This is a genomic window from Aeromonas sp. 603607, assembly GCF_049171595.1.
Classification (GTDB): Bacteria; Pseudomonadota; Gammaproteobacteria; order Enterobacterales; family Aeromonadaceae; genus Aeromonas; species Aeromonas veronii.
On sequence record NZ_JAAKOV010000015.1, the window covers coordinates 57547 to 115217 of the forward strand.

Sequence of the window (57671 nt, forward strand, 5' to 3'; positions counted from 1 at the left end):
TGTGGAGGGCGATCTGCAACTACAGTGGCAGGCAGCAGGCAAGAGCACCTTGCCGCTGCGGGGCAAGCTGATGGTTTGCCTCGGCGACCTGCACGGCTCGGCGCTGGTGCGCTACGGCCACCGCTTTGCCCAGCGCCGCCAGCTCCCGTGGCTGGTGGTGCATGTCGACAGCAATGGCCGCCGCTCTGCCGATGTGGAGCAGGCGCTGGCGCTCGCCTCTCACCTCGGAGCCAAGGTGCTGACGCTCTCCAGTCCGGCGGTCGCCAACACCCTGCTGGAGACCGCCGAACAGCAACAGGTCTCCCAGCTGCTGCTCGGCAAACCTCACAAGGCGCCATGGCGCCGCTCGCTGGTGCAGCACCTGCTCAAGCAGGCGCAGGGGCTCGAAATCACGCTGGTCGATACCGAGAAGCAGAAGCCCGAAGTGGGGATGCGCGTCCCGACCCCGAAGGATATTCACCACAGCCTGCTGGCGGTGACCATCATGGGGATCACCTCGGCTGCCGCCTGGGGGCTCTCCTACTGGCTACCACCCGCAGCGTTGCCGCTCATCTTCGTGCTGGGGGTGCTGGCGACGGCCCTCACCACCAGCCTGGTACCCGCCACGCTGGCGGCGGTGCTGGGCTTTATCGCCCACAATCTGCTCTTCACCGCCCCCTACTTCTCCCTGAGCGTCGCCAACCACAGCGATCTGCTCACCCTGTTTGTGCTGCTTATCGTCGGCATGACGGCGGGGCGGCTCGCCTCCCGTCAGCGCCAGCAGTTGATCGGTCTGCGAGAGACCCAGCAGCTGGGCAATGCCCTGCTCTCCCTCAGTCAGGGGCTGGCCACTGCCAGCAGCCCGGAGGAGGTTTTGAGACAAGGTGCCCAGGCCATTTCGCTGGCGCTCGGCCAGCCGACCGTGGTGATCGACAAGGAGTTCAACGATCGGCTCGGCAACGAGAAGCACAGGCCCGGGCAGACCGACAAGGCGGCCATCGACTGGTGTCTGGCCCAGAAGCAGAGCGCCGGTGCCCACACCGCCACCCTCAATGCCGCCGAGGCGCAGTATCACCACCTCAGCGATGACCTGGTGATCGGTATAACGCTGGCCAATCCGCTCTCCTCCTCTGCCGAACATCAGCTGCAGGCGCTGCTCACCGACATTCGCGCCGCGCTGGCGCGGATCGACCTCAACGAGCGGCTGGCCGACAGCCAGCTGCAGGCGGAAACAGACCGGATGCGGGCCGCCCTGCTCTCCTCGGTCTCCCACGACTTGAAGACGCCGCTGGCCACCATCATGGGTGCCGGCAGCACCCTGCTGGAATATGGTGACCGGATCCCCGCCGAAGACCGCGACGAACTGCTCCACTCGGTGCAGGAGGAGGCGCGCCGCCTCCACAGCTATGTGCAGAATCTGCTGGATATGACCCGCATCGGCTCCCCCGACTTCCAGCTGAAACGGGACTGGGTCGATCTGGCGGATCTGGTGGAGAGCGCCCGCAAGCGGCTCGACTCCTCCTGGCGCCAGCACAAGCTGCTGGTCCATTTCGATCAGCATGTGCCCCAGCTTTATGTGCACGGCGCCCTGATCGAGCAGGTGCTGGTCAACATTCTCGACAACGCCTCTCGCTACTCGCCGGCTGGCACCCCCATCGAGTTCAAGGTGATGGTGGCCGAACCCGACCTCATCATCGACATCATCGATATCGGGGTCGGTATCGCCGAATCGGATCGGGAGAAGATCTTCAACCTCTTCTACACCCAGCCGGTTGGCGATTGCGGCAGCCGCGGCACCGGGCTTGGCCTCGCCATTTCCCGCGCTATGATAGAGGCCCACGGCGGCAAGATTTGGGCCTTCTCCGGCCCCAATGGCAACGGCACCTGCATGCGCATCTCCCTGCCGCTCGCACTCAATTCACCGGAGGTTTGATGGCGCACATTCTGGTCATAGATGATGAAGCGGCGATCCGTCGCTTTCTGCGGATCAGCCTGATTGCCGAGGGGCATCAGGTGAGCGAAGCGGTGGGGGTCAATGAAGGGCTGGAGCAGTATCGCCACCTCAACCCCGATCTGGTGATCCTCGATCTCGGTCTGCCGGATGGCGATGGCATTCAGGTGTTGCAGGCCATTCGCGAGCACCACCCCAATCCGGTGCTGGTGTTGTCGGCCCGCGATTCGGAGCAGGAGAAGGTGCGCTTGCTGGATGCCGGTGCCAACGACTACATGAGCAAGCCGTTCGGCATCGGCGAGATGATGGCTCGCATTCGCGTGCTGTTGCGCCAGCGGGCTGGCGTCAGCAGCGGCGAGCGGCGCCACTTCCCCCAATGCGGCCTGACGCTTGATGTCAGCAGCCACAAGGTGACCATGAAGGAGGAGGAGATCCCTCTCTCCCGTAAGGAGTTCGCCCTATTGCAGGCGCTGGTGTGCCACCCCGGCAAGCTGGTGATGCAGACCCAGCTGCTCAACGACATCTGGGGGCCGAGCCACAAGGAGGATACCCACTACCTGCGCATCGTCATCGCCAGTCTGCGCAAAAAGCTGGGGGATAACCCCCAGCAACCGACGCTTATCGAGACCGAATCCGGTATCGGCTACCGTTTTATCGGCAACTGACGTTTCACGTGGAACGACGCCCGCAGCAAAGCAGTGCCAGCAAGCCACAGCCACTCAGCAACAGGCCGAGATCCTGCAATCCGGCCGCCACCGCCAATCCCAGACTGAGCAGCAGGTAGTAACCAAGCCCGAACAGGGCGCCTGCACTACCCGCCACCTCGCAATAGGCCAGCAGCGCCTGACTCAGCACATTGGGAATAGCCAGCCCGAAAGCGACGACGACACCCATCATGGGCAACAGGAACCAGAGGCTGGCCTGAGTCGCCCATACCAGCAGCCCGGTAACCAGCGCCAGAGCGCAAGCCAACCTGACCAGAGATGACGGCAGCCACCCCCTCCCCAGCAGATGCTTGTTGAGCAAGCTGCCGAGCAGAGTCGCCAGCGCCAGCAAGATCCCCGAATAGCCAAACTCGCCGGTGCTCAACCCCAACCCAGCAAACAGGAACGGGGCCAGACTGTAGTAACCAAACAGCATGGTGTTGAACAGGGCGACCAGCATGGCACTGCGCCAGAGTCCGCCATCCTTCATCATCCGGCACGCCAGCAGCCAGAGTTCGACTTGCCGGGTGGTGGCCGGACGGGTTTCCGGCAACTGCCAGCAGGTCACCAGCAGCAAACCTACCGCCAGTACCAGCAGACCGCTGAACACTCCGAGATAGCCGAACCCGCTCGCCAGCTGCCCGCCACTGAGCAGCCCCAGCACCGGGCTGAGTGAGAGCGCTATGCCCATCACCGAGAAGACCCGCGCCAGATCGCTACCCTGATAGCTATCGCGCAGCATGGTCTGGGTCACCACAGATCCCACCGCAGCGCCAAAGGCCGAAATGATCCGGGCCAGCAGCAGGGTTTCAAACTGGTTGGCCAGCAGCGCCAGCAGGGTGCCGACGCCATAGGTGAGCAGACCCGCCAGCATGGCGGGACGCCGCCCGATCAGATCGCAAAGCCGCCCCCAGCAGACCACGCCCACCGCAAACGCCAGAAAATAGACCGACAGGGTCTGGGATGCCAGCCCTTCGCTCACCTGAAACTGGGTAGCGATGTGGGTCAGGACCGGGCTGTAGATGGTCTCCACAATCTGGGGAAACATCATCAATCCCACCACCAGCCAGAGCGGTGGCAACTTGTTGTTCATGACAAACCTCCTTCACAAGAGGTCGCCATTCTAGAGAGACGCCGACTGTCTGATTACAATAAGAAGGACTATAAACATCAAAAATCGGACATATGGCCTTTATTCTTCCCGATCACCCTTTTGACCCCGACCAGCTGACCGGCTGCGTGATCGGCATTGCCTCCGCCCTTGGCTGGCACGACTCGGGCCTGCATCAACATCAGCGTCATCAGCTGCTGTTCGCCCAATCCGGCTGCATGACTATGGAACTGGAAGGTCGGGTCTGCCTGCTGCCGCCCACCCGCGCCGCCTGGCTGCCTGCTGGCACCGAACACCGGATCTTGATGCGCGGTGTGGTGGCCTACCGCTCTCTCTACTTCCAGCCGCACCCCGAGTTGCCCGGCACGGTCGAAGTGCTGGCGGTCAATCCGCTGCTGCACGAACTGATCGAACGGATGGCGCTCTGGCCGTGGGACAAACCGCAAGAGCAGCAACAACGGACGGTGGCACTGTTTATGGAGGAGTTGGGGCAGGCGCCGCGGGAGTCGTGGCAGTTGCCGCTGCCGACGGATCCCAGACTGGGCGGCTGGCTACAGCAGTTGAAACGGGGAGATGCCCTGCCCGATCGGCTCAACCGGCTGGCCGAACGGGTGGGTGCCAGTGACAAGACCATTGGCCGCATCTTCATGCGGGAGACCGGCATGAGCTATCAGGCGTGGCGCCAGCAGTGGCGGCTGTTGCGCGCCATGGAGCTGCTGGCAGAAAGCGAGTCCATCAGCCGGATTGCCGCTACGCTGGAGTTCTCCAGCGACAGCGCCTTTATCAGCTTCTTCAAACAACATACGGGACAGACCCCCCTGCGCTACCTCAGCTCTCGGGGTGAGTCGCCACAGCCTGGCTCGCCTCCACCACCAGGGTATCCAGCGCCAGCGGCTTGAGATTGTGCAGCGCATCCTGCACCACGGCATGGGATGCCTGTTGCAACTCGCTCTGCACATCCTGCTCCAGCTGGGCACTCTCCAGCTCGGGCCGCGGGTTTTCGTTGGCCATCACGTTCAGGCTCAGGGCACTCACAATCAGGGTAGCGATCAGGCTTTTCATCTGGTTTGCTCCGGTATGGTTGAGATGACCAGATAGCTATTCCAATAGTTGTGCCAATCCTCACGCAATTCATAACATGATGATTTTGTTTAAATTAACTATATATCGATACCAAATTGAGTCGCAAAATGCATCCCGCTCGGTCATTTTTAAACCAACAGTTGGTGCTTTTAACCACGCTTGATTTTTGCACCATGTTCCACGTGGAACGTCCCATCTTTTTGATCGACACCCGCTTTTAAACTGAGCTATGGTGCTACATCCCCGTAACTCAAATCTGGATCTGTCACTGAATGGAATTTTCCTTGTTCGGCGAGAAGTTCACTCGCCACGCCGGTATTACCCAACTCATGGATGACCTCAATCAGGGGCTGACCAATCCGGACGCAATCATGCTGGGTGGCGGCAATCCAGCCCCGATCCCCGCCATGCTGGAGCGCTTTCAGGCCGAGGCCAAGAGCCTGCTCGACAACGGCGAGCTGGTCAAAGCGATGGCCAACTACGACGGCCCGCAAGGCAAAGACAGGTTCACCAAAGCGCTGGCCGCCCTGCTCAGCAAGGAGCTGGGATGGGATATCTCGGCCCGCAATATCGCCCTGACCAACGGCAGCCAGAATGCCTTCTTCTACCTGTTTAACCTGCTGGCCGGCGAATTTGCCGATGGCCGCAAGAAGAAGGTGCTGTTCCCGCTTGCCCCCGAATACATCGGCTATGCCGACTCGGCGCTGGCCGACGACTACTTCGTGGCCTACAAGCCCACCATCGAGAAGCTGCCCGATGGCCAGTTCAAATACCACGTGGATTTCGAGAGCCTGCAGGTAGGTGACGACATCGGGGTGATCTGCGTCTCCCGCCCAACCAACCCCACCGGCAATGTGCTGACCGACGAAGAGATCGAACACCTCGATCAGATTGCCCGCGACAAGGGGATTCCGCTGCTGATCGACAACGCCTACGGCGTCCCCTTCCCGGGCATCATCTTCAGCGAAGCCAAGCCATTCTGGAACGCCAACACCATCCTCTGCATGAGCCTCTCCAAGCTCGGCCTGCCAGGCACCCGCTGCGGCATCGTCATCGCCGACGAGAAGATCATCCAGGCCATCACCAACCTGAGCGGCATCATCAATCTGGCGCCGGGCAGTCTGGGGCCCGCCATCACCATCCCGATGATCGAGAGCGGCGATATCATCGCCCTCAGCGAACAGGTGGTGAAGCCCTTCTATCAGCAAAAGGCGGAGCTGGCGGTGCAGCTGCTGCGCGAAGCGATCCCCGACCCGCGCTTCCACATTCATAAACCGGAAGGGGCCCTCTTCCTCTGGCTCTGGTTTGAAGGCTTGCCGATCCACTGTCAGGAGCTCTATGAGCGACTGAAGGCGAAAAACCTGCTGATCGTGCCGGGTCACTACTTCTTCCCCGGCATCGACGACCCAGAGTGGCGCCACAGCCAGGAGTGCATCCGCCTCAACTACTCCCAAAGCGAGGAGCTGGTTCGCCGCGGCATCGCCATTCTGGCGGACGAGATCAACACCCTCTACGCTGGTTAATCCAACCCAGCGATACAAAAACAACAAAGGCCTGCAGATGCAGGCCTTTGTTGTTTATCGCGATCCGGTTTGCTTAACCGGGCAACGCCAGCTGCTCGGGTTTGCCGATGGGGATGGCCCGAGGCTTGAGCGCCTCCGGCAGCTCGCGAGCCAGATCGATGGTTAGCAGACCATGCTCCAGCTTGGCACCCTGCACTTCCACGTGTTGGCTCAGCTTGAAGGCGAGCTCGAAGTCGCGCTCGGCAATCCCCTGATGGAGGAACTGACGCTCACCGGCCGCAGCCCCTTTGCGCCCCTTCACCTTGAGGGTGCCGTTTTCGGTCTCCAGCTCCAGCTCTTCGCGCTCGAAGCCAGCCACGGCGACCGTGATGCGATAGCCATCCTGATCACGCTTTTCAATGTTGTACGGGGGGTAAGCTGCGGTCTTCTGATCAAACAGACCTTCCAGCTCACGGGCCATCCGCTCGAAGCCGACAGCGTTGGAATAGAGATGAGAAAAATCGAGGTTACGCATAATCCTATCCTTCTAATAAGCAACAGGTTCAACTCTCCACAGGCCCGTCATCGGCACCCGGGAAATTTTAAAATTTCAGTGAATTCAGGCTATCAGCCGTTGATCTCGATCTTGCGCGGCTTCATCGCCTCGGGCACTTCACGCACCAGTTCGATGTGCAGCAAGCCGTTTTTCAGGTCGGCCCCTTTCACCCGCACATAGTCGGCCAGCTGGAAGCGGCGCTCGAAACCACGTTCGGCGATCCCCTGATAGAGATAGTTGCGCCCGGTGTCGGCCTGCTTGTTGCCCTTCACCGTCAGCAGATTTTCCTGGAAGCTCAGCTCCAGCTCTTCCTGGGTAAAGCCCGCCACCGCCATGCTGATGCGGTAGTCGTTGTCACCCAGCTGCTCGATGTTGTAGGGGGGATAACCGGCATTGCCATTGCTGGCCGCAGATTCGATGAGATTGGCCAGACGATCGAAACCGATGGCAGAACGATAGAGCGGAGAAAAGTCGATAGAACGCATAGTATTACCCTCTTGTGAGCGATAACGGATGTTTTGCCCTCCTTATGGACGGGCGCCTGGTCGAAACCTCTGTCGAGCGTTCCGGCCTTGTTACCTATATAGGGGCTCACTTTTTCCTTTCAAGGGGATTTTTTCAAATTTATAAATGGCCGCGCCGACCTGTAGAACATCAACCTGTTGGCCCGATAGTGATGATAATCGACCCGTGGGCCACTGATGACAACTCGCTCCGTCTCCCATAATTGGTTGCATATCCACCAGCCAACATGGAGCCATCCCATGAAGATTACTCAGGTTCGCAACGCCACCTTGCTGCTCGACTATGCCGGCACCCGCTTTCTGATCGACCCCATGCTCTCGGCCAAGGGGGCCTTCCCCGGCTTTGAGGGCACCGCCAACAGCCAGCTGCGCAATCCGCTGGTCGAGCTGCCGCTGCCGATCAATGAGCTGGTCGATGTGGACGCCGTTATCGTCACCCACGACCATCCCGACCACTGGGATGATGCCGCCAGAGCCCTGATCCCCAAACATCTGCCGCTCTTGGTACAACATCAGAAAGATGCTGATGCCATTCGTGCCAGTGGCTTTGAGGATGTGCGCCTGCTGAGCGACCAGCCCGAGTTTGCCGGCATTCGCCTGCAGCAGACCGGTGGCCAGCACGGCAGCGACCAGTTGATGGCGGTACTGGGCGAGCGAATGGGAGAAGTGTGCGGTGTGGTCTTCTCCCACCCCGATGAACAGAGCCTCTATCTGGCCGGTGATACCATCTTGCATCCCTCGGTCAAACAAGCCCTGCAACAGCATCAACCCGAGGTCATCATCCTCAACTGTGGCGATGCACAGGTGCCCGGACTCGGTTCCATCATCATGGGCAAGGAGGATGTCGCCGCCGTTTATCAGGCCGCACCGCAAGCCACGCTGATCGCCAGCCATATGGAGGCGGTCAACCACGCCGTGCTGTCACGTCAGGAACTTCATACCTATCTGACCGAGCGAGGCATGATGGATCGGGTGTGGATACCGGCGGATGGCGAGGCTCTCTCGCTGTAACTGACTGGGCCATGCCGAACAGCGCGCATGGCCCTTCGGCTTTCACTGCCAAACGCTTATGATGAGAGGTCTGCGCGTAGAGAGGAGCCAACACCATGACCACCCCGATCGTTGCCGTGGTGACCTTCGATCACTTCAGCCTTTTTCACTGCGCCGTCCCCTGCCTCATCTTCGGCGATATTCTGCCGGGCCAGCCGCTGTTCGAGCTCAAGATCTGCTGCGGCGATGGCAACCGCCACGCACACTCGGCACAAGGCTTCACCATTCAGGCCTCCTATGGGCTGGAGGTGCTGGCCGAGGCGGAGATCATCGTCATCCCCTTCTGGCACGACCCGGCAGCACGGCCACCCGCAGCGCTGCTCGATGCCCTGATTGCCGCCAGAGCCAGAGGTGCCAGGCTGGTCGGGCTCTGTCTTGGCACCTATGTGCTCGCCTACGCCGGACTACTTAATGGTCGCAAAGCATCGACCCACTGGGAGTACGAACAGGATTTCTGTCGCCGCTTTCCTTGCGTGCAGCTCGATACCAACGCCCTCTATGTGGATGACGATGGGCTGGTCACCTCGGCAGGTACCGCCGCCGGACTGGACTGCTGCCTCTATCTGGTACGCCAGTACCACGGCTCGGCCATCGCCAACAAGGTGGCGCGGCGGCTGGTGATCCCGCCTCACCGGGAAGGGGGCCAAGCCCAGTTTATCGAACAGCCGGTGCCCGCCTCCACCCGCGATGTCAGGATGAACCAGTTGCTCGATCACCTGCGTGCCCATCTGGCCGAACCCCACACCCTGGATTCTCTGGCGGCCCACACCCTGATGAGCCGCCGCACCTTTACCCGCCGTTTTCATCAGGCTACCGGCCTCTCGGTGGGTGAATGGCTGCTGGCGGAGCGGCTCAGGCGCAGTCAGGAGCTGCTGGAGGTAAGCGGCCATTCAATCGATCGCATTGCCGAGCTGGTTGGCTTCAAGAGTGCCACCTCTTTGCGCAACCACTTCCGCGGCCGCTTTGCCATCTCCCCCAGCGAGTGGCGACGATCTTTTCGTGGCCAAAACCCCTGATACCAAAGCACGATGTTTCACGTGGAACGTGCAACTTCTTTCGCCCAAAAACAAAAAGCCGCTCACAGGGAGCGGCTTTTTTTATATCGAGCTGACAGCGTCGATTAGACGTCGAGGTTGGCTACGCGCAGGGCATTGGTCTCGATAAAGTCACGACGGGGCTCAACGGCATCACCCATCAGGGTGGAGAAGAGCTGGTCAGCACCGACGGCGTCGTCGATGGTGACGCGCAGCATGCGACGAGCTTCCGGATCCATGGTGGTTTCCCAAAGCTGGTCAGGGTTCATCTCACCCAGCCCTTTATAGCGCTGGATGTAGATGCCGCGTTTGCCTTCACCCATCAGCCACTCGACGGCTTCGACGAAGTTGGCAACCGGTTTGACCTTCTCGCCACGCTTGATGAAACCACCTTCCTCGATCAGGTTGGCGATCTCCTTGCCCAGCGAGACCAGTTGACGGTACTCACCGGACTGCAGGAAGTCGTAGCTGAGCGGATATTCGCGGTCGACACCGTGCTGACGTACCACGGCGTGCGGCACGTACAGGCTGCGCTCTTCATCACGACGAACCTGGATCTGGTACTGGATACCGTGGTTGCTCTCGTTGAGCACGGCTTCCATACCCTGACACCAGGCCAGCAGATCGCTCTCGCTGTTCAGCAGCGCTTCGTTCAGCTCCGGCTGATAGATCAGCTGGGTCAGCACGGCTTCGGGCGCACGACGAGACATGCGGGTGATCAGGTGAGTCACCGAGCGATGCTGGTTGACCAGACGCTCCAGCGCCTCGCCACCGATGGCCGGAGCAGACTCGTTGACGTGCAGGGTAGCACCGTCCAGCGCCATGGCGGTCTGGTACTGCAGCAGCGCGTCTTCGTCTTTCAGATACTGCTCCTGCTTGCCCTTCTTCACCTTGTAGAGCGGCGGCTGGGCAATGTAGACATAGCCACGTTCGATGATTTCCGGCATCTGACGATAGAAGAAGGTCAGCAGCAGGGTTCGGATGTGCGCACCATCGACGTCCGCATCGGTCATGATGATGATGTTGTGATAACGCAGCTTGTCCGGGTTGTACTCGTCGCGACCGATACCGCAACCCAGTGCAGTGATCAGGGTGCCCACCTCTTGCGAGGAGATCATCTTGTCGAAACGGGCCTTCTCAACGTTCAGGATTTTACCCTTGAGCGGCAGGATGGCCTGGTTCTTACGGTTGCGACCCTGCTTGGCGGAACCGCCAGCAGAGTCCCCTTCCACTATGTAGAGTTCGGAGAGAGCCGGGTCTTTTTCCTGACAGTCAGCCAGCTTGCCGGGCAGACCGGCGATATCCAGCGCGCCTTTGCGGCGGGTCAGTTCGCGGGCTTTGCGGGCCGCTTCACGGGCACGGGCCGCATCGATGATCTTGTTGACCACGATCTTGGCATCGCCCGGGTTTTCCAGCAGGAAGTCCGCCAGCTTCTCACCCATCGCCTGCTCAACTGCGGTCTTCACTTCGGAAGAGACCAGCTTGTCCTTGGTCTGGGAGGAGAACTTGGGATCCGGCACCTTGACGGAGATAACGGCAATCAGACCTTCACGCACGTCGTCGCCACTGGCGGCAGACTTGGCCTTCTTGCTGTAATCCTCTTTGTCCATATAGGAGTTCAGAGTACGGGTCAGCGCGGTACGGAAGCCAACGAGGTGAGTACCACCATCCCGCTGCGGGATGTTGTTGGTGAAGCAGTAGACCCCTTCCTGATAGGCGTCGTTCCACTGCATCGCCACTTCAACGCCGATACCATCCTGCTCGGTGGTGAAATGGAACACCTTCGGGTGGATCGGGGTCTTGTTCTGGTTCAGGTATTCAACGAACGCCTTGATGCCACCCTCGTAGCAGAAATGCGCCTCACGGCCGTCACGCTCATCCATCAGACGGATGGAAACACCGGAGTTGAGGAAGGAGAGCTCGCGCAGGCGCTTGGCCAGAATCTCGTAGTGGAACAGGGTGTCGCTGAAGATGGTCGGGCTTGGCCAGAAGCGAACTTCTGTACCGGTGCCGGTGCTGTCGCCAATCTGCTTGAGCGGAGCTTGCGGCTCACCCAGATGATAGGTCTGTTCGTAGACGTGGCCGTTACGACGAATGGTCAGCAACAGCTTGTCAGAGAGGGCGTTAACGACGGAGACGCCGACGCCGTGCAGACCACCGGAAACCTTGTAGGAGTTGTCATCGAACTTACCGCCAGCGTGCAGCACGGTCATGATGACTTCGGCAGCGGAGCGGCCCTCTTCCGGGTGAATATCGACCGGAATACCACGGCCGTTATCACGCACGGAGACGGAGCCATCGGAATGGATCTTGACCTGAATATCGGAGCAGTAGCCAGCGAGCGCCTCGTCAATGGAGTTATCGACGACCTCGAACACCATGTGGTGCAGACCCGAGCCATCATCCGTATCGCCGATATACATCCCCGGGCGCTTGCGGACCGCATCCAGGCCCTTCAGCACCTTGATATTCGAGGAGTCGTAAGTATTTTCACTCATAGCTTACTCTCTGCCTTCTCTAACGTTTCGGAGATTTTACCCTGTTCCACGTGGAACAACTTGCAGTCATTCGCATCCATCATGTCTGCGAGCTGACCGGTGTCGATGGCGGTGATAAACACCTGGGACGCACACTGCTTCAGCCTTGCGGCCAGCAAGCGGCGCTTGTCGACATCCAGTTCAGAGGCAAAATCGTCAATTAAAAAAATACAGCCACGGCTGCTATGTTGATTCAAATAGAGCCCTTGGGCCAGTCGCATGGCGCAGACCAGCAACTTCAGCTGACCCCGGGACAAAATATCCTGAGCGGGTACCCCGTTAGCCTTGAGGCGAACATCGGCTTTCTGTGGACCGACACCGGTATAGCCCAGCGCCCGATCCCGCTCAAACCCCGCCTCCAGCAGATCGCCGAGGGGAGTATCTTTCTCCCAGCCCCGGTAAAAGCCGAGACTGATATCGAATTCCGGCAGAAAATCCGCCGTCATCTCCTTGATCAGGGGCGTAATGGCCTGACAATAACTGGCGCGAAACTCGGCCAGCTCACCACCCAGTCGCACCAGCTCCTGATCCCAGAACGCCAGCTGGCGGTACTGGGTGCTCTGGCGCAGTAGCGCATTGCGCTGTTTCAGCAGCCGCCGCACTCGTCCCCAGAGGGCAAAGAAGGTCGGCTCCTGATGGAAAACACCCCAATCGAGCCAGGCGCGGCGAGCCTGAGGCCCGCCCGTCAGCAGGTTGAAGCCATCGGGATGGATCAACTGCACCGGCAACAGCTCCGCCAAATCTGCCAGCCGCTGGGCCTGCGCCCCGGCAATCTTGAGCTGGGTCTCGCCACTCTTGTCTTTGGCAAGACCGATCGGTACCTGACGCCCTTCCAGTTCACACTGGGCAAACAGGGTAAAGGCCCTCTCCCCCTGGCGGATGACCCGCCCGGTCAAATGAGTGCGAAAGGAGCGCCCCAGACCAAGGTAGTGAATGGCTTCCAGCACGCTGGTCTTGCCGCTGCCATTGCACCCGACCAGAATGTTGAGGCCGGGCGACAGCTTGAGACTGGCTTGCTGGATATTGCGAAAGTCGCTGAGCTGGAGTTTGACCAGGGACACGACTAGATCCGCATCGGCATCACCACGTACTGAGCATCCTGATGTTCAAAATCCTCAATAATGGCACTGCTGATGGAATCGCTCAGGCTAATCCGAATTTGGTCACATTTTAACGTATTCAGCACGTCGAGCACATAAGAGACGTTAAAGCCGATCTCCATCTCGCCAGCGGCATATTGTACGTCAAGCAGCTCTTCGGCTTCTTCCTGTTCCGGGTTGTTGGCGGTGATGCGCAGCAGGTTTTCCTGCAGATTGAGACGCACCCCACGGAATTTCTCGTTGGAGAGGATGGCGGCGCGGGCAAACGCCTGACGCAGATCCTCACGGCCGGCGATGAGGGCCTTGTCGCTGTTGCGCGGAATGACGCGACGCCAGTCCGGGAAGCGGCCATCCACCAGCTTGGAGGTGAAGATGAAGCCATCGAGGGCGGCACGCAGGTTGCTGCGGCCGATCTGCAGCCGCACCGGCTTGTCTTCTGCTTCCAGCAGACGCACCAGCTCCAATACCCCTTTGCGCGGCAGAATAACCTGATGATCGGGCAGCGATTCCCCTACTACCTCGCGGCGGCAGGTGGCCAGACGGTGACCGTCGGTCGCCACGGTACGCAGACCGTGACCTTCACTCTCGAACAGCATGCCGTTCAGGTAGTAACGCACATCCTGGCTGGCCATGGAGAACTGGGTCGCATCGATCAGCTTCTTCAGCTCCAGCTGGCTGATATCGAACTCGAGCACGGATTCCCAATCCTCGATGTTCGGATACTCGGTCGCCGGCAGGGTCGAGAGGTTGAAGCGGGAGCGACCGGAGCGGATGATCAGGCGCTCGCCTTCGGTATTGAGACGGATCTCGGCGCCTTCCGGCAGACCACGGCAGATATCCAGCAGCTTGCGCGCCGGTACTGTGGTGCGGCCATCTTCGCTGGCCCCGTTCAGATAGACCTGACCGATCATCTCTACTTCGAGATCGGTACCGGTCAGTGACAGCAAACCGTTGCTGACATCAAGCAGCACGTTGCCGAGGATCGGCAGGGTCGGTCGGCCGCCGAGGGCGCCGGACACCAGTTGCAGAGGACGTAACAGGGCCTCACGGCTAATTTCGAGCTGCATCTGTGCTCTCCGTTGTGATTAGGAGGAAAAGATTCGGATCAGGTTGGAATATTCGCGCTGCATCTGTCCACTCGATTCCGTTATCAGGAAGAAAGGGTACGGATCAGGTTGGAATAGTCCTCCTTGATGTCGTGACTCTCCTCCTTCAGCTGCTCGATCTTGCGGCAGGCATGAAGAACGGTAGTGTGGTCACGGCCACCAAAGGCATCACCTATCTCCGGCAAACTGTGGTTGGTCAGCTCCTTGGCCAGTGCCATCGCCAGTTGGCGCGGACGGGCAACAGAGCGGGAACGACGCTTGGAGAGAAGATCCGCCAGCTTGATCTTGTAGTACTCCGCCACCGTCTTCTGGATGTTGTCGATGGTGACCAGCTTCTCCTGCAGTGCCAACAGGTCGCGCAGCGCTTCGCGCACGAAATCAATATTGATGGCACGGCCGGTGAAGTTGGCGTTGGCGATCACCCGGTTGAGGGCGCCTTCCAGTTCACGGACGTTGGATCGCAGACGTTTGGCAATGAAGAAGGCCACTTCGTCCGGCAGATGGATCTGGTTCTCGTCTGCCTTGCGCATCAGGATCGCGACACGTGTCTCCAGCTCCGGCGGTTCGATCGCCACGGTCAGGCCCCAGCCGAAGCGGGACTTGAGGCGATCCTCGACACCGTTGATCTCCTTCGGATAGCGATCCGAGGTCAGGATGATCTGCTGGTTACCTTCCAGCAAGGCATTGAAGGTATGGAAGAACTCCTCCTGGGAGCGCTCCTTGTTGGCGAAGAACTGGATGTCATCGATGAGCAGGGCATCGACGCTGCGGTAGTAACGCTTGAACTCTTCAATGGCGTTGTTTTGCAGCGCTTTCACCATGTCCTGAACAAACCGCTCGGAGTGCATATAGATGACTTTGGCATCTTTTTTACTCTCCTTGATGGCATTGCCAACGGCGTGCAGCAGGTGGGTTTTACCAAGGCCGGTGCCGCCATAGAGGAACAGCGGGTTGTAAGCACCACCCGGATTGTCCGCTACCTGACGGGCAGCCGCACGCGCCAACTGGTTGGACTTACCCTCGACGAAATTCTCGAAGGTATAGTTCACGTTGGTGTTGCTCTTGTGGTTCGGCTCGGGCTTGGCTTCAGCCTTGCTTTCCCAGCTCTTCTGCAAGTTATTCACAGGCGCGGCACCCTGTACCGGCGCTCTGGCGACAGCAACAGGATGGGGACGATTGCCTATATCAAAACGCAGGGCGGGGCCGTCGACCCCGCAGAGTTCGTTGATGATGCCGTTAACCCGGATGAGATACTTGTCTCGTACCCAGTCCAGAACAAAGCGATTCGGTGCATACAGGGTCAGAGTATTGTCACTCAACTCCGCTTGAAGCGGCCGGATCCACATGCTGAATTCTGCCGAGGGCAACTCATCTTGCAGCCGGTTAAGGCACTGCTGCCATAGCGAAGCAGTCACTCTAAACTCCTGTCGATTGATTAACTAAAGACCGGCTATTCTACGTTTTTAGCCGCCGGATCTCCAGCCATCGCCCGGTGGATCCAGCAAATAAGATCCTTGACTTTCAAGGATCCAGCGCCTTTGGATCGGATTTCATCCCCAAAGTTACCCACAGCTTGATCCACCGTCCGGATTAGTCGATCCCGTGCTTCTCTCCTGTTATTTCATATAACCAAATTTCATTTATTTTTTAAATTTTATTCCAATAACATCAGGGCCAAACCAGTTATTACAACTACAAATACAAGACATTGAGAGAGAGAAACACCATGAAAACATCCATCAAACTGATTTCCGGCGCAGCCATCCTGCTCGCCACCCTGTCCGGTCAGGCCATCGCCCAGGAGACCATCAAGGTCGGCATGTCTGGCAAATATTTCCCGTTCACCTTCGTCAAGCAGGACAAGCTGCAGGGCTTTGAAGTGGATATGTGGAACCAGATCGGCGAGCGTACCGGCTACAAGGTCGAATTCGTGACTGCCAGCTTCTCCGGCCTGTTCGGCATGCTGGAAACCGGCCGCATCGACACCATCTCCAACCAGATCACCATCACCGACGAGCGCAAGGCTAAGTACGACTTCTCCCAGCCTTACGTCTATGACGGCGCCCAGATCGTAGTACGCAAGGGCAACAGCACCATTCATGGCATCAAGGATCTGGAAGGCAAGAAGGTGGCCGTGAACCTGGGTTCCAACTTCGAAGAGCTGCTGCGCAAGAACGACCCGAACAAGAAGATCGATATCCGCACCTATGACTCCGCCTTCGAGCAGGATGTCGCCCTGGGTCGCATCGACGCCTTCGTGATGGACCGCGTCTCCACCGCCCAGCTGATCAAGGAGTCCAAGCTGCCGCTGCAACAGGCTGGCGCACCGTTCGAGACTATCGAGAACGCCCTGCCCTTCCTGAAGACCCCGGAGAAACAGGCGCTGCTGAAGAAGGTCGACGAGGCCCTGACTGCCATGCGCAAGGATGGCTCCCTGCGTCAGATCTCCGAGAAATGGTTCGCTTCCGACATCACCGACAAATAAATGATGGAATTTGACCTCGAATACACGCTGGGGCTGTTTCCCATCCTGCTCAAATACCTGGGCACCACGATGGAGATGGCCCTGTGGGGATTCGTGCTGGCACTCGTACTCTCGCTGGCCCTGGCGATAGTACGGGTGTTTCGCGTCCCCGCGATTCACTGGCTGGCGATGCTCTATATCTCGTTCTTTCGGGGTACACCGCTGCTCGTTCAGCTGTTCCTGCTCTACTACGGACTGCCGCAACTGTTCCCGATCTTCGTGGGGATGGATGCCTTTACCGCCGCCATCGTCGGTCTGACCCTGCACTTCGCCGCCTACATGGCCGAGTCGATCCGCGCAGCCATCCTCGGCATTCACAAAAGCCAGATGGAAGCGGCGCTCAGTATCGGCATGAGCCGTTATCAGGCGATGCAGCGGATCATCCTGCCGCAGGCGGCCCGTATCGCCACCCCGTCGCTGATGAACTACTTCATCGACATGATCAAGAGCACCTCGCTGGCCTTCACCCTGGGGGTGGCCGAGATCATGGGCAAGGCGCAAATGGAAGCCTCCTCTTCCTTCAAGTTCTTCGAGAGCTTTATGGCGGTGGCGCTGATCTACTGGGTGGTGGTGATCTTCTTTACCCGCTTGCAGCATCTGCTGGAAGTCCGTCTCAACCGTGCCTATTAAAGGAGGGCGTTCATGATCAAGCTAACCGGCCTCTCCAAGGCATATCACGGCAATCAGGTGCTCAACGGCATCGATCTGGAGGTCAAAAAGGGGGAAATTGTCGTCATCATCGGTCCCTCCGGCACCGGAAAATCGACCCTGTTGCGCTGCCTGAACCTGCTGGAGACCCCGGATGCGGGCACCCTTGCCATCGACGATCTCGAGCTGAATCTGGCCAAGGCCAGCGAACAGCAGGCGATCGAGCTGCGCAAGCGGGCCTCCTTCGTGTTCCAGAACTACGCCCTTTTTGCCAACAAAACAGCGCTCGACAACATCGCCGAAGGGCTGATCACCGTCTGGAAGCAGCCAAAAGCGGAGGCCCGCGCCACAGCGCTCGGCATCCTCAAGGACATTGGCCTCGCCGACAAGCAGGATGCCTATCCGGCCTCCCTCTCCGGCGGCCAGCAGCAACGGGTCGGCATTGGCCGCGCCATGGCGGCCCACTCCAAGGTGATCCTGTTTGACGAGCCCACCTCGGCCCTCGATCCCGAGTGGGTCGACGAGGTTTTGGGACTGATGAAAGAGTTGGCCCGCCAGCACCAGACCATGGTGGTGGTGACTCATGAGATTGAATTTGCTCGTGATGTTGCCGATCGGGTGATCTTCATGGAAGGAGGGCGGATCGTCGAGCAGGGCCCGCCGGATCAGATATTGGTCGATCCCAAGGATCCCCGTACCCGGGAGTTCTTGCGGAAAGTCCTTAAATAGCTCTCTCTTTGGCGGCCTGGCCGCCTTTTTTATTGAGGGATCCCTTGTTTAACCCCGGGTTGCCAGTATAATCCGGAGCCCTTGATCCTCTGGATCCTCACGCTCGGCAGTGGCCTTTTCAAGGCCATGGCAGGATGAGAGGGAACGGCGGATTGACTAAAAGCCGAACTCTGTTTAGAATTCGGCCTCTTTTGCTAGTCGTCACACGCTATAGCTGGCGCGTCGGCTAAGTGTGACAATCAAAACTGTACAGAAATACGGAATCGAATCATGAAACGTACTTTTCAACCGTCCAACCTGAAGCGCAAGCGCTCTCACGGTTTCCGCGCCCGCATGGCAACTGCCAACGGTCGTAAAGTTCTGGCCGCTCGTCGTGCCAAGGGTCGTGCCCGCCTGGTAGTCTAATGCCTACCCAGCACACCTTCTCTCGGGAGTTACGTCTGTTAACTCCCGAACACTTCAAACGCGTTTTCGCCGAGCCTGTCCGGGCCGCCTCTCCGCAGATTACCCTTCTCGCTTCTCCCAATTCGCTCGAACACCCTCGTCTTGGTCTCGCTGTGCCCAAAAAAGCACTCAAGCGTGCCGTTTGGCGTAATCGTGTCAAACGGGTGGTTCGGGAAAGTTTCCGCCTCAAACAACATCAGCTGCCCGCTATCGACATCGTGGTGATCGCCAAGGCCGGTGTGAAAGAGATGGATAACGAGGAACTGTTCAAGTTACTGGAAAAGCTATGGCGCACCCTGTCACGCCGTTGCAATGGGTAGCTATCAAACTGATACGCCTGTATCAGCTAATCATTAGCCCTCTGCTCGGGCCGCGCTGCCGTTTTACCCCGACTTGTTCCCAATTTGCGATAGAAGCCATCCGACTTCACGGTTTCATAAAAGGCGTTTGGTTAGCCAGCAAACGTCTATTAAAATGCCATCCCTTATCCGAGGGTGGTTATGACCCGGTTCCGCAACCAAAGCGAAGAAACTGAAAACTATGGAATCACAACGCAATCTACTCCTGATCGGTTTGCTGTTCGTGAGCTTTCTGCTCTGGCAACAGTGGGAGTCCGACAAGGCTCCGAAGCCGGCCCCGACGACCGTGGCCCAAACCGAACATTTCGTACCTGAAGCCGGTCAATCCGGTGATATTCCTCAGGTTTCCGAGCAAGCCAATGCGACTGCCGCACGCAAGCTGATCACCGTCTCCTCTGACGTGCTCAAGCTGACCCTGGATACCCAGGGTGGCGACATCGTGTCTGCCGAACTGCTGTCTCACAAACTGGAAGAGGGCAAGGACCAACCGTTCGTGCTGCTGACCAGCAAGCCTGAGCACCTCTATATCGCCCAGAGCGGTCTGGTGGGTCGCAACGGTCCGGACAGTCAGGCCGAAGGTCGTCCTACCTATGAAGCCGCCCAGACCAGCTATCAGCTGGCCGATGGTCAGGATCAAGTCGTCGTTCCGATGACCTGGACCGACAGCAAGGGCGTGGTCTTCACCAAGGAGTTCATCCTCAAGCGTGGCGACTATGCCGTTGGCGTTGATTACAAGATCGACAACAAATCTGCCGAGCCGGTTCAGGTGCAGTTCTATGGTCAGCTGAAGCAAACCGTAGCAACGCCGAAGGATCAGGAAGGTCATGCCATGGTAGCCAGCGCTTACCGTGGTGGTGCCTTCTCCACTGAAGATACCCGCTACAAGAAGTACACCTTCGACGAGATGAAGGATGCCGACCTGAACAAGACCACCAAGGGTGGTTGGGTCGCCATGCTGCAACACTACTTCGTCTCTGCCTGGGCTCCGAATGCCGACGATGCCAACAGCTTCTACAGCCGTGTGATCCCTGGTAAAGGCCAGGCCATCATCGGTTACAAGGCGCCGCTGGTTGACGTGGCTGCCGGCCAACAGGCCGAAGTGACCAGCAAGCTGTGGGTCGGTCCCAAGCTGCAAGACCAGATGGCCAAGGTGGCTAACCACCTCGACCTGACCGTCGACTACGGCTGGCTGTGGTTCATCGCCCAACCGCTGCACTGGCTGCTGACCGTGTTCCACGGTTTCGTCCAGAACTGGGGTCTGGCCATCATCATGCTGACCCTGCTGGTGCGCGGCATCATGTTCCCGCTGACCAAGGCCCAGTACACCTCCATGGCCAAGATGCGCATGCTGCAACCCAAGATTGCGGCCCTGCGCGAGCGCTTCGGCGATGACCGCCAGAAGATGTCTCAGGGCATGATGGAGCTGTACAAGAAGGAGAAGGTCAACCCGCTGGGTGGCTGCCTGCCGATCCTGGTTCAGATGCCGATCTTCATCGCCCTTTACTGGGCACTGATGGAGTCCGTTGAACTGCGTCACGCGCCGTTTGCCCTGTGGATCACTGACCTGTCAGTGAAGGACCCCTTCTTCGTGCTGCCAATCCTCATGGGTGCCTCCATGTGGTATCTGCAGAAGATGAGCCCGACCACCATCACCGACCCGATGCAGCAGAAAGTGATGCAGTTCATGCCGATCATCTTCACTTTCATGTTCCTCTGGTTCCCGGCAGGCCTGACTCTTTACTGGCTGGTGAGCAACGTCATCTCCATCATCCAGCAGACCATCATCTATCGTCAGCTGGAGAAGAAAGGACTGCATTCACGCAGCTAATCTTCCCGTGATGACAAAAGAGGCGGCCTTCGGGCCGCCTTTTTTATTACAATGTCTCCCACTACGTTTTCCTATCAGCGAACAAACGAGCCAAGCAAGATGACAACAGATACGATCGTGGCCCAGGCCACCGCGCCAGGCCGTGGTGGCGTCGGCATAGTCCGGGTCTCCGGCCCCGCCGCCGAACAGGTCGCCGAGATAGTGCTCGGCAAGCTCCCTCGGGTGCGCTACGCCGAATATCTGCCGTTCAAGGATGAGCAAGGCCAGGTACTGGATCAGGGCATAGCCCTGCTGTTCAAAGCCCCCAACAGCTTCACCGGCGAGGATGTGCTGGAGCTGCAGGGCCACGGCGGCCCCGTCATCATGGACATGCTGATCCGCCGCATTCTGAAAATCGACGGCATCCGCCCTGCCCGCCCCGGCGAGTTCAGCGAGCGCGCCTTCATCAACGACAAGCTGGATCTGGCCCAGGCCGAAGCTATCGCTGACCTTATCGAAGCCTCCAGCGAACAGGCCGCCCGCAGCGCCATGCACTCCCTGCAGGGGCAGTTCTCCAGCAAAATCCAGCAACTGGTGGAGAGCCTGATCCGGCTGCGCATCTATGTGGAAGCGGCCATCGACTTCCCGGACGAGGAGATCGACTTCCTCTCTGACGGCAAGGTGGCGGGCGACCTCTACAGCATCATGTCCGAGCTGGACGACGTGCGCAGTGAAGCCAAACAGGGCGCTCTGCTGCGGGAAGGGATGAAGGTGGTGATCGCCGGTCGTCCCAACGCCGGCAAATCGAGCCTGCTCAACGCTTTGGCAGGGCGCGAGTCAGCCATCGTCACCGAGATTGCCGGTACCACCCGCGACGTACTGCGCGAGCATATCCATCTCGATGGTATGCCGCTGCACATCATCGACACAGCCGGTCTGCGCGACACTCAGGACAAGGTGGAGCAGATCGGTATCGAACGCGCCTGGGCCGAGATCGAACAGGCCGACCGGGTGCTGTTTATGGTGGATGGCACCACCACAGACGCGGTTGACCCGCGGGAGATCTGGCCGGAATTTGTTGATCGGTTGCCAAAAAACATCGGCCTCACCGTCATTCGCAACAAGGCCGACCTGACCGGCGAGGATCTGGCACCGAGCCAGGAGCAGGGCCACGCCGTCTACCGCATCTCCGCCAAGACCGAGCTGGGGCTGCCTGCCCTGCGCGAGCACCTGAAAGCCTGCATGGGCTTCCAGGGCAACACCGAAGGGGGCTTTATGGCCCGTCGCCGCCATCTGGATGCGCTGGAGCGCGCCGCCGAGCGCCTGCTGGTAGCCAAAGAGCAGCTGGAAGTGTTCGTGGCTGGCGAGCTGGTGGCCGAAGAGTTGCGCCTGGCGCAGGAGTCCCTCTCCGAGATCACCGGCGAATTCAGCTCCGACGATCTGCTGGGCCGCATCTTCTCCAGCTTCTGCATCGGCAAGTAATGTGGTGAAAAATCAGCAATAAAAAGCAGCCAGTGAGAATATAAGATATTGTAAATATTGGACTTTGTTTTTTACTGGCTGTTCTTGCCTGATCTTGTTTCGTGAGAATTTACCCCGAGAGTACCCCGAAGTAACCTCTCGGGGTACTTTCGGGGGACAATTATGAAGATCAGCATCGAATTCCGCGAACCGGACGCCGAAGGCAAGCGCGCTCTGCGCTTAACCTATTACGCCGGCTCCTACCTTGACCCAACCACGGGCATCCGCAAGCACAAACGCAGCAGAGAGCCCCTGGATCTCTTCCTGTACGACAAGCCGCGAACCCCAGCACAGCGGCTCCACAACAAAGAAACCCAGCGAGCAGCCGAAGCCATCCGCGCCAAGCGGCTCTTCGAGTACGAGACAGGTAAACACCATCTGGATTTCTCGAACGCCTACAAGGCCAGCTTCTTCGAGTACTTCCAAGAGGTTACAGACCAAAAAGCGGCAGGCAGCAAGAGCAACCACTCTATCTGGATATCAGCCCTCAAGCATTTGCGCCAGTACCATAAACTGCCAGAGCTGACTTTCGAGGAAGTAGATCAGCTGTTCCTAGAGGGGTTTCGGCACTACCTGATGCACAAGGCCCGCACCAAAAGCGGCACACCACTGAGCCGCAACACCCAGAGTGCCTATTTCAACAAGTTGAGAGCAGCCTTGAACCAGGCAGAGCAGGATCGGCTGCTGCCGGATAATCCGGTACGACGTGTCAAAGCTATCCAGGGGGAGAAGAACAAACGGGTTTACCTGACCGAAGACGAGGTACGAGCCCTGGCCCAGGCCGAGTGCCGTTACGACGTTCTTAAGCGCGCCTTTCTGTTCTCTTGTTGCACTGGCTTGCGCTGGTCCGACATTCACAAGCTGACCTGGGCAGAGCTGGAGCCCTTCTATGGCCATTACCGTATCGTATTCACCCAGAAAAAGACCAGCGGCCTGCAATACCTGGATTTGAATGACATGGCGATGCAGCTGATGGGGCGCCCAGGCAAGGCAACAGAGCGGATCTTCAAGGGCCTCAAGTACTCGGCTTGGCACAACATGGAGCTCACCCGGTGGGCGTTGCAGGCGGGTATAACCAAGAAGGTAACCTTCCACAGCGCGCGTCATACCTTCGCCGTCATCCAGCTTAACCGCGGCGTCGATATCTATGCCCTTTCCCGCTTGCTGGGGCACAGTGAGCTGAGAACCACCGAGATCTACGCCGACATTCTTGAATCGCGGCGCCGAGATGCCATGCTCGATTTCCCCAATGTCTTGGGGTGATAGAAGCACCCTCGACAAGATCATGGCCAGGAAGAGCCAACAAATAGGCCAGCGCAACCATGCGCTGGCCTAGATTATCTTAGATAATATAGATCGGATTTCAGGATCGCCCTGCAGCCCAAGCGGTAACTGGGTTTCACTGAATTGGCTTGTGACCGTTATCGTGAACTTTGTGACCACTTTCGTGATAGTTTGTGACCGTTATCGTGATAGTGCAGGCCGGCCGATGGTAAACCGCCCCTTGGCATGTTCACTGATTGACCAACCCAGTTCAGCCAGTTCATACAGTGCCTTGCGAACTCGCGATTGCCGCTTTCGGTTGGTGGCCGCGCTGGACTTATCAGGAAAAGCGTAAGAGACCAGTTTATCTAAACCTACTGGCTTGCTGCGGCCACAATCAATCCAGGCACAAAGCCGCTGATGCAATATCCGGGCAGTGCTACTACGCAGTTGCCGTACCTCAGCCAGATCGATATAGGTATATCGGCCATTACCCAATATGGCATTGGTCAGCAATGGATTAAGCGCCACAAAGAGCCTATCGGTCAGGGGATCGCTGGCATAGTTCGCCAGCAGACGAAAACCACTACGCAAGCCTGCTACCTGTGCTATTACCGACACCTTCCACAACCGCTCGACAGTGCGACGCACCGTATTGGTGTCACGAGGGTTTGCGTAACCAATCTCCTTGGCCAGTTTGCGCAAGCTGCTTTTGACTACCAAGACATCCTGCTGGTTGGCAATCCCACGCAGCTGAAGTAGGTCTCGTAATATCTCTCCGGTTTCACCACTCGCAATAGTCCCAATCTTGCCACTTTCTGATTCAAGCCCAGCTAGGGCAACCAACCCTTGAAGTACGCGCAAATCGTCAGCCCCCAAGGGTTCTGGCCCAGAAAACTCAATCTGATTACCGTTATCCAAACGGTAAATCACCTCCAGCTTGTCACGGCGGCGTTGGCCATTCGAGATCGCCCTAAACAACCCGGGAGCAAGGCAGTGCATATGGTCGTGCCGGGCATGAGTCAATTCAAAGCAAGGCACGTTTGCCCCCAGCCCAGTGTATTTCGTCAAAACCAGCGGGGTACAGCACGCCACCTTCCTTCCGCTCCAGCCAGCGCTCCGGTAGTGGCGGCCCATAATTGCTTTTGCTTACCCCAAACCGCACGTAAAGCTGGCTCTTCTCTGCCGATACGCCCAGCTTCTGCGCCTCTTTCTTGGTCATAGTGGCGAGATAGGCCTGCCAGCGGACGTTGTCCACCAGTACAGACGAACCTCTGCTTGCCTGCTGCAGATCGCCAGCCTCTTGGAAAACTGCGGATTTGCTGGTGTGGTGTACAAACAACACAGCGCATCCCTTCAGCATGGCCAGCCGTTCCAGCTGACCCAGCACCAGTGTCATAGCACAGGCTGCATTCTCATCAGCATCGTGAAAGCGTCTCAGTGTATCGATAACCACCAACCTGACCCCCTCAGCCCAAATGGCAATCGCTTCCCACCAGCGGCTATCCAACACATTCGGACTGGCTCCCTGAAGCGATATCAAACGAAGGTCTCGTTCAACGTTGGCACGAAGTTCAGCATCAAGGCCTCCGCCCAAGGCAAACAAGCGCTGGTGCAGTACAGGCCAAGGGTCCTCGGCAGGCAAGTAGAGCACAGCCCCCCTGCCCAGCTTGCCAAGTTCAATCCAATCCGGCCCACCGGCGATCTGCATTGCCAGTTGCAATGCCAACATCGACTTGCCCACTCCTCCCGGTGACACCAAAGCACCAACGCAACCAACAGGCAGCCCCGGGAGGACAAAATCGAGGGGTTTCGGAGGTTCAATAAAAGCCGACCGGAGATCCTGGGGGCAGAGAGATGTAATCAGATCCTGTGTCATACCCACCTCACAACCGCCCATGGCTAGCTTGCCGCACACGCTTGGTTACATGCTCAGTGAGTTCGGCGTCTGGTGAAATGCGGTGGGAGAGCAGCCAGTCCAGCAGCTCAACGCGCTTGAAGTAGATTTTTTTGCCTTGTGGCTTGTAATGCGGCAGACGCTTTTCACTGGTCAGCCGGTACACATAGCAGACAGAAACCCCCAGCAACTCAGCGCACTCCTCGGCAGAAAGCACCTCTTTTTGCGCCTGTCCTTGCTGGATTACCAACTGCTTAAGCTCATAAAGCTCTTTCAGGATTGCCCCATTCGGATCACTGAAAACTGACGAATTTTGTTCGCGCATGCAGATTGTCTCCTAGTTACAAACATCAGCATGCAAGAGCGTACCGGGGACCTAACGAAATCCAGACCGCTGTAAGTGCCCGTTTTGGGCACTTACAGCGTTTTCTGGAAAATTTTCGGATGTGAAATTTAAGATGGAAACAGGAAGGGGGGGGGGCAAATGACACTTTGGCGAGAGACCGCCAGTAAAGTCATCAGGCTCCACTAGGTTGGCTATCCCAAGCCAACCACAGGATCAACGATGGCTCATCTCTTCGATCCAACGGCCAACGCCATCAGGATCGGCAAGCAGCTGAGCGAGCGGCAGATGGTTGGAGCACAAGGCGAGCTGGCCGCACTCCTCACTTTGCTTCCAATCCGGTTGATGAAGGGGCCAAGGCACCGGGCGCCACAGCTCATCGAAATGCTTGTCGCTATCTTCCAGACAACGGAACAGACTCACTTCAACAATGGCTTGGCCATCAAGTTGCAGAGGGTCTGGCTGGCCTTTTACCCCTGCCCGCAGCATTGAGGTATGGCGAAAATCGCTATCAATGTAAAGGCGGAAAGCCAGAGTGATATCGTTCTTTTCGGCCGTATCGCCACCCCAATCACGGTAACAATGGGTAGAAGCAAACAGTGGCAGATAGTCCCATGCCCAGCTGCTGGATGGGCGGGTTCCCGAGCGGCAGGGGCGGCTATTTTCGCTGGGCTCCCAATACCAGAACTCGGCGTCCAGCGCCTGACTGGCGATCTGATCGAATAGCGGCAGGATACGCTGGTAGAAACCGGCGGCGAGTCGGTGGGCTTGTTGCAGTTGGGTAACCAGCTGGGTGGTCTGTTCAAGATCGTGTGGCATGACGGCATCCTTAGCCAAAGTCAGTGATTCAAAAAAGAGAAATCGGGGCGAGAGAGGTACAATGTCCCGGCATAGTCGAGCAGAGCAGCCCAACCAGTAGGTTCAGCCGGTGGGGGAGTTTCCCGCTCAGACATTACCCCGCAATCCAGGTCCAGCTGCCCTGCGTAGGCAAACAACGGCGCCCATTCAGGCACCACCGGGGCCATGCCAAACAGCTCAAACGCCTGCAGCCACTCATCGCGAATGGCGCGATCCTGACGGCAGGATTCAAACTCGGAGGCAGTTTGCAGATAGCGGCGCAGTGGCTCCCATTCACGCAAGGTCATCTGGACAAAGCGTTCGGGCAGCTCTGGGCGAATCAGCGGGGCGACAGGGATATTACCAAGCGCAACGTAATAGAGCCGGTCTTCATAGTCATCAAACTCGGCTTCGCTGACCACAGCATTGACCTGTGCCAGCCACTGCTCCCGATACTGGTCACCACCGAACGGGGGCTTCACCTCGATAACCACCAGTGCGTCGTCAAAGTGGAGCAGCACATCGGGCTCGACATAACGGCGATCCTGCAACGATGCCAGTTTTGGCCACAGCTCCAGCCGTTGAAAGGTGGCCGGGTCTAGCGGATTGTCACCGAGTAGAAAGTGCAGCACGGCCCCCAGAGTACCGTCCGAGAGGTGGGGCAAACGGCCAAAGAAAGTGGCAGTTAGCAGATCTTCGCTGCCTTTAAACAGGTCGCGCCAGCGCAGGGATTCCCCTTCCCGCTCGATACGCCCAGCCTTGCCATGCAGGATTGCATGTAGCATCGCAACTCCTTGTAATATTGATATTTCAAGCCGGCTCTCACGTAGCTGAAGAGCCTTTGAGATCCTGCTTTAATACCCACTCGACTACCACTCTATCCGTCACAAAATGGGGTAAAAAAGTTTGACTGAATGGAGGTTCCCCCCTATTCTTCTCCGCAACACGACCCCGGCCTCTTGGTTGCTTCGCAACTTACGCTGGGGTTCTTATTTGGTGGATTTACCACCACTCCTGCCAGTTCTCTATGTACCCCATATTTGCCAACCCGAGCTTGCGCACCGACTTTTGTGTGGGGAACGTCAGCAGATGATCCCGCAGGCGCAGATGCCACTGGGTATTCGGGCAAATCACCTTGAGTAGATGCCGTGTGATGGCCAGCAACACGAATGGCTTGGCAAGCCGCTCATCGTCTCTTGCCAGGAAATCGCACCACGGCACCTCTCTTGGCTTGGGCAACTTCACCTGCGTCGTTACGTTGCGGTTCCAGAGGCGGCTATGATGGGCGCAGATATTGCGCAGGTAACTGAGGCCGTAGATCCAGCTGGCAAACACCTGCCAATCCAAACCGTATTTGCTGGCGATATGCTGCTGATCCGACACCTTCATCATGCCGATCAGCTGCGAGATGGCGCCAAAATCAAAGACTTCCACCGCCACCCAGATCGGCAGCTCCTCACCATGGCGCTGATGGTAGTGGCGCACAAAATCCTCTTTGGAGCGCTTTACCAGCCCCCGGTATTTCTCCATCCACGCCTCAAAGTGGGTCTGGTGACTCCCCCTGAATGCAGGCTGCCGGATAAAGCTGGGGTGGAAGTAGCTGCGATCGAGGTGAGCAAAGGTATTTCGCTTGCCAAGGAGATAGGCAAGATCGACCCGCAAGGCCACCTCGATCCGCTCCAGTGCATCCACTACCAGCAGACGCAGCTTCTTGTCGAACAGATAGAGCTCCACCGCATCCAGCAGATGGGTATCGGGGCAAAACTGGTCAGTCGCCCGGGTCTCCCGTTTGCTTTCCCCCTCAGCCGGAGGCTCAAAGCGGCGAAACGGGTACCAGTAGCCGCTTAAACGGTAATAGCCGATCCGCTCCAGATAGCTCAGTGCGGCATCCCGGTCGGTGACCGTGATACCGCGCTCAATCAGCTGATCCAGTTGCTGTTGATAGCTAAGCCAGGGACGAGCGTAGGGCATCAGGCAAGGGCTCCCTCCACCAGCGACTCGGCCAAGGCAAGTTGGGTCTGCTGGCTGGTTTGCAGGCGGGATTTAAGTTGATCGCAGATAGTCATTAACTGATCGATTTTGGCAACGATACGATGTTGTTCAGCTAATGGAGGTAAACAAACGACTATAGGATATAGCTTTCTTCCTGAAATTACAGGCTGTGCTGTTGCATTATCATGTTCATTAAGATTTGTAGCTTTTAATAACCAAGCCAAAAATTCAAGATGAACATTTACATGAGAGAAGCTGGTAATAAATGCATTGTCTGTCACCCATGCCTTACTCGGGGTTATATGAACTGAACCACAGTAAAACCCTACTCTACCAATAACTATAGTTGGCTGACTTACATTAAACTGGTCGTGATAACCAGTTATACCATTACCGCCAAAAACGGGGATAGAACCATCGCTAGCCATTTGTTTTGATGTAAGGCCATCACCAGATGATATTTTAATGATGTCATTCAGCCTACATTGCAGCCACCCTTCTGGTAGATTGCATAGTTTTTCGTCTTCACTAATTGCAGGAAGCGGTTTCTCTTTTTTGATTTTCTTCTCTTTGACCAGCTGGGCTTTTTCGGCGGCGATACGCTCCAGCAGGGTGGAGGCGGGTTCATCGCTGGGGTCTTGCGATACCAGCTTGCCCATCACCGCCAGTTGCAGGATGGTCTGTTTCAAGGCGTCGATGCTGGCCTCAGTGGTAAAGAGGGTATCAAAGTGAGTGCTTAGCCGCGCCCAGTTTTGCGCCAACTCGTCGGCATTGGCACTATCTGTGAGCGTAGCGAGCAGGGTCTCCACCAGCATCTGATGGGCTGCTAGCTGTGATTCGCTGCGCAGTTCCAGCTGGTCGCAGAGGGCCATTAGCTCACCCACTTTGGCGACGATGCGGTGTTGCTCTGGCAAAGGTGGGATAGCAATGACAAGCGGATTTAATTTTTCCAGTGATATATTGGCAATATTTGTTGTCTGACTTGATCTATCGATAAGAACAGACCTTGTCTGAGGTGCTCGTAATACAGTCATTAAAAAAGATGCATCAATTTCATATGGCCTAATAACACTAAGAAAACCACCAAATGTTGCACTTCCAGATGGTATTTTTTCTATGTACGCAACTTTACCAACAAGCTCCTTGCTGTTTGCCATAGACATAACAATGTCACCAACTTCGACTCGTTGTTCTAGACGTTTAACAAATGAGGTTTTTACATAAAGCAAGTCATCCCATTCTATTTTATCTTGGACATTAGCTGTACGCAGGCAAGCAATTCTATCTTCTGATGGCTCGCAGTGTTTTTCGCTAGCAGGAAATGTAATACCACGAATAATGGCTACAATATCTCCTAAACATCCCCACTCCCATCCCTCTGGTAGATCAAAAGGTTGCTCTTCCTCACTAATTTTCGGCAAGACCTTAGACTTTTTAATTTTCCCTTCTTTCACCAACCGCGTCTTTTCGGCGGTAATCCGTTCCAACAGCACGGAGGCGGGTTCATCGCTGGGGTCTTGCGGCACCAGTTTGCCGCGCACGGCCAGCTCCAAAATCAGCTCGCGCAGCTTTTTGATACCGGTGAGCTCCAGCTTGCTGTTGCTACCGCGCCCGGCACTGCTTTTTGGGCGCACCGCCGCAGTCCAGAGATCCAGGTGGTCGGTAATCAGATTTTCTATTTTCAGAGCCGCCATTATGCCTGCCCCCCTTGCTTGCCCAAGGCGTCGCCAAGAATGGCTTTTAGCTGGTCACGCAGGGTCTGGATCTCGGCCTGCTCTGTGGCATAGCGCGTCAGCAGCTCGTCCGGATCGTGGCTTATCTGCTCGCCGACATGGGGGTTTTTGATATCGAGGTTAAAGTTGCGCTCGATAATGGTGTCGATGCTGACCTTCCAGGCATGCTCGTTCTCTACCCGGGCGGCAAAGCCGTCCGCCTCATCGCCCCACCAGGCGATCTCGGCTTCGAACTCCTCGAACTTCATCGGCTTGGTCTTGCTGTAGTTCTTCACCCCAGCCGGATAGGGGTGCTCATAGAACCAGACATCCTTGGTGGGCTGGCCCTTGGTGAAGAAGAGGATATTGGTCTTGATGCCGGTATAGGGGGCAAACACGCCGTTGGGCAGCCGCACTATGGTGTGCAGGTTGCACTCAGCAGTGAGCAGTTGCTTGATCTTGGTTTTGACCCCTTCGCCAAACAGGGTGCCATCGGGCAGCACCACGGCGGCGCGACCGCCCTTTTTCAGAACTTCGATGATGAGCTGCAGGAACAGGTCGGCAGTTTCTCGGGTGCGCAGATCGGCGGGGAAGTTCTGCTCTATGCCATCCTCTTCGGTGCCGCCAAAGGGCGGGTTGGTGAGGATCACATCGATATCGCTATCCCAGCTCGAGAGCGGTTGGTCGAGGGTGTTGCCATGGCGAATTTGCACCGGCACCTCGATACCGTGGAGCAGCATATTAGTAGTGCAAAGGAGGTGCGGCAGCTGTTTCTTCTCGACCCCGAGGATCTGCTTCTGCAGGGTCTGATGGTCTGCAGCGGTCTCGACATAGTGCTCTTTGACATGATCGAAGGCGCAGGCGAGAAAGCCGCCGGTGCCGCAGGCCGGGTCCATGATCCGCTCGCCGAGTTTGGGGTCGATGCGGTTAACCATAAAGCGGGTGACGGCGCGGGGGGTGTAGAACTCGCCCGCGTTACCGGCGCTTTGCAGGTCACGCAGGATCTGCTCGTAGATGTCGCCAAACAGGTGGCGTTCGCTGCTGTCGGTAAAGTCGATCTCGTTAAGCTTGTTGATCACCTGCTTAAGCAGGGTGCCGTTCTTCATGTAGTTGAAGGCATCGCTGAACGCCTCTTTCACCACATAGCCACGGGGGTTGAGGCTGATATTGGCAGGCTGGTTTTTCAGACTGTCGAACAGATCGTTGTTGACGAAATCGAGCAGGGCATCACCGGTCAGCCCTTCGCTATCAGCCGCCCAGTGGCGCCACAAGAAGCGTTCGGGGATGGGGCAGCGGTAGTTATCCTGCTCAAACTCTAGCTCCTCTTCCTGGGCGTCGAACACTTTCAAAAACAGCAGCCAGGAGAGCTGGCCGAGGCGCTGGGCATCGCCGTCGATACCGGCGTCCTTGCGCATGATGTCCTGAATGGATTTGATGACTGAGCTGATGGATGACATGGGATTCTCTGCTTTTTACAAAAATGGTGACGAATACAGGGGCGAATGCGTCAGGAAGATCGATCAAACAAGCGGCCATCATTGGAATGGCCGCATGGTAGTTCAGAAGCAGTCAGGCCGTCAGGCGCTCTGCTGCTCATGGTAAATTTCTTGCTCCAGTTCGGTGATAGCCTGCTCGAACTGTTTGGGGCCACCAAAACCCTTCTTGGCCAACTCCAGCGGGCGACCCAGCTCGGTAAAGGGGGCGACTTTTAGCGCATCCTTGGTCTCAATCTCGGTCACGCCCTGATCGGCATACTTGTCGAGCAGGCTGGTAAGCACCAACTGGGCGGTGTCGTTGTATTTGGTAAAGTAGTTGCGCTTTTTGACGTTGTTGGCCCGCTCGCGGCGAGTCAGTGGTGGCTGATCGTATACCACATGGCAGATAAGGTCGAACGGGTCGAGCTCCTTACCCACTTCCTGCTCCAACACCTCCCACAGCACGCCCGCCTGAGCCAATTCATCCATGATGGCTTGCTTGCGTTCGGCGGCTTGCCAACGTTTGGTGAACGCATCGAGGGTGGCAAACTCTTTGAGCAGGGTCTTCTTGGTGTAGTCCTTGAAGGATTCGGTCACCAACTTGCCATCGGCATCGTAATACTGTACCCGCTCGGCGATGACGCTGACCGCCACGCCGTTGACATAATACTTGCTGACTCCGGGCATTGGACCACCCTGCGGGCCCGCGCCCTGCCCCCCTGCGCCACTCTGGCCACCATCACTACCGGTTGTGTAGCTGCCGGGTTGTTCATCTACTCCGGGGGCAAACGGATCGCCATGGTCGCCGGGTTCATCGGTTGGCAGCGGATCGGCGCCATCGATGATATCGCCCAAGCCATCATCTGGATTGTTGATGTCTGCCGGCTTGACCACCATGACGCGCTCCGGTTCGCCGTCGAAACGGGGATCGGCAAACAGCTCGGTAGCCTTCTTGAAATCGAGAATGGTAAACCAGAGCTTGCCGTACTTGTCGTCGATACGGGTACCACGGCCGATGATCTGCTTGAACTTGGTCATGGACTGGATGTTTTGGTCCAGCACCACCAGCTTGCAGGTTTTGGCATCGACGCCGGTGGTCATCAGCTCGGAGGTAGTAGCGATGACCGGATAGGGCTTTTTCGGGTTGATGAAGTTGTCGAGCTGGGCTTTGCCAAGGTCATCATCGCCGGTGATTTTCATCACATACCGATCATCTTTCAGCATCTGCTCGGGGTTAAGGTTCGCCAGCGCCCGTCGCATCCGGTCGGCATGATCAATGTCGTTGCAGAACACGATGGTCTTGGCCATCGGGTCGGTTTTCTTGAGGTAGTTGGTGATGGTTTCGGCCACCAGCTGGGTACGCTCGTCGATCACCAGGGTGCGGTCGAAATCCTTCTGGTTATAGATACGGTCTTCAATCAGGTTGCCCTGTTTGTCCATCTGCCCTTTGGTGGGACGCCACCCCTGCAGATCGACATCGATATCGACCCGCACCACCTTGTAGGGGGCAAGAAAACCATCTTCGATCCCCTCTTTGAGGGAGTAGGTATAAACAGGGTCACCGAAGTAATCGGTGCTGGAGACGGTTTCGGTCTCTTTGGGCGTGGCGGTGAGACCAATCTGGGTGGCCGATGAGAAGTATTCGAGGATCTCGCGCCAGGCGCTGTCTTCGGCGGCGCTGCCCCGATGGCACTCATCCACCACGATCAGGTCGAAGAAGTCGGGTGAGACCTGCTTGAAGGCTTTCTGCGACTCTTCCGGCCCGGTGAGCGCCTGATAGAGGGCAAGGTGGATCTCATAGGCAGGATCGATCGTGCGTCCGGTGACCTTGGTCATGGCCGAGCCAAAGGGCTGAAAGTCATTGACCTTGGTCTGATCTACCAGAATGTTGCGATCGGCCAGAAACAGGATGCGCTTCTTGGCGCCCGCCTTCCACAAACGCCAGATGATCTGGAATGCGGTGTAGGTCTTGCCGGTACCGGTGGCCATCACCAGCAATACCCGATCCTCGCCTTTCGATATTGCTTCTACGGTCTTGTTGATGGCCTGCAGCTGGTAGTAGCGGGGAGATTTGCCGCTGCCATCGGAGTAATAGTCCTGACTGATGACAGGCAACTGTGCCTGGGTGTAACCCTTCCAGGTGCAGAGTTTGTCCCAAAGCTGGCCTGGGCTGGGGAAGTCCTCCAGCGCGATCTCGGATTCCAGCTTGGCCGGATTGGTCTTGTCATGAAATACGAAGCCATCGCCGTTGCTGGCAAATACGAACGGCACATCCAGCAGACGGGCATAATCGAGCCCCTGTTGCATCCCCTTGCCAATCTCATGCTTGTTGGCTTTGGCCTCGATCACCGCCAGTGGCAAGCCCATCTTGTGATAGAGCACGATATCGGCCGATTTGACCTTTTTGCGTGCCGCCATCTGGCCGCGCACCACCACCTTGCCATCCCGCAGCTTCACCTCTTGGCGGACCTGGGTCAGGTCATCCCAACCCGCCGCCTTGATGGCAGGCAGAAGATATTTGGAGATGATGTCGGCTTCGGTGAGGGTTGCTTTGTTGATCTCGGCCATGAGCTCTCTTCCGGTCGGGGGACAATATTGCTCAAGATTCTCTCATAAAATCAGCCGGGTTTTGTTGATTTCAGACTCATAAAGCAACATGGGGTGCTGCTCTTGATGGCATGCCTTCGGGTCAAGGAAACGTCTGGCAATGGCGTAACTAGGTCGTAGTGAATGATTGTTGAAGTGCATCGCTTGAGTTAGTCCCATAGCAAGTCAGCCGGTTTGGCTCTCGCTGAATGCAGAGGCCAAGATTCCAGATAGATAGGAATCTGCCCCCATCAATTCCAGCACACAGGGTTTTCCCACTCACCTCAGACAGAGTGGTCAACATTCCAGAGCGAAAAACAGCGCGAACATTCCAGATAGATGGGAAGGCCCCTATCAATGTTCCAGGTGCTCGTTCTGAAGCGACATTCCACTATCTGGAATATCCGCACCAAGATTCCAGATAGATAGTTATGTGGAAAGGAATTGGACAGAGATTGGCCGGGGATGAGGGCGCTGATTCCACTGGCCAATAAGCCACTGGATTCCAGTACTCCAGCTTTGTTACGAACGAACAAACTCAACATTTTCAATAAGTTGATTGAACACCAAGGCCTTCGGTGCCATGCTGAAATCATGTTCATTGGTGGAGTAACACGATGGATTCGTTCAGTTGGGGGATGGTTGGCTTGCTGGCCTTCTTCACGCTTGTCTTCGTGTGGAGTCTGTATAGCTACAAGGCGCATGCAAAAGAGAGACACCATGAAACCGATCGCTGATATCGCCCTCATGGCGGTGGTTGCGCTGGGCTTGATGGCACTTGGCGACACGCTGTTTGCATGGCTGCTGATCTGCCTGCCACCGGTTTACTGGTGCTGGCCAATACTGGCCTGGGCCACCAGGCGCCCCATCACGGCCAGGTTGCAGTTAATGGCTCTTGCCGCACTCACCTGCTGGCACTGGCCCGCCGGGCTGTTCACTGCGCTGAGCATCGCACTCATCTGGACAGCGAAAACCCTCAAGACAACCCCACGCCCACAGCGCAAGGGTGGGCCGGTCATCAAAAATTACTACTTCTGGAGCTAACTGCGTGTCTCCTTGGCCACACTGGCGATAAGGTACCTTGAGCAACCAAGCATCTCCTGAATCACGGAATAACTGTGGCCTGTCACCAACAGCCTAGCGATGTGCTGACGCTTCTTCTCATCCTTCTGCCTACCACGGTATTTCCCTTCATCCCTGGCCTTGGCAATACCCTGCTGCTGCCTGCGACGGCGATCTTCATAGTCTTTACGAGCGACGGCTGCGAGCATATCCAACAGCATGCCATTTACAGCCTGCAAGATGGCGCTGGTGAACTCGGAGCGGCTGTCCCCCTGTAATGCCACCCAGGAAGTCGGAAGCTCAGGAGAAACGATGGAGAGCTGTTTCTGTGCCAAAAGCTGCTTCAGTGTTTGCCAATCCGTCTGATTGAGGCGAGCCAGACGATCAATCTGCTCTACCAGCACAATGTCACGATCTGCAGCGTCGCGGATCAGCCTCATAAGCTCAGGCCTGTCCAGCGTCGCACCAGACTCATTCTCTACATAGAAACTGGCAATCTGATGGCCATGCTCAGCAGCAAAACCAATCAGCAGCTCTCGTGCCCGCTCAGCATCCTGTTCCACAGTCGATGCACGTAAATACGCCCGTATGAACATTGACCCCCCATCAGTCTGTTTAAAGTGGTTCCTACTTATTGGTTCAATATAAGTGGTTTCAATATGATTTTCGAGAGGGTCTTAAGTGGTTTTAATGGGGTATACCTTTTTAGAACCACCACATGACGATCGAAACACAACCTTTCGATAGCCTTTTGATCTGACAGCACAAACTTTAAGTGTGATCCGTCATCACAAAGTCGCTTTTGAGTTGTATTTGGGTATTTAAGCGACGTTGCTCACCATTCCTGATCTGCTGAATGGGATGCCAAAGGAGGAAATCTACAGAAGCTGGGCTTGTTCGGTGAGTCATCTTTTCGACTCACCGAACAAGCCAGCAGCCAAGCGCAGCGCGGCAGGCTATTGAACGTTACGTACAAAATCCCAACCATGTGACACCATACTGACAAGTATTCTGTCTCAAACTACCAAATGACCGTACCAAGGGGACAGCTTGCCCGAGCACCAACTGGGATCTGGCGGTGGCCTTTGCTCCGACTAAACAGAGTGGACTACTGGATACAGCACTGAAGAACTGCTGGCGCTGTAGTGCAATGAGTTCTGGGGGAAACTCTCGGTTATCGATTTAAGTAGAGAAGTAGAGATGAGCGATAACGCTTATATCGGCGCTTTGCGCACCAGCTTGTCGCGCTACCAGGCGGAGCTGTCAGAGATCCGGGCAATTCTGGCGCAGCGTACCCTTTCCAATCTGGAGTACCGCGCCGCCGAGCGAATCCTGCAGGTTTCTATCGAAACGAGTATTGGCGTGGCAAAACACTGGGCCAAAACACTGGCAGGCCATACCCCACAGGATGCCAATCAGGCATTCGAGTTCCTTGTCCTACGTGGTGAGCTATGCCCCGACACTTTGATCTGTTGGAGCAAGCTCATTGGCCTTCGCAATACGCTGGTGCAAGACTATCTGAATATTGACCCCGAGATAATTCTCAGTGTGATTACTCCTGGCTATAGCGACCAACTGTTTACGTTTGCAAAGCAAGGTCTCGACTGGTTGGCTGCCCATATTGATTGAAACTTCGACATCATCTTTCTGTTTGCCTGTTGTAGCACGTTATCAAGCGGCATCAACCCAGCCATTCGATTTGCTCAGTTGCATTGGCCAGGATAGCGTAGGGGCATTACAGCTGGTTACCGAAGGGCACGATGTTCCAGATGTCAGGCGAATCGACTACAAGGCCATTTCCGATGACGAGCTCGAGCAGATCCTGACCAGCTACAAATCAGGAATCCCTTTGGGGATGGTTAACCATAAACCGGGGCAGTCATCATTGCCTGGGTAGTGTTTCTTAAAAAAATAAGAAAAATTACATCATTCCTATGATTTTTATAGCCATTTACAGTCATACAATCAGATCTATCACATCGATTGATCGATTAACCCTCGCTTGCCAATAAAAAGAGCCCCTGATTTCTCAAGGGCTCTTTTTTTATGACTACGGCTGAAGCAGTAGAGGCAGGTTCTCAGCCAGGGTGGTGGTCGGCTCGCTGCACTGCCACCTCGGCAGGCGATCTGGGCTGCATGATAATCAGTGCCATTACCCCGAGGATCACCGCCAGCATCACCGAGCCGAAGCGGATCATGCCATCGCTCAGCGCATCGATGCTGGTCGAGGTAATCGAGTAGAACACCAGCACGACATAGCTTGAATAGAGCAGCTGAATCGAGTTGTAACTGGCCTTTCTCTCGACGGCGTGGATCCCCATAAACAGGGCGCACACCAGAGTGACCCCCAGTTGCCCAATCAGGTTGGTTTGAAACACGCACATGATCAGGGGCGGCACGGCATAGAGCACGCTGGCATAGGTGGTCAGCAACCGCCGGATACCGTAGTTGTGCCCCAGCGCCGGATTGGGATCCTTGATGATCAGCGCGACCACGATGGCAATGATGGTGCTCTGCTCCAGATCCAGGGTGATGCCGACACAGAGAGTAGCCAGCACCAGCACCGCCTTGAACAGAGTGTGCCAATCCTGATGAGGCGTCTTGCCTGCACTGCTGGCTGCTGCAGAGGCATCCGTTAACGGCTCACCACCCGGGAAGATGAAATAGGCCAGATACGCGGTAAACCCTGCCACGAAGATGTTCTTAAGCAACGCCAGCGGTATCTGGTCGACCGAAATCCCCTTCTGTTTGACGAACACCGCAATCATGGCCGTCGCCACGATGAGCAGGATTGCTATCAGGTCCTGCGCGTTTTTTCGGGTGCGATCCATGCACCAGTAGAAGACGCCCAGCAGCGCGAGGTAATAGACATGGGGGTAATCCAGCAACAAGGTTGCCAGCCATGCCTGTATCCAGGAGGTCAGATACAAGACCCCGGCCATCAGAAACACCATGATGAGCGGTGGCGGGTTATGGGTGGTGGTGAGAAATACCGCGCACATGGCCGGGGCCAGCAGCGGTAAATCCGTACCAAAGACAAATTGCCAAAACAGCAGCAGCACCGGAAACAGCGCTACCCGCAGCAAGGCATTGGCTGGACTATGAAACATAGCTTATGTAGCTCCATGCCCATATCCAGATATCTGCCAACCGCTCACCCAGATAGGACTCTCCCGGGTAGAAGGCGACGACAGCACGACCGCCGAAGCGCGGGTTCACGCCGGGCGGAAGGTCATCAAACTGGATATTGACCGGGAAGCGCTGGGCGCTTGGCTGGGAGGTAGGGGAATCCAGCAACCCAGTGCCGGTATTGACCTGCAGGCTGCCATTGCCACTGCTGCCAAAACCGATGGAAGTGATCTTGCCGGTGAAAACCTGGCCCGGATAAGCATCAAACACCAGCTTGACGGCATCATCCCGCTTCAAATAGGCCAGCGAGTTCTCCCGCACCATGGCGGTCAGCCAGAGCTTATCGGTATTGATAAACGTCAGCAGCGGCTGGCCTGCGCTGGCATAGTTGCCTTTGGCCAGCGCCAGATTGGTAATGACACCATTGGCGGGTGCCTTCAGCTCGGTGTGTTCGAGATTGAGGCGGGCCTGGGCTCGCTTGTTGAGCACGGCCTGAATCTCGGGGTTCTCTTCACCGCGCGGGCCAATCTCAAAACGGGCCTTTTCCAGCGCAGAGACGGTTTGCGCCAGATTGGCCTCGGCGGTTTGCAGCTGGGTCAGGCTGTCATCCATGGCTGCACGGCTGATGGTGCCCTTTTTCAGCAGGGCCCGATATCGCTCCACCTGCAATCTGGCGTTGTTAGCAGCAGCGCGGGCGGAAGCCTCATTGGCTTTCGCAACCTTGATGGAGGCAGAATCGGCATGGTATGACTGGGCAGCCTGTTGCAAAGCGAGCTCGGCCGCCTTCTCCTCCAGCTCAAACGGCGCTTTCTCGATGGTGACCAGCAACTGCCCTTTCGACACCTCATCGTTATTGGCGGCATGGATGCTGGCCACCGGGCCGGATACCTGCGGCGCAAGACGGATCACCTCGCCATTGACTCTTCCCATATCGGTCATGGGGGTCACCCGATCGGCCCACAGGCTGTAAATCCAGAGAATAAAAACCGCCAGGAAAATACCATAAGTCAGCGAACGGGCCTGCTTGGTCTTGTCCTGTGCAGCAGGCACGGTAGCGGCCGTTTTCTCGGTTGCCGCGCTCTTCGGATCACTCATGAGGGTTATTCCTTTTCTGAAATAAATGGGGAGGCAGAATCAATCCAGAAGGCTAACTTTCTTAAAGATCAGATTCTGTTTGGTGCGATATTCAATAAACAGGGTGATAACAAAAGCAAATCCACCGACCAGAATGGCGGCCCAGAAGCTGGAGACGGCCATTTCACCCATGTATTTGGTCCAGATCACCGCCAGCGCCACAAACCAGCCGAACAGGGCAGCACACTGGGTAATCGCTATAGGCAGCATGGTGCGCAAAAACGAGGGATTGAAGCTGCTTTGCAGCGCAGGACGAGCCTTGTGCAGATGGTTGACGAACAGCTTGGCGGTGATCAGCGACAGTATGATCCCCAGACCGAAGGTCAGGGATACCGCCTCCCCCCACACCGATGTCTGCTCGTGGGCAATGGCATTGACCGACAAGGGTACAAAATCGACCCCCTTGAAATGCCAGTGTGCAATCAAGCCGTTGATCACACCGTTAATCAAGCCTGCGACAAGAGAGTCCTGAAGCCGGATATCTGGTTTTGACATTAATTAACTTCCTCATCACTGAATATAAAAATGGCTACAAATGCGAAGAACCGGCTAGAACTATCATCTCACAGCCGCTCGAACTGACTGTTGATAATACTCGTTTCTTTCGGATCCTGTTATGTCAGTACACAGCCTACATTAACTCGGATGGCTCAAGTTTCTCCCCTGCTAACCTCCTGCTTACCCGCTATATAGGATAAATCTTAAATACTGCCTATAGCGTGTAAACAACCTTTACCCGCCACAGCAGGTAAAACTTGATGTACCTGCCATAGCGTGTAAATTGGAAGAAGGCACGCTACCAGGTTGTCGAATCATGAAAGTAACCAGCGCCAAGCAGCTGAGCGCCTGTATCAAGGATGCCAGGCTTTCTCAAAAGCTCTCTCAAGGCAAAGTGGCCGAGAAAGTAGGGATTAGGCAAGACACAGTCTCCAGCTTCGAGCTCAATCCTGAGTCCACCAAGCTGGAGACCCTGTTCAAGATCCTCGCGGCACTCGAATTGTCACTGGACATCAAACCCCGCAATGAGTCATCCGAGAGTCCGGCATCGGGCTGGAAGGAGGAGTGGTAATGGCCAATCTGGCTGTCTACATGAACGGCTATCGGGTAGGCACATTCACCAAAACTACCAGCGGCGCCCATCAGTTTCAGTACCATGAGTCATGGCTAGCACAACCGGGCAGCCGTCCCATCTCACTCTCCATGCCATTGCGCCATCAGGCCTACCGGGGCGATGAAGCCTATAACTTCTTTGACAACCTGCTGCCAGATAATACAGAGGTGAGGAATAGGGTTGTAGCACGCTATCAAGCGGTATCAACCCAGCCCTTCGATCTGCTCAGTTGCATTGGCCAGGATAGCGTAGGGGCATTACAGCTGGTTACCGAAGGGCACGATGTTCCAGATGTCAGGCGAATCGACTACAAGGCACTTTCCGATGACGAGCTCGAGCAGATCCTGACCAGCTACAAATCAGGAATCCCTTTGGGGATGGTCAGGGAGCAAGAGGAGTTCCGGATCTCTATCGCCGGGGCGCAAGAAAAGACTGCACTGCTCTATCTCGATGGCCGTTGGTACTTGCCACTCAATGCAACGCCGACAACCCACATAATCAAACTCCCTATCGGCAAGATTGAAAGCCACTCCTACTCGATAGACCTCTCCCAGAGCGTAGAAAACGAATATCTCTGCACTCTGATTGCCAAGGAGTTTGGTCTACCCGTACCTAACTGCTTCATGATGCAGGTTGGCCAGGTCAAAGCACTGGCTGTGGAACGCTTCGACAGACGTTACGCTGCCGATCGCAGTTGGATCATGCGCCTTCCCCAAGAAGATTTCTGTCAGGTATTGAATGTTCCGTCAGCACGGAAATACGAGAGCCATGGAGGACCAGGGATCACTGACATCATGAAAACCTTGCTGGGCTCTGTGACACCAGAACAGGATCGCTACCTGTTCATGAAATCTCAGGTCCTGTTCTGGCTGCTGGCGGCCACCGATGGCCATGCAAAGAACTTCTCGGTCTTTATTGGACCGGAAGGGCGTTTTCGCCTGACCCCTTTTTACGACATCCTATCTGTCTATCCAGTGTTTGGCGGCCGAGGCCTCAACCGAAGGGACGCCAAGCTCGCTATGGGCCTAGCAAGCAGCAAGGGAAAGAAATACGCCATTGAGCAGGTATTCCCGCGTCATTTCTTCCAAACGGCGAAAGCTGTGGGATTTGAGCGTTCTGCTATGGAAGAGATCCTGACAGAACTGGCCAACTCCGTTGATGATGTTATTGAGCGTGTTACCCAGCAATTGCCAGCGGGCTTCCCCGATGCCATCAGCAGCACCATTCTAGAGGGCCTAAAAGCCCGCTCAGCCAGGCTGATAAAGGGCTGGGATTAAATTGGCGGTATGTGGGATGATTGCACGGTTAGCCAAACCACCTATGTGAAGTTTGCACGGTTCGAAGAGTAAAAGCGGCTTTCTAGGCACCGGACGATGCTATAGTCGGTTCAAAATATGTTCAAAACTCACCTAAAAAGCGGCTTTGACTGCGTGTGGTGGCATCGCGTTGATTCATATGGGAAGGCTGCACGATCGAGAATGGACTATGTGGGAACGCTGCACGATGGCAGAAACCCGTGAGCGGCCTCTCAATATGCTGTTTTAGTTACTTTTACCCCAAGTGGCCCCCGAAAAGTCACTAACACATTGAAGATAATAGATTATTTACATTCTGCATCGGCAAGTAAGCCGGTTCGGCAAACAATAAAAAGCCCGGGCTAATCCCGGGCTTTTTATTGTGCGTTTTTTGTCCGCGAACCTAGAGGCGACGCAGGCACCACATGAAGTAAGCGCCCCCTAACAAGGTGGATACCAGCCCGACCGGCACCTCCTGCGGGAAGAGGATCTGCTGACCGACCCAGTCCGCCGATACCATCAACAGGGCGCCGGAAGCGGCGGCCCCAAGCAGGTGCCAGCGTGCCCGCACCAGCCCCATCAGCTTGGCCATATGCGGCGCCAGCAGGCCGACGAAGGAGAGCGGCCCCACCACCAGGGTGGCACTGGCGGTGAGCACAGCCACCAGCAGCAGGATGGCAAGCTGGGCACGGTTGAGGCGAATACCGAGTGCAGTGGCTACCGCCGCCCCCATCGGCAGCAGATCGAGCCAGCGGCTCACCAGCAGGCTGGCGGCCAGCATCAACAGCGCCAGCCCCACCAGCCCATAGGCCACCGGCAGGGTGACGTAATAGGTGGAGCCGGACATCCAGGAGAGCAGTTGCTGCACCCGCATGTCGCCGTTGGCTAGCGCGATGGCCTGCAGCGGCTCAAACAACGCTGTGATGGCGATACCTGAGAGCAGGATCCGCTCCGGCTGGAAGCCGTGCTTGCGATTGACCACCACCAGCAGCAAGAGACAAGCGAAGGCACCGAGCAGGCCACCGACCAGCATCAGCGGCAGGGGCAATGCAGGCAGCAACAACGCCGTCGCTATCACCCCCATAAAAGTGCCGCCGCTCACCCCCAGCAGCTCCGGGCTCGCCATAGGATTGTTGCTGACCCGCTGCAACAGGGTGCCCGCCAGCGCCAGCAGCACACCAGCCGCCCCCGCAGCCAGAGTGCGCGGCAACCGCCACTCCAGCTGGGCCTGCCAGCGGAGCCAGCTTGGCCAGCACCAGCCCGTCATTCCCTGCCCAAACAGCAGGGAGGCGACCACGACCAGCATCAACCCGACCAGCAACAGGCCAATAAGGCGAGCCGGTGCCGGATGTCGGGCCACCAGCAGACCGGCGTTTGCCTTCGGCGTACCCGACTTGATGCCAAGGCGCGGGATCAACCAGAGCAGCAGCGGCGCCCCCAGCAGGGCGGTCATGGCGCCGGTGGGGATCAATACTGGCCAGAAGCGACTCAGACTCTGCAGCAGCAGATCGGTCGCCGCCAGCAGCAGGGCGCCGAGGATCGGTGCCCACAACAGCCGCTGGCCGAGCTGGCGGATCCCGAGCAGCCGCACCATGGCGGGTGCGGCCAGCCCGATAAAGCCGATCAGCCCCACCACGCTCACCACGCAAGCGGTGACAAACACCGCCAGCCCCAGTCCGGCAAAACGCAGATGCTGCAGGGAGACCCCCAGACTACGGGCGCTGGCATCATCCAACTCCAGCACCGCCAACGGGCGTACCAGCACAACAGCCAGCGCAGCGGCTACCAGCAGGCGGGGTAACAGGTAACTCACCCCGCTCCAGCTGTTCTGCACTAGCGAGCCACTGCCCCACACCAGCAAACCTTTCAGCTCCTCCTGAAAGAACAGCAAGAGTCCCATGCTGATGGCAGCCAGATAGAGGTTGATCACCAGCCCGGCAAAGACGATGACCACCGGATTGAGCTGGTGACGCCAGGCCAGGGCAAACACCAGTGCCATCGCAAGGCTGCCGCCAGCCATGGCGATCCACTCCCGCCCCAGCAGCAACCAGGAGGGGGCAAACAGGGTCACCATCATCAACGCCAGTTGGGCACCGGAGGCCACCCCCAAGGTGGTCGGTGACGCGAGCGGGTTGCGCAGCACCTGCTGCATCAGGGTGCCCGCCAGCCCGAGCGCCGCCCCGGCCAGCAGGGTGACCACCAAACGGGGCAGCCAGCTGAAATGCACCACTGCTTGGCTGACGTCATCCAGATTGGGGGCGAAGATACTCTGCCACCAGATCGCACCGGGCAGCTGGCGAGCCAGCTCCCAATACGCGAGCGAGAGGGTCAACCCCAGCAGGATCGAGACCGGTCGCAGCAGCGGCGATGTGAGCAGTCGCTTCATCGGCTCGCCCCCATACGCTCGGCATCTTGCAGCAATGCATCACTGAGCAGACCGGCGAAACGGCGAGCGGCAAGTACGCCGCCAAAACTCCAGACCGCAGGCAGATGCAGCACAGGTGCCTGCCGAACCAGCGGCAGATGCTGCCACAGCCCAGGCTCCTGCAGCCGTTCACTCACCCCTACCGGGATGGGATCGACCACCACCAGCCGCGCGGTTGGCAAGGTCATAAACTGCTCGATGCTGACCACCGAGAAACCCCAGTCATTGGTCTGCTCCTGCCAGCCATTGCGCAGCCCAAGCCGCGTCATCACCGCATCGAACAGGCTGTGGCGACCAAACACCCGCACATGGCGCTCATCGATAAACTGCACCACCAGCAGGGGCGACAGATCCGCAGGCAATCTGGCCTGCATACTGGCGAGATCCCGATCCAGCCCGGCCAGCAGCCGTTCGCCCTCGGCGGTTTTGCCCACCATACGGGCGAGGGTCAGGGTCACCTCGTGCAGCCGCTGCCACAGATCGGTTTGCCCATCATAGAGGGCGATGGTGCTCACCGGCGCGATGCGGGAAAGAGTTGGCGCCAGCGGGGCCGCCAGCGGCGAGATGAGGATGCGATCGGGTTTGAGCTCCGTCAGCAGCTCACGGTTGGGCTGGGTGCGCAGGCCGATATCCACCACTCCGGCAGGTAGCCGTGGCTCGCCAACCCATGCCTGATAGGGGCCAACATCCCCCACCGCCAGCGGAGTCACCCCGAGTGCCAGCAGGGTTTCGGCTATGGTCCAATCGATGGTGGCGATACGGGGTAGCGCGCTGGTGGCCTCGTTTGTTGCGGATGATTGTACAGCCTGCAACGGGAGCGCCAGCAGCAGGCTGACGAGACAAGGGGCCATCTTCAATAAAAGGTTCAAGGATGCCCCCGGTCAGACGATGGCGATGGCGTGGTCATAGGCCGGGTGGCGAATGACCTCCATCGGGATGCCATAGATGGCGTTCAGGGTCTCGCTGGTCATGATCCCCTCAGGTTCGCCGTGGGTGAGCAGGCGGCCGGAGTGGAGCGCCACCAGCCGATCACAGAAGCGGGAGGCCATATTGATGTCGTGAATGACGATGATGACCCCAAGGTTTAGCTGACGGCTCAACTGCTTGACCAGCGTTAGCACCTCCACCTGATGGGCCACGTCCAGCGCGGCCAGCGGCTCGTCCAGCAGGATAAAGCGGCTCTCTTGGGCCAGCAGCATCGCCAGCCAGACCCGCCCCCGCTCGCCACCGGAGAGGGTATCCACCAACCGATCGGCAAAGCGTTCGGTATGGGTAAGGGCGATGGCCCGCTCGACCTGACGGTGATCCTCCACCCCCATCCGGCCCAGCAGGCCGCGCCAGGGATAGCGGCCCATCTCCACCAGCTCCCGCCCGAGCAGATTCTCGGCACTCGGCAGATGCTGGGGCAGATAGGCCACCTGACGGGCAAACTCCCGGTTACCCCAGTCGGGTAGCGGCTTGCCATCAAACAGGATCTCGCCGTCGCTGAGGGGTTGCTGGCGTGCCAGCAGCTTGAGCAGGGTCGATTTACCCGAACCATTGTGGCCGATGAGGCCATAGACCTGTCCCTGCTCGAAACACAGGTCGGTGGGGTGCAGCAGCGTGCGGTCATTGACCGTGAAGCTGGCTGATTTCATCTCGAACATAAGCAATTCCTGTGCTGGCTTGCCGCCAGTCTCATCGGTGCCGGTATCAAGCCGGCACCTCGCAATCCAGATGGGCGATCGCATCGCGGCTCACTGCGGCACGGCGCGCCCCGGTCAGCTCAGTGAGTTTTCCCTGCCGCATCTCCAGCAGGCGATCGGCCAGCGGGAAATAGTGATCATCGTGACTGATGGCAATCACCGTCTTGCCCATCTCCTTGAGGCGCGGCAACAGCACCTGATAGAAGATGCGGCGGAACTGGGGATCCTGATCCGCGGCCCACTCATCAAACAGCATCACCTCGCGCTGCTCGGCCAGCGCCAGCAGCAGGGCGACCCGCTTGCGCTGCCCTTGGGAGAGATCGATATCGGCGATAAATCCATCCTCGATGGTGAGCTTGCTGCCCATCTGCAACCGCTCCAGCCACTCGGCCACCAGCTCATCCTTGGGTTCCGGCCCCAGCAGGTGCTGGAACAGGTGATAGTCGGTGAAGATGGCGGAGAAGAGCGCCAGATAGCCGTTGCGATCGGTGATCGGCTCACCATCCAGCAGGATCCGGCCCGATACCGGCTGGTAAAGGCCGGTCAGCAGCATGGCCAGCGTCGACTTGCCGGAGCCATTGCCGCCAATGATGAAGATCTGCTCCCCCTTTTCGATGACCAGATCGATGGGGCCAACGGCAAAACCGCCCTCCCCCTGATAGTGAAAGCTCACCTGCTCCAGCTCGATACGCTGCCAGGGGCGGATGGCGGGCGGCAGCGGGAAGTCCGCATCCGGCTCGGCCAGATTGAGGGCGGCGATCTTGTCGAACGCCACCTGAGCGGCAAGCAGGGTCGGCAGGGCGCCAATCCCCTGCAACAGCGGGGTGCGCAGGAACAGCAGGGTCAGCGCAAAGGTGGCGGCCACATTGGTGTTGGCCCAGCCAAGGCCGTTGGCCAGAAAGAAGACCAGACCGATGGCCCCCAGCATCATGATATTCGACCAGTTCACCGCGCTCAGGTGATAGGTGTCGGAGCGGATGATCTGCTGGCGGTAGTCACGGGCATTTTGTTCATAGAGCTGGTGGTAAACGAAGTGAGCCCGCTCGCGGTTGAGCGCCAGCTCCTTGCTGCCGGCGATGATGGCCTGATAGTTCTGATAGAGCCGATCTTCGGCCTGACGCATGTGGGAGAGATGGCGATAAACACGGTTCACCAGCAACCAGCCCACCACCATGGTAATCGTGACCCAGAGCGCGGTCACCCCGAGTAATGCAGGAGAGAGCCAGCCAAGGTAAAGGGCAGAACCCAGCGTGAGCACCAGCCCCTGCACCAGCTCCGGCAGGCGCACGAAGGCGATGGTGATTTGGCCGATATCGCTGGAGAGGGAGGCCAGTAGCGGCCCCTGACCAATCTGGCGGATGCGGGCGACATCGGTATCCAGCAACTGCTTGAGAAGGCGTCCACGCAACCGGTAGACAAAATGGTGACCGAGAGTGGTCAGGGCCAGCTGAGATCCGAGTGTGATCACCAGCAGCAGCACAATGAGGCCGACCAGCTGACCGAGGATCGGCAGCGGATCACCTATAGATTCGATAAGAGACTGATTGATAAAAGCAATGACGCCAATCCCGCTGACGGCACTGAGCAGACTGAGCAGGGTAATGGCGATAAAGGGCCAACGATATTGGCGATAAACCAGAGACAAGAGTTCCATAACGGACCGGTATTCCAGAGAGATCAGAACAACTGCGGGTGAAAAGAAGGGCGGGAACCCGGTTCCCACCCGACTTCGATTACCAGCGGTAGTTGATGCTGCCCACTACGCTGCGCGGCTCGCCGTAGTAGCAGTAGTAGTCACAACTGGCCACGTAGGTTTCACCCAGCAGGTTGTTGACGTTGAGCTGGGCACGCCAGTTCTTGGCAAAGTCATACCCGATCATCGCATCCCAGACGGTATGGGCCGGCACCTCGGCAGAGCCGTAGATGGGGGTGTAGTCCGCATTCACGGCGCCAATACCCACGCTGGAACCGATATAACGCACACCGGTACCCAGCTCCAGACCCGAAGCCACCCCTTGCTGCACCTTGTAGTTACCCCAGAAGGAGGCCTGGTGGCGCGGGATCAGGCTGGCACGGCGATCGCCACTGCCGGTGTCGTTGGTTTTGGCATCGGTGTAGGTATAAGCAGCGGTCAGACGCAGTGCATCGGTCACCTGCACGCTCCCTTCCAGCTCAATCCCCTGAGAGGTCACTTCACCCGCCTGGGTCTGCTGGCCGGAACCGGTAGAGACCAGCGAGTTGGTCTGGGCCAGATCGAACAACGCCAGATTGATGTAACCATCGAGGAAGGCAGGCGCATACTTCACGCCGGTCTCGTAGAGCTTGCCCTTGAGCGGCTTGTAGGAGTTTCGGGTATTAGGATCGATCCCCGGCAGCACCTCGAACGACTCGGCATAGGCAAAGTAGGGAGAGAGGCCGTTGTCGGCCAGATACATCAGGCTGCCCGAGAGGGAGAGCTCATGATCGTACTGGCGCTCGTCCTTGCTGGTATTGGAATTGTGGGTCTCCACATAGTCAAAACGGCCACCGGCAGTCAGCAACCAGCGATCGTCCCAGCGGATCTGGTGCTGGGCATAGAGGCCGCTCTGGCCCTTGCTGCTCTTCTGGTGAGTGGCGGTCGACTCGTCAAAACCGGGGAAGCCGCTGTAATCCGGGTTCATGGTATTGATGGAGCCCATACCGTAGTTGTCGGCCTCGACCCCTTCATTGACGTGACGCTGCAGATCTACCCCCAGCAGCAAGGTCTGCTCGGTGCTGTCGGTGTTCCAGTAGCCCACCATCTGGTTATCCATGGTGGCACTCTTGGTATTGCCATCACGGTAAACCAGGCCACGACTGGCGGTTGTGCCTTCATAGGTCGGGAAGATATAGGTCTGGCGCAGCAGCAGATCGTTGTAGTTGAAGCGGACGTTCTGCTTGAACTCCCAAGCCTGGTTGAGCTGGTGGGCCAGCTCATAACCGGTGGAGATCTGGGTATTGCGGTTGCGATCGTAATCCGGCTGGCTCAGGTTGGTGGAGGGATCAATCTGGCCACCTGACGTATTCAGGGTGCCATAGACCGGGAAGAAGCCGTTGGTCGGGACCCCTTCGTCGTGCAGGAAACTGGCCAGCAGGGTCAGGCTGGTACGATCCGAAAGATCGAAGGTGACGCTGGGCGCCAGATAAACCCGATCGTTGTAAGTACCGGTAAGCACACCATCACGCTCTTTATAAAGAGCAACCATGCGGTAGCGGCTGTTGTCGGAGAGCGCGTCAGAGACGTCCACCCCGACCTGACGATGATCCCGGCTGCCAAGCTGCAGATCTACCTGCCCTTGCGGCGTGGCGGTCGGTCGCTTGCTGATGGCATTGATCACCCCGCCCGGAGGCGCCTCACCGTAAAGGATCGAGGCTGGCCCCTTCAGCACTTCCACACTCTCCAGACCGAACGGTTCCGGCGTCCAGACGTAGTAGCCGGTGCCAAACAAGCGGTTGCCATCCAGATAAGAGGCGGCATCGAAGCCACGCACCTTGAACCAGTCGGTGTTGTTGTCTGAGCCATAGAGGCCGGTCAATACGCCGGAACGGTAGCGAATCGCTTCATCAAGCTGCAACACGGCGTGCTGATCCAGCTCCTCGCGATTAACCACGGAGACGGCGCGAGGGGTCTCGGCCATCGGCACTTCCACCTTCATGGCCGTACCTGTCACCACCATGGTTTCGCTGGCTTTGGGCAGCTCAGCGGTGGTTTGTTCGGCCATCAGCGGCAGAGAGACGAGCAAACCGGAGAGCGAAAGCACGCCGAAGGCGCCCTTCTTGCCGAGTCCTGTAGTGTATTTTTGCGCAATCATATTAAAGTCTCGTTTATCAATGAGTTATGTTGTTTTAATTGTTATTTGTGGTCGTTTGTCACGACATCACCCTGTTCCATGGGCGAATAAAGCAGCGCAATCCTACTACAAGAGCCGTGATCGAATCGATTCAATAATTGCTAATCATTTGCATCTACATTGTTATCTAGCTGCATCGTTGGCAGGATTTCGCGGGGGATGGGCGTCATCAGGAGAGCCATGAACGGAGAAGAAAATGAAGAGGAATATAAAGAAGCAGAAAAAAGATCGGCAGGATGGATCCGGCGGCATTATCTGACTGGATCCATTATCCCCAAGCTTTATCCATATTTATCCACACCCTTTGGCGGTAGAATCCGGCTTTCCGTTTCTTTGTCTGAAATCAGGATCCATTCCATGGCCAAACTCAATCTCGTCGTCGGCTCCATGCTGGGCGCCGCCGAATATGTCGCAGACCACGTCGCCAACCTGCTGGAACAGGCTGGCCACCAGACCCGGATCCACAACCCGGCCAAGCTGGCAGAGGTACTGGATGATGCGGGATCCATCCTGCTGGTGGTCACTTCCACCCATGGTGCCGGGGATGTGCCCGACAACCTGCAACCCTTCGCCAAGGATCTTGCCGAGCTGCATCCGGATCTTAATTCATTGAAATATGGCGTTATCGCCCTTGGTGACAGCAGTTATGACACCTTTTGCCAGGGTGGCAAGACGCTGGATCGGCTGCTGGCCGAGTGCGGAGCCAGCCGGATCGGCGAGCGGCTCGACATTGATGTGACCCAACACGAGATCCCCGAAGATGCCGCAGAAGTGTGGATCCGCGACTGGATGACGATGATCGCCTGATCAGCGTACGGGAGATCCTGAAAAAAAGCTTGATCTCCCCACTTATCCCCAGATCGACTATCCACCATGTTATTAACAGATTGATCCGGGGGAGTTGTTCTACAAGGTTACCCACAACGCCCAGGGGTAATGTGCATAACTACGGTGTAAAGCTCTGCAAAACCTATAGTTATCCATGTATTAGATCCAGGCCGACAGACCTCTGTGTATAAAAGTCCTGGTTATCCCCTCGTTCACCGGGCCAGGATCCAAGCTTTTCCACAAGCTAGGATCGTCCTTAAATTAATGATCTTTATGATCAAAAAGTGCTTATCAACAGAAAGGGCGGATCCTAATAAGAGATCCAGTAAAAGATCGATCTAAAGATCCTTAAGATCTAATTAGTGGATCCTCCCTTCATACTGAACGTTAAGTAGACATTCCCCTCAGGACGCGAAACAGATAGAATGTTCCGCCCTTTAGCCCAGGCAAATAAAGATCTTCAGGCGTGCAGATCAAGGTGATCCCAATGCAATACCATGAACAATTTGATGTGATCGTCGTCGGTGGCGGTCATGCCGGAACCGAAGCAGCAACAGCGGCAGCCCGTATGGGCATGAACACCCTGTTGCTGACCCACAATATCGATACGCTGGGACACATGTCCTGTAATCCGGCGATCGGCGGGATCGGCAAGGGACACCTGGTCAGGGAAGTTGACGCACTCGGCGGGATCATGGCGCGTGCCATCGATCTTGGCGGGATCCAGTTCCGCACCCTCAACTCCTCCAAAGGCCCGGCAGTACGAGCCACTCGTGCTCAGGCGGATCGCCTGCTCTACAAGGCTGTCGTTCGCCAGATGCTGGAGAACTACCCGAACCTGAAGATCTTCCAGCAGGCTTGTGACGATCTGATCATGGATGGGGATCGTGTTGCCGGTGTTGTCACCCAGAGCGGGATCCGCATCAGCGGCAAGACTGTGGTGCTGACGGTCGGTACCTTCCTGAATGGTTTGATCCACATCGGGATGGAAAACTACAAGGGCGGTCGTGCCGGGGATCCTCCCTCGATCGCCTTGGCCCAGCGCCTGCGTGAACTGCCGCTGCGCATCGATCGCCTCAAGACGGGCACCCCGCCGCGCATCGATGCCCGCAGCGTCGATTTCTCCGTAATGCAGGAACAGCACGGCGACGATCCTCGTCCGGTCTTCTCGTTTATTGGCGATGCCAGCCAGCATCCCCGTCAGGTGCCCTGCTACGTCACCCACACCAACGAGCGTACCCACGAAGTGATCCGCAATAACCTGGATCGCAGCCCCATGTACGCCGGGGTGATCGAAGGGATCGGCCCGCGCTACTGCCCGTCGATCGAAGACAAGATCACCCGTTTTGCCGACAAGACGGCGCACCAGATCTTCGTCGAACCGGAAGGCCTGACCACCCACGAACTCTATCCGAACGGGATCTCCACCAGCCTGCCGTTTGACGTGCAGGTGCAGATCGTCCGTTCCGTGCGCGGCTTCGAGAACGCCCACATCACTCGCCCCGGCTATGCCATCGAATATGATTTCTTCGATCCGCGGGATCTCAAGGCCAACATGGAGAGCAAGTGCATTCCAAACCTGTTCTTCGCTGGCCAGATCAACGGCACGACCGGCTACGAAGAGGCTGCGGCACAAGGCCTGATGGCCGGCCTGAATGCGGCCCTGCGTGCCCAGGACAAGGATCCCTGGAATCCTCGTCGGGATCAGGCCTACATGGGCGTGATGATGGACGATCTCTCCACCCTGGGGACCCGCGAGCCTTACCGCATGTTCACCAGCCGTGCCGAATATCGCCTGCTGCTGCGGGAAGACAACGCAGATATCCGCCTGACCGCCATCGGTCGCGAGCTGGGTCTGGTGGATGACGAGCGCTGGAGCAAATTCAACGCCAAGATGGAACAGGTCGAGCTGGAGCGTCAGCGCATGCGTTCAACCTGGATCCATCCGCAACATCCGTCACTGGAGGCAGTCAACGCCCTGGTCAACACCCCGCTAACCCGCGAACAGAGTCTGGAAGAGCTGCTGCGTCGCCCCGAGGTGACCTATGATGCGCTGATGGCCATCGAAGGGGTCGGCCCATCCGTGACCGATCCTGCCGCGGCCGAACAGGTTGAGATCCAGATCAAGTACGCCGGTTACATCGAGCGTCAGCACGATGAAGTGGAAAAGCAGCTGCGCAACGAGAACACCCTGCTGCCGCTGGATCTGGACTATCGCGAGGTGAACGGCCTCTCCAACGAGGTGAAAGCCAAGCTGAACGATGCCAAGCCGCAGACCATTGGTCAGGCTTCCCGCATCTCCGGCATCACCCCGGCGGCCATCTCCATCCTGCTGGTTCACCTGAAAAAACACGGCCTGCTGCGTAAAACCGCCTGAGGATTCTTACCGTTGGAAAATATGCTGGAAAGATTGAACGGCCTGCTCATGCAGGCCGGAATTGTTATCACCGATACCCAAAAGAGCCAACTGGTGCAGTTGGTCGAGTTGCTGCACAAGTGGAACAAGGCTTACAATCTCACCTCGGTGCGAGATCCGGACTCCATGCTGGTCAAGCATATCCTCGATAGCCTGGTGGTAAGCCCCCACTTGCACGGTGAGCGCTTCATCGACGTGGGGACAGGTCCCGGCCTGCCGGGATTGCCGCTGGCGATCATCAATCCGGACAAGCAGTTCGTCCTGCTCGACAGTCTGGGCAAGAGGATCAACTTCATCCGCCAGGTGATCCAGGAGCTGGGTCTGACCAATGTGACGCCGGTCAAATCCCGGGTGGAAGAGTATCAACCCGAAGTGGGGTTTGATGGTGTACTGAGTCGGGCATTTGCCTCGCTGGAGGACATGCTGAGTTGGTGTCACCACCTGCCGTCAGAACAGGGTTGCTTCCTGGCACTCAAGGGACAATATCCCGAGCAGGAGCTGGCCCAGTTGCCTGCCAATATCCGTCTGGTAGCCTGTCATGAGTTGCGGGTGCCGGAGCTGGAAGGCGAACGTCATCTGCTGGAATTCAAACATATCCAGCCCGAATAGGGTCGCAGTTTCATTTAGGGGATCGTGTGGGAAAAGTCATCGCCATAGCCAACCAGAAGGGTGGAGTGGGTAAAACCACCACCTGTGTGAATCTGGCCGCCTCCATGGCTGCCACCCGGCGCAAGGTGCTGGTGATCGATCTGGATCCGCAGGGCAATGCCACCATGGGCAGCGGTGTCGACAAGTATGACGTCGAGCGCACCGCCTATGAGCTGCTGATCGAGGATGCCCCCATCAGTGAAGTGATCATCCCCGAAACCACCGGGGGCTATCACCTGATCGCCGCCAACGCCGACGTGACCGCGGCCGAAATCCGTCTGATGGAATTTTTCGCCCGCGAAATCCGCCTGCGCAATGCGCTGGCCTCGGTGCGGGACAAATACGACTATGTCTTCATCGACTGCCCGCCCTCTCTCAACATGCTGACCGTGAACGCCATGGCCGCCGCCGACTCCGTGCTGGTGCCCATGCAGTGCGAATATTACGCGCTGGAGGGGCTCACCGCCCTGGTCGACACCATCAGCAAGCTGGCCGCTGTGGTCAATCCGGAGCTCAAGATCGAAGGGGTGCTGCGCACCATGTTCGATCACCGCAACCGGCTGGCCAATGATGTGTCCGATCAGCTAAAACAGCACTTTGGCGACAAAGTCTACCGCACCATCATTCCCCGCAACGTTAGACTGGCTGAGGCCCCGAGTTTCGGTGCCCCGGCCATGCACTATGACAAATCATCGGTGGGCGCCAAGGCCTACCTGGCACTGGCTGGCGAGATCCTGCGCCGCCAGGAGCAGGAACGTCAGGCGACCATCGCAGACCGAGAGAGCATATGACTCCGAAAAAACGTGGACTGGGCAAGGGGCTGGATGCCCTGCTCAGTACCAGCACGGCTGCCCGCCAGAAACAGGTGATGAGCGATCAACGTACTGAAGAGGCCATGGCCCCCACCAATCAGGGCGAGCTGCGCAAGCTGCCGGTGGAGTGGTTGCAGTCCGGCAAGTACCAGCCCCGCAAAGACATGTCCCAGGATGCACTGGAAGAGCTTGCCAACTCCATCCGCGCTCAGGGGGTGATCCAGCCCATCGTGGTACGCCCTCTCGGCGAACAATCCTTCGAAATCATTGCCGGTGAGCGGCGCTGGCGCGCGTCCCAGCTGGCGCGGCTCGAGGTGGTGCCCTGCATCGTCAAGGATGTACCCGACGAGGCTGCCGTCGCCATCGCGCTGATTGAGAATATTCAGCGGGAAGACCTCAATGCCATCGAAGAGGCGGTCGCTTTACAAAGACTGCTGACCGAATTCGAACTCACCCACCAGCAGGTGGCCGAGGCGGTGGGCAAGTCCCGCACCACGGTGACCAACCTGTTGCGTCTCAACCAGCTCAACGACGATGTGAAGCGTTTCGTCGAGCACGGCGACCTCGATATGGGCCATGCCCGTGCCCTGCTGGCCCTGAGCGGCCAGGCCCAGTCCGAACTGGCCAAGCTGGTTGCCCAGAAAGGGCTGACCGTGCGCGATACCGAGAAGCTGGTGCAAAAAGCGCTCGAACCGGCAAAAGCCAGGGTCGAACCGGCCCGTGATCCGCAGATCGGCTACCTGGAGCGCCAACTGGCAGAAAAAATTGGCAATCAGGTGCAACTTCAGCCTGGCAAGCGGGATAGCGGGAAGTTAGTAATAAGTTACGAGAACTTGTCCGATTTGGACCGTATATTGGGCTATTTTGGCGTGTCGGAATCGTGATTTTTACGCTTTTTGTAGTAATAAAACATCCATTCCTTTTGATATGACCATAACCCTGATTTGCCGCGGAAAGCCGCAAAAATTAAGGATTTTTGTCATATTGCAATAGCTGCCCTCAAGGGTATAATTTGACCGGCTTTAAGAGCTGTTAACATGGGGTCTTCGGATCCCGATTTTTTACAGTTCTGTAATGTTCAGGGGTAGGTTGGTGAAGCAGAAAATAGCCTTGGAAGGTTTGACACTGGCCTTGGTTATGCTCGTTTGTCAGCTCATCCTGATCCTGGCGATGAGTGCCGTCTGGTTTTACCTGACTGGTGCCAGCGCCGGTTATTCCGCCCTCTACGGAGGGGGGATGTACTGGGTTCCTCAAGCCTTGTTTACTGTCTGGGTGCTGCGCCGCAAGGTGACAACCGAGAGTGTGGGCCTGGTTTTGCGGGACTTTTATGGTGGGGCAGGGATTAAGCTCATTTCTACAACAGGTCTATTCGCCCTGATGTTTGGTGCGGGAGTCGAGGTCGTTACCGTCTCGTTTTTCGCCACTTATATCCTCGCCCTCGTTGTACAGTGGATGGTTTCATTCACGCTTAACAACCACTATTAGGAAAACTCATGTCTGCAACCGGAGAAGTCCTGACTCCTCAGGGATATATCTCCCACCACCTGACCCACCTTCAAGTCGGGTCCGGGTTCTGGACGGTCAATATCGACTCAATGGTATTTTCCGTCGTGCTAGGCGCCCTGTTTATCCTGCTGTTCCGCAAAGTAGCCGTTAACGCTACCAGCGGGGTGCCGGGTAAGCTGCAGTGCTTTGTGGAGATGCTGGTCGAGTTTGTGAATGGTAACGTCAAAGACATCTTTCACGGTCGCAACAAGGTCATCGCACCTTTGGGGCTGACGGTGTTTGTGTGGATCTTCCTGATGAACTTCATGGATCTGATCCCCGTTGACTTTATCCCTCACGCTGCACAATTGATGGGTATTCCCTATCTGCGTGTGGTTCCCTCTGCTGACGTTAACATCACCATGTCCATGGCTTTGGGCGTGTTCTTCTTGATCCTGTATTACAGCATCAAGGTCAAGGGTATCGGCGGGTTTGTGAAGGAGCTGACGCTTCAGCCTTTCAACCACCCGGCGGCCATCCCGGTTAACCTCATCCTGGAAACTGTTACGCTGATTTCCAAACCTGTTTCTCTGGGTCTTCGACTGTTCGGCAACATGTATGCTGGCGAACTGATCTTTATCCTGATTGCTGGTTTGTTACCCTGGTGGTCACAGTGGATCCTGTCCGTGCCTTGGGCAATTTTCCACATCCTGATCATCACTTTGCAGGCATTCATTTTCATGGTTCTGACCATCGTATATCTGTCGATGGCGCAGGAAGACCATGGTTGATGCAACTCAAATAATCCTTTTTATACAATCAATTACATCTAAATAACTGGAGATCCTCATGGAAAACTTGAACATGGACCTGCTGTACATCGCTGCTGCAATGATGATGGGTCTGGCTGCTATCGGCGCTTCCATCGGTATCGGTATCCTGGGTGGCAAGTTCCTGGAAGGTGCTGCTCGTCAACCGGATCTGATCCCTGTTCTGCGTACCCAGTTCTTCATCGTAATGGGTCTGGTGGATGCGATCCCGATGATCGCCGTTGGTCTGGGTCTGTATGTGATGTTTGCGGTTGCTGGCTAAGTCGTTACGACTCTCCAGGCATAACCCATTAACTAACTTAAGAGGACATCGGCTGTGAATATCAATGCCACCCTCCTCGGCCAAGCAATTGCTTTTTTCTTCTTCGTAGTGTTTTGCATGAAGTACGTATGGCCGCCGCTGATTGCTGCCATCGAAGCCCGTCAGAAAGCTATTGCTGACGGTCTCTCTTCTGCTGAGCGTGCCAAGAAAGATCTGGATTTGGCCAAGGCCAACGCCACCGATCAGCTGAAAGAAGCCAAGCTGCAGGCTGCTGAAATCATTGAGCAGGCTAACAAACGTAAAGCC

The 57671-nt window shown here is 57.2% G+C and carries 54 protein-coding genes (2 of these 54 only partly in view); 28 read left to right on the top strand and 26 right to left on the bottom strand.

The window, feature by feature from the left end; genetic code table 11:
- Positions 1 to 1912: the 3' portion of a sensor histidine kinase gene (locus G5315_RS14780; protein ID WP_005355773.1), read on the top strand. The gene continues 677 nt to the left of window position 1, outside the view; the window shows 1912 of its 2589 coding nt (coding positions 678-2589); the start codon falls outside the window, past its left edge; it ends in the stop codon at positions 1910 to 1912.
- A complete protein-coding gene (locus G5315_RS14785; RefSeq protein ID WP_047439862.1) occupies positions 1912 to 2595 on the top strand; it encodes a response regulator in 684 nt (227 codons plus the stop codon). Before G5315_RS14780 ends, G5315_RS14785 begins: the two co-directional genes overlap by 1 nt.
- Positions 2596 to 2599: 4 nt before the next feature.
- On the opposite strand, the gene G5315_RS14790 is transcribed toward G5315_RS14785, so the two are convergent.
- Positions 2600 to 3727: a multidrug effflux MFS transporter gene (locus tag G5315_RS14790; protein ID WP_421333280.1), complete on the bottom strand. Its 1128-nt coding sequence runs from the start codon at positions 3725 to 3727 to the stop codon at positions 2600 to 2602.
- Positions 3728 to 3819: 92 nt separating this feature from the next.
- On the opposite strand from G5315_RS14790, the gene G5315_RS14795 reads away from it, so the two are divergent.
- A complete protein-coding gene (locus G5315_RS14795) occupies positions 3820 to 4644 on the top strand; it encodes an AraC family transcriptional regulator (protein WP_158111053.1) in 825 nt (274 codons plus the stop codon).
- On the opposite strand, the gene G5315_RS14800 is transcribed toward G5315_RS14795, so the two are convergent.
- On the bottom strand, positions 4574 to 4807 hold the full coding sequence (locus tag G5315_RS14800) for a hypothetical protein (protein WP_005342304.1): 234 nt from the start codon (positions 4805 to 4807) through the stop codon (positions 4574 to 4576). The genes G5315_RS14795 and G5315_RS14800 overlap by 71 nt on opposite strands.
- A gap of 293 nt (positions 4808 to 5100) precedes the next feature.
- Here G5315_RS14800 and G5315_RS14805 point away from each other — a divergent pair, with 293 nt between their 5' ends.
- Positions 5101 to 6351, top strand: a complete 1251-nt coding sequence (locus G5315_RS14805) for a valine--pyruvate transaminase (RefSeq protein WP_058056554.1) — start codon at positions 5101 to 5103, stop codon at positions 6349 to 6351.
- Between the two features lie 73 nt (positions 6352 to 6424).
- Here G5315_RS14805 and G5315_RS14810 read toward each other — a convergent pair whose 3' ends face one another.
- Together G5315_RS14810 and G5315_RS14815 are read right to left on the bottom strand one after the other, a co-directional pair.
- Positions 6425 to 6865, bottom strand: coding sequence for an Hsp20 family protein (locus tag G5315_RS14810; protein WP_005357182.1), 441 nt, complete (start codon positions 6863 to 6865; stop codon positions 6425 to 6427).
- 92 nt (positions 6866 to 6957) lie between these two features.
- On the bottom strand, positions 6958 to 7371 hold the full coding sequence (locus G5315_RS14815; protein WP_005339298.1) for an Hsp20 family protein: 414 nt from the start codon (positions 7369 to 7371) through the stop codon (positions 6958 to 6960).
- Between the two features lie 279 nt (positions 7372 to 7650).
- Here G5315_RS14815 and G5315_RS14820 point away from each other — a divergent pair, with 279 nt between their 5' ends.
- Positions 7651 to 8421 carry an MBL fold metallo-hydrolase gene (locus tag G5315_RS14820; protein ID WP_337073437.1) on the top strand — a complete coding sequence of 257 codons (771 nt, stop codon included), beginning with the start codon at positions 7651 to 7653 and terminating at the stop codon, positions 8419 to 8421.
- 95 nt (positions 8422 to 8516) lie between these two features.
- Positions 8517 to 9476, top strand: a complete 960-nt coding sequence (locus G5315_RS14825; RefSeq protein ID WP_421333281.1) for a helix-turn-helix domain-containing protein — start codon at positions 8517 to 8519, stop codon at positions 9474 to 9476.
- 104 nt (positions 9477 to 9580) lie between these two features.
- On the opposite strand, the gene gyrB is transcribed toward G5315_RS14825, so the two are convergent.
- The 4 genes from gyrB to dnaA form a co-directional block, all read right to left on the bottom strand.
- Positions 9581 to 11992 carry a DNA topoisomerase (ATP-hydrolyzing) subunit B gene (gene gyrB / locus G5315_RS14830; RefSeq protein WP_076494165.1) on the bottom strand — a complete coding sequence of 804 codons (2412 nt, stop codon included), beginning with the start codon at positions 11990 to 11992 and terminating at the stop codon, positions 9581 to 9583.
- Entirely contained in the window at positions 11989 to 13092 is a 1104-nt protein-coding gene (gene recF, locus G5315_RS14835) for a DNA replication/repair protein RecF (RefSeq protein WP_005339305.1), read from the bottom strand. The genes gyrB and recF overlap by 4 nt, the downstream gene beginning before the upstream one ends.
- A 2-nt stretch (positions 13093 to 13094) precedes the next feature.
- The gene (gene dnaN, locus G5315_RS14840) at positions 13095 to 14198 is read right to left on the bottom strand and encodes a DNA polymerase III subunit beta (protein ID WP_005339306.1); all 1104 of its coding nucleotides are present in this window, start codon (positions 14196 to 14198) and stop codon (positions 13095 to 13097) included.
- A gap of 83 nt (positions 14199 to 14281) precedes the next feature.
- A complete protein-coding gene (dnaA, locus tag G5315_RS14845; protein ID WP_005339307.1) occupies positions 14282 to 15652 on the bottom strand; it encodes a chromosomal replication initiator protein DnaA in 1371 nt (456 codons plus the stop codon).
- Positions 15653 to 15963: 311 nt separating this feature from the next.
- Here dnaA and G5315_RS14850 point away from each other — a divergent pair, with 311 nt between their 5' ends.
- From G5315_RS14850 to G5315_RS14890, 9 genes are all read left to right on the top strand, one after another.
- A complete protein-coding gene (locus G5315_RS14850) occupies positions 15964 to 16722 on the top strand; it encodes an amino acid ABC transporter substrate-binding protein (RefSeq protein ID WP_005339308.1) in 759 nt (252 codons plus the stop codon).
- Positions 16723 to 17391, top strand: a complete 669-nt coding sequence (locus G5315_RS14855; protein WP_019445518.1) for an amino acid ABC transporter permease — start codon at positions 16723 to 16725, stop codon at positions 17389 to 17391.
- 12 nt (positions 17392 to 17403) lie between these two features.
- Complete coding sequence (locus tag G5315_RS14860) at positions 17404 to 18138, top strand: amino acid ABC transporter ATP-binding protein (protein WP_005339311.1); 735 nt, start codon at positions 17404 to 17406, stop codon at positions 18136 to 18138.
- A gap of 270 nt (positions 18139 to 18408) precedes the next feature.
- Entirely contained in the window at positions 18409 to 18543 is a 135-nt protein-coding gene (gene rpmH / locus G5315_RS14865) for a 50S ribosomal protein L34 (RefSeq protein WP_005307156.1), read from the top strand.
- Positions 18543 to 18902: a ribonuclease P protein component gene (rnpA, locus tag G5315_RS14870; RefSeq protein WP_005342318.1), complete on the top strand. Its 360-nt coding sequence runs from the start codon at positions 18543 to 18545 to the stop codon at positions 18900 to 18902. The genes rpmH and rnpA overlap by 1 nt, the downstream gene beginning before the upstream one ends.
- The gene (gene yidD / locus G5315_RS14875; RefSeq protein WP_075116235.1) at positions 18869 to 19117 is read left to right on the top strand and encodes a membrane protein insertion efficiency factor YidD; all 249 of its coding nucleotides are present in this window, start codon (positions 18869 to 18871) and stop codon (positions 19115 to 19117) included. Before rnpA ends, yidD begins: the two co-directional genes overlap by 34 nt.
- 5 nt (positions 19118 to 19122) lie before the next feature.
- Positions 19123 to 20769 (top strand): membrane protein insertase YidC, encoded by a 1647-nt coding sequence (gene yidC, locus G5315_RS14880; RefSeq protein ID WP_421333282.1) that lies wholly within the window; start codon positions 19123 to 19125, stop codon positions 20767 to 20769.
- Between the two features lie 99 nt (positions 20770 to 20868).
- Positions 20869 to 22230, top strand: coding sequence for a tRNA uridine-5-carboxymethylaminomethyl(34) synthesis GTPase MnmE (gene mnmE / locus G5315_RS14885; protein WP_421333283.1), 1362 nt, complete (start codon positions 20869 to 20871; stop codon positions 22228 to 22230).
- A gap of 162 nt (positions 22231 to 22392) precedes the next feature.
- Positions 22393 to 23532 (top strand): site-specific integrase, encoded by a 1140-nt coding sequence (locus G5315_RS14890; RefSeq protein WP_159142772.1) that lies wholly within the window; start codon positions 22393 to 22395, stop codon positions 23530 to 23532.
- 201 nt (positions 23533 to 23733) lie between these two features.
- Here G5315_RS14890 and repC read toward each other — a convergent pair whose 3' ends face one another.
- The 9 genes from repC to hsdR all read right to left on the bottom strand — a co-directional run bounded on the left by repC (position 23734) and on the right by hsdR (position 34356).
- Complete coding sequence (gene repC / locus G5315_RS14895; protein WP_058056544.1) at positions 23734 to 24534, bottom strand: replication protein C, IncQ-type; 801 nt, start codon at positions 24532 to 24534, stop codon at positions 23734 to 23736.
- A gap of 25 nt (positions 24535 to 24559) precedes the next feature.
- On the bottom strand, positions 24560 to 25432 hold the full coding sequence (locus G5315_RS14900) for a helicase RepA family protein (RefSeq protein WP_376889760.1): 873 nt from the start codon (positions 25430 to 25432) through the stop codon (positions 24560 to 24562).
- Positions 25419 to 25754 carry a helix-turn-helix domain-containing protein gene (locus G5315_RS14905; RefSeq protein WP_015848536.1) on the bottom strand — a complete coding sequence of 112 codons (336 nt, stop codon included), beginning with the start codon at positions 25752 to 25754 and terminating at the stop codon, positions 25419 to 25421. Before G5315_RS14905 ends, G5315_RS14900 begins: the two co-directional genes overlap by 14 nt.
- 234 nt (positions 25755 to 25988) lie before the next feature.
- A complete protein-coding gene (locus G5315_RS14910; protein WP_201954364.1) occupies positions 25989 to 26591 on the bottom strand; it encodes a hypothetical protein in 603 nt (200 codons plus the stop codon).
- 20 nt (positions 26592 to 26611) lie between these two features.
- The gene (locus G5315_RS14915) at positions 26612 to 27394 is read right to left on the bottom strand and encodes a hypothetical protein (RefSeq protein WP_323999269.1); all 783 of its coding nucleotides are present in this window, start codon (positions 27392 to 27394) and stop codon (positions 26612 to 26614) included.
- Positions 27395 to 27611: 217 nt separating this feature from the next.
- On the bottom strand, positions 27612 to 28580 hold the full coding sequence (locus G5315_RS14920; protein WP_323999267.1) for an Abi family protein: 969 nt from the start codon (positions 28578 to 28580) through the stop codon (positions 27612 to 27614).
- Entirely contained in the window at positions 28580 to 30295 is a 1716-nt protein-coding gene (locus G5315_RS14925) for a restriction endonuclease subunit S (RefSeq protein WP_323999264.1), read from the bottom strand. The genes G5315_RS14920 and G5315_RS14925 overlap by 1 nt, the downstream gene beginning before the upstream one ends.
- Positions 30295 to 31770 carry an N-6 DNA methylase gene (locus tag G5315_RS14930; RefSeq protein WP_371173522.1) on the bottom strand — a complete coding sequence of 492 codons (1476 nt, stop codon included), beginning with the start codon at positions 31768 to 31770 and terminating at the stop codon, positions 30295 to 30297. The genes G5315_RS14925 and G5315_RS14930 overlap by 1 nt, the downstream gene beginning before the upstream one ends.
- Before the next feature lie 120 nt (positions 31771 to 31890).
- Positions 31891 to 34356, bottom strand: a complete 2466-nt coding sequence (hsdR, locus tag G5315_RS14935; RefSeq protein WP_371173521.1) for an EcoAI/FtnUII family type I restriction enzme subunit R — start codon at positions 34354 to 34356, stop codon at positions 31891 to 31893.
- Between the two features lie 738 nt (positions 34357 to 35094).
- On the opposite strand from hsdR, the gene G5315_RS14940 reads away from it, so the two are divergent.
- Positions 35095 to 35418, top strand: a complete 324-nt coding sequence (locus G5315_RS14940) for a hypothetical protein (RefSeq protein ID WP_021231525.1) — start codon at positions 35095 to 35097, stop codon at positions 35416 to 35418.
- On the opposite strand, the gene G5315_RS14945 is transcribed toward G5315_RS14940, so the two are convergent.
- Positions 35415 to 36032 (bottom strand): recombinase family protein, encoded by a 618-nt coding sequence (locus tag G5315_RS14945; protein ID WP_031227892.1) that lies wholly within the window; start codon positions 36030 to 36032, stop codon positions 35415 to 35417. The two genes, G5315_RS14940 and G5315_RS14945, sit on opposite strands and share 4 nt — an antisense overlap.
- A 604-nt stretch (positions 36033 to 36636) precedes the next feature.
- Here G5315_RS14945 and hepT point away from each other — a divergent pair.
- Positions 36637 to 37065 carry a type VII toxin-antitoxin system HepT family RNase toxin gene (hepT, locus tag G5315_RS14950; protein ID WP_151286436.1) on the top strand — a complete coding sequence of 143 codons (429 nt, stop codon included), beginning with the start codon at positions 36637 to 36639 and terminating at the stop codon, positions 37063 to 37065.
- 449 nt (positions 37066 to 37514) lie between these two features.
- Here the strand turns inward: hepT and G5315_RS14955 are convergent, their stop codons facing one another.
- From G5315_RS14955 to G5315_RS14965, 3 genes are read right to left on the bottom strand one after another with little or no spacing between them, the layout of a single operon-like run.
- A complete protein-coding gene (locus G5315_RS14955) occupies positions 37515 to 38546 on the bottom strand; it encodes a DUF2955 domain-containing protein (protein ID WP_167565534.1) in 1032 nt (343 codons plus the stop codon).
- Positions 38536 to 39660, bottom strand: coding sequence for an HlyD family secretion protein (locus G5315_RS14960; RefSeq protein ID WP_151286438.1), 1125 nt, complete (start codon positions 39658 to 39660; stop codon positions 38536 to 38538). Before G5315_RS14960 ends, G5315_RS14955 begins: the two co-directional genes overlap by 11 nt.
- Positions 39661 to 39699: 39 nt before the next feature.
- A complete protein-coding gene (locus G5315_RS14965; protein WP_151286439.1) occupies positions 39700 to 40194 on the bottom strand; it encodes a permease in 495 nt (164 codons plus the stop codon).
- A 319-nt stretch (positions 40195 to 40513) separates the two neighbouring features.
- On the opposite strand from G5315_RS14965, the gene G5315_RS14970 reads away from it, so the two are divergent.
- Both G5315_RS14970 and G5315_RS14975 read left to right on the top strand, forming a co-directional pair.
- On the top strand, positions 40514 to 40768 hold the full coding sequence (locus G5315_RS14970) for a helix-turn-helix domain-containing protein (RefSeq protein ID WP_042878568.1): 255 nt from the start codon (positions 40514 to 40516) through the stop codon (positions 40766 to 40768).
- The gene (locus G5315_RS14975; RefSeq protein WP_151286440.1) at positions 40768 to 42087 is read left to right on the top strand and encodes a type II toxin-antitoxin system HipA family toxin; all 1320 of its coding nucleotides are present in this window, start codon (positions 40768 to 40770) and stop codon (positions 42085 to 42087) included. The genes G5315_RS14970 and G5315_RS14975 overlap by 1 nt, the downstream gene beginning before the upstream one ends.
- A gap of 421 nt (positions 42088 to 42508) precedes the next feature.
- Here the strand turns inward: G5315_RS14975 and fhuB are convergent, their stop codons facing one another.
- The 5 genes from fhuB to G5315_RS15000 form a co-directional block, all read right to left on the bottom strand.
- The gene (gene fhuB, locus G5315_RS14980) at positions 42509 to 44491 is read right to left on the bottom strand and encodes a Fe(3+)-hydroxamate ABC transporter permease FhuB (protein ID WP_421333284.1); all 1983 of its coding nucleotides are present in this window, start codon (positions 44489 to 44491) and stop codon (positions 42509 to 42511) included.
- Positions 44488 to 45381 (bottom strand): ABC transporter substrate-binding protein, encoded by an 894-nt coding sequence (locus G5315_RS14985; protein WP_421333294.1) that lies wholly within the window; start codon positions 45379 to 45381, stop codon positions 44488 to 44490. The genes fhuB and G5315_RS14985 overlap by 4 nt, the downstream gene beginning before the upstream one ends.
- A gap of 30 nt (positions 45382 to 45411) precedes the next feature.
- Entirely contained in the window at positions 45412 to 46176 is a 765-nt protein-coding gene (locus G5315_RS14990) for an ATP-binding cassette domain-containing protein (protein ID WP_421333285.1), read from the bottom strand.
- A 46-nt stretch (positions 46177 to 46222) separates the two neighbouring features.
- Positions 46223 to 47869, bottom strand: a complete 1647-nt coding sequence (locus G5315_RS14995; RefSeq protein WP_216952500.1) for a multidrug ABC transporter permease/ATP-binding protein — start codon at positions 47867 to 47869, stop codon at positions 46223 to 46225.
- Between the two features lie 79 nt (positions 47870 to 47948).
- A complete protein-coding gene (locus G5315_RS15000) occupies positions 47949 to 50045 on the bottom strand; it encodes a TonB-dependent siderophore receptor (protein WP_421333286.1) in 2097 nt (698 codons plus the stop codon).
- A gap of 396 nt (positions 50046 to 50441) precedes the next feature.
- Here G5315_RS15000 and mioC point away from each other — a divergent pair, with 396 nt between their 5' ends.
- The 9 genes from mioC to atpF form a co-directional block, all read left to right on the top strand.
- Positions 50442 to 50891 (top strand): FMN-binding protein MioC, encoded by a 450-nt coding sequence (gene mioC / locus G5315_RS15005; RefSeq protein WP_216947644.1) that lies wholly within the window; start codon positions 50442 to 50444, stop codon positions 50889 to 50891.
- 508 nt (positions 50892 to 51399) lie between these two features.
- Positions 51400 to 53289: a tRNA uridine-5-carboxymethylaminomethyl(34) synthesis enzyme MnmG gene (gene mnmG / locus G5315_RS15010; RefSeq protein WP_058056584.1), complete on the top strand. Its 1890-nt coding sequence runs from the start codon at positions 51400 to 51402 to the stop codon at positions 53287 to 53289.
- 21 nt (positions 53290 to 53310) lie between these two features.
- Complete coding sequence (gene rsmG, locus G5315_RS15015; protein WP_421333287.1) at positions 53311 to 53937, top strand: 16S rRNA (guanine(527)-N(7))-methyltransferase RsmG; 627 nt, start codon at positions 53311 to 53313, stop codon at positions 53935 to 53937.
- Between the two features lie 26 nt (positions 53938 to 53963).
- A complete protein-coding gene (locus G5315_RS15020) occupies positions 53964 to 54767 on the top strand; it encodes a ParA family protein (protein WP_005357226.1) in 804 nt (267 codons plus the stop codon).
- Complete coding sequence (locus G5315_RS15025) at positions 54764 to 55672, top strand: ParB/RepB/Spo0J family partition protein (RefSeq protein ID WP_005342343.1); 909 nt, start codon at positions 54764 to 54766, stop codon at positions 55670 to 55672. Before G5315_RS15020 ends, G5315_RS15025 begins: the two co-directional genes overlap by 4 nt.
- Positions 55673 to 55862: 190 nt before the next feature.
- Positions 55863 to 56273, top strand: coding sequence for an ATP synthase subunit I (locus G5315_RS15030; RefSeq protein WP_019445506.1), 411 nt, complete (start codon positions 55863 to 55865; stop codon positions 56271 to 56273).
- Between the two features lie 8 nt (positions 56274 to 56281).
- Complete coding sequence (atpB, locus tag G5315_RS15035; RefSeq protein ID WP_005339335.1) at positions 56282 to 57064, top strand: F0F1 ATP synthase subunit A; 783 nt, start codon at positions 56282 to 56284, stop codon at positions 57062 to 57064.
- A 58-nt stretch (positions 57065 to 57122) separates the two neighbouring features.
- Positions 57123 to 57365, top strand: coding sequence for a F0F1 ATP synthase subunit C (gene atpE, locus G5315_RS15040; protein WP_005307205.1), 243 nt, complete (start codon positions 57123 to 57125; stop codon positions 57363 to 57365).
- Between the two features lie 54 nt (positions 57366 to 57419).
- A protein-coding gene (atpF, locus tag G5315_RS15045; RefSeq protein ID WP_005339336.1) for a F0F1 ATP synthase subunit B crosses the window boundary here: on the top strand, positions 57420 to 57671 show its 5' portion. 219 nt of this gene lie beyond the right edge of the window; 252 of the gene's 471 nt are visible here — the first part of the coding sequence; its start codon is at positions 57420 to 57422; its stop codon lies off the right edge, out of view.

Bases quoted from the DNA above. Each gene is read 5' to 3' on its own strand.
- G5315_RS14960 (WP_151286438.1), bottom strand. From the start codon at position 39,660: ATGAGTGATCCGAAGAGCGCGGCAACCGAGAAAACGGCCGCTACCGTG.
- G5315_RS14860 (WP_005339311.1), top strand. From the start codon at position 17,404: ATGATCAAGCTAACCGGCCTCTCCAAGGCATATCACGGCAATCAGGTG.
- G5315_RS14925 (WP_323999264.1), bottom strand. From the start codon at position 30,295: ATGGCGGCTCTGAAAATAGAAAATCTGATTACCGACCACCTGGATCTC.
- G5315_RS14990 (WP_421333285.1), bottom strand. From the start codon at position 46,176: ATGTTCGAGATGAAATCAGCCAGCTTCACGGTCAATGACCGCACGCTG.
- G5315_RS14945 (WP_031227892.1), bottom strand. From the start codon at position 36,032: ATGTTCATACGGGCGTATTTACGTGCATCGACTGTGGAACAGGATGCT.
- atpE (WP_005307205.1), top strand. From the start codon at position 57,123: ATGGAAAACTTGAACATGGACCTGCTGTACATCGCTGCTGCAATGATG.
- G5315_RS14955 (WP_167565534.1), bottom strand. From the start codon at position 38,546: ATGTTTCATAGTCCAGCCAATGCCTTGCTGCGGGTAGCGCTGTTTCCG.
- G5315_RS14995 (WP_216952500.1), bottom strand. From the start codon at position 47,869: ATGGAACTCTTGTCTCTGGTTTATCGCCAATATCGTTGGCCCTTTATC.
- hsdR (WP_371173521.1), bottom strand. From the start codon at position 34,356: ATGGCCGAGATCAACAAAGCAACCCTCACCGAAGCCGACATCATCTCC.
- dnaN (WP_005339306.1), bottom strand. From the start codon at position 14,198: ATGCAGCTCGAAATTAGCCGTGAGGCCCTGTTACGTCCTCTGCAACTG.
- G5315_RS14920 (WP_323999267.1), bottom strand. From the start codon at position 28,580: ATGCCCTACGCTCGTCCCTGGCTTAGCTATCAACAGCAACTGGATCAG.
- G5315_RS14805 (WP_058056554.1), top strand. From the start codon at position 5,101: ATGGAATTTTCCTTGTTCGGCGAGAAGTTCACTCGCCACGCCGGTATT.
- G5315_RS14915 (WP_323999269.1), bottom strand. From the start codon at position 27,394: ATGCTACATGCAATCCTGCATGGCAAGGCTGGGCGTATCGAGCGGGAA.
- G5315_RS14855 (WP_019445518.1), top strand. From the start codon at position 16,723: ATGATGGAATTTGACCTCGAATACACGCTGGGGCTGTTTCCCATCCTG.
- G5315_RS14800 (WP_005342304.1), bottom strand. From the start codon at position 4,807: ATGAAAAGCCTGATCGCTACCCTGATTGTGAGTGCCCTGAGCCTGAAC.
- G5315_RS15030 (WP_019445506.1), top strand. From the start codon at position 55,863: ATGTTCAGGGGTAGGTTGGTGAAGCAGAAAATAGCCTTGGAAGGTTTG.
- G5315_RS14900 (WP_376889760.1), bottom strand. From the start codon at position 25,432: ATGGGCGGTTGTGAGGTGGGTATGACACAGGATCTGATTACATCTCTC.
- G5315_RS14890 (WP_159142772.1), top strand. From the start codon at position 22,393: ATGAAGATCAGCATCGAATTCCGCGAACCGGACGCCGAAGGCAAGCGC.
- G5315_RS14905 (WP_015848536.1), bottom strand. From the start codon at position 25,754: ATGCGCGAACAAAATTCGTCAGTTTTCAGTGATCCGAATGGGGCAATC.
- G5315_RS14940 (WP_021231525.1), top strand. From the start codon at position 35,095: ATGAAACCGATCGCTGATATCGCCCTCATGGCGGTGGTTGCGCTGGGC.
- G5315_RS14910 (WP_201954364.1), bottom strand. From the start codon at position 26,591: ATGCCACACGATCTTGAACAGACCACCCAGCTGGTTACCCAACTGCAA.
- G5315_RS14825 (WP_421333281.1), top strand. From the start codon at position 8,517: ATGACCACCCCGATCGTTGCCGTGGTGACCTTCGATCACTTCAGCCTT.
- fhuB (WP_421333284.1), bottom strand. From the start codon at position 44,491: ATGAAGCGACTGCTCACATCGCCGCTGCTGCGACCGGTCTCGATCCTG.
- G5315_RS14985 (WP_421333294.1), bottom strand. From the start codon at position 45,381: ATGGCCCCTTGTCTCGTCAGCCTGCTGCTGGCGCTCCCGTTGCAGGCT.
- G5315_RS15000 (WP_421333286.1), bottom strand. From the start codon at position 50,045: ATGATTGCGCAAAAATACACTACAGGACTCGGCAAGAAGGGCGCCTTC.
- G5315_RS14975 (WP_151286440.1), top strand. From the start codon at position 40,768: ATGGCCAATCTGGCTGTCTACATGAACGGCTATCGGGTAGGCACATTC.
- G5315_RS14810 (WP_005357182.1), bottom strand. From the start codon at position 6,865: ATGCGTAACCTCGATTTTTCTCATCTCTATTCCAACGCTGTCGGCTTC.
- G5315_RS14820 (WP_337073437.1), top strand. From the start codon at position 7,651: ATGAAGATTACTCAGGTTCGCAACGCCACCTTGCTGCTCGACTATGCC.
- G5315_RS14785 (WP_047439862.1), top strand. From the start codon at position 1,912: ATGGCGCACATTCTGGTCATAGATGATGAAGCGGCGATCCGTCGCTTT.
- mnmG (WP_058056584.1), top strand. From the start codon at position 51,400: ATGCAATACCATGAACAATTTGATGTGATCGTCGTCGGTGGCGGTCAT.
- G5315_RS14790 (WP_421333280.1), bottom strand. From the start codon at position 3,727: ATGAACAACAAGTTGCCACCGCTCTGGCTGGTGGTGGGATTGATGATG.
- G5315_RS15025 (WP_005342343.1), top strand. From the start codon at position 54,764: ATGACTCCGAAAAAACGTGGACTGGGCAAGGGGCTGGATGCCCTGCTC.
- rnpA (WP_005342318.1), top strand. From the start codon at position 18,543: ATGCCTACCCAGCACACCTTCTCTCGGGAGTTACGTCTGTTAACTCCC.
- yidC (WP_421333282.1), top strand. From the start codon at position 19,123: ATGGAATCACAACGCAATCTACTCCTGATCGGTTTGCTGTTCGTGAGC.
- G5315_RS14850 (WP_005339308.1), top strand. From the start codon at position 15,964: ATGAAAACATCCATCAAACTGATTTCCGGCGCAGCCATCCTGCTCGCC.
- G5315_RS14970 (WP_042878568.1), top strand. From the start codon at position 40,514: ATGAAAGTAACCAGCGCCAAGCAGCTGAGCGCCTGTATCAAGGATGCC.
- mioC (WP_216947644.1), top strand. From the start codon at position 50,442: ATGGCCAAACTCAATCTCGTCGTCGGCTCCATGCTGGGCGCCGCCGAA.
- G5315_RS14965 (WP_151286439.1), bottom strand. From the start codon at position 40,194: ATGTCAAAACCAGATATCCGGCTTCAGGACTCTCTTGTCGCAGGCTTG.
- G5315_RS14815 (WP_005339298.1), bottom strand. From the start codon at position 7,371: ATGCGTTCTATCGACTTTTCTCCGCTCTATCGTTCTGCCATCGGTTTC.
- yidD (WP_075116235.1), top strand. From the start codon at position 18,869: ATGGCGCACCCTGTCACGCCGTTGCAATGGGTAGCTATCAAACTGATA.
- mnmE (WP_421333283.1), top strand. From the start codon at position 20,869: ATGACAACAGATACGATCGTGGCCCAGGCCACCGCGCCAGGCCGTGGT.
- G5315_RS14795 (WP_158111053.1), top strand. From the start codon at position 3,820: ATGGCCTTTATTCTTCCCGATCACCCTTTTGACCCCGACCAGCTGACC.
- hepT (WP_151286436.1), top strand. From the start codon at position 36,637: ATGAGCGATAACGCTTATATCGGCGCTTTGCGCACCAGCTTGTCGCGC.
- repC (WP_058056544.1), bottom strand. From the start codon at position 24,534: ATGCACTGCCTTGCTCCCGGGTTGTTTAGGGCGATCTCGAATGGCCAA.
- rpmH (WP_005307156.1), top strand. From the start codon at position 18,409: ATGAAACGTACTTTTCAACCGTCCAACCTGAAGCGCAAGCGCTCTCAC.
- rsmG (WP_421333287.1), top strand. From the start codon at position 53,311: ATGCTGGAAAGATTGAACGGCCTGCTCATGCAGGCCGGAATTGTTATC.
- G5315_RS14930 (WP_371173522.1), bottom strand. From the start codon at position 31,770: ATGTCATCCATCAGCTCAGTCATCAAATCCATTCAGGACATCATGCGC.
- atpB (WP_005339335.1), top strand. From the start codon at position 56,282: ATGTCTGCAACCGGAGAAGTCCTGACTCCTCAGGGATATATCTCCCAC.
- gyrB (WP_076494165.1), bottom strand. From the start codon at position 11,992: ATGAGTGAAAATACTTACGACTCCTCGAATATCAAGGTGCTGAAGGGC.